Annotated in this window: 51 protein-coding genes (1 of these 51 running past the window's edge); 24 read left to right on the top strand and 27 right to left on the bottom strand. The window is 71.1% G+C overall.

From position 1 onward, the window contains the following. From CRP55_RS27825 to CRP55_RS27855, 7 genes are all read left to right on the top strand, one after another. On the top strand, positions 1 to 367 hold a 367-nt coding region (locus CRP55_RS27825), incomplete at its 5' end, for an RICIN domain-containing protein (protein ID WP_143234914.1). Position 368: 1 nt separating this feature from the next. Beyond that, positions 369 to 2,045, top strand: a complete 1,677-nt coding sequence (locus CRP55_RS27830; RefSeq protein ID WP_097323107.1) for a glycoside hydrolase family 43 protein — start codon at positions 369 to 371, stop codon at positions 2,043 to 2,045. A gap of 12 nt (positions 2,046 to 2,057) precedes the next feature. Further along, positions 2,058 to 3,344, top strand: a complete 1,287-nt coding sequence (locus CRP55_RS27835) for an ABC transporter substrate-binding protein (RefSeq protein WP_097323278.1) — start codon at positions 2,058 to 2,060, stop codon at positions 3,342 to 3,344. Between the two features lie 5 nt (positions 3,345 to 3,349). Next, on the top strand, positions 3,350 to 4,321 hold the full coding sequence (locus CRP55_RS27840) for a carbohydrate ABC transporter permease (RefSeq protein ID WP_097323108.1): 972 nt from the start codon (positions 3,350 to 3,352) through the stop codon (positions 4,319 to 4,321). 2 nt (positions 4,322 to 4,323) lie between these two features. After that, positions 4,324 to 5,139: a carbohydrate ABC transporter permease gene (locus tag CRP55_RS27845; protein WP_097323109.1), complete on the top strand. Its 816-nt coding sequence runs from the start codon at positions 4,324 to 4,326 to the stop codon at positions 5,137 to 5,139. 63 nt (positions 5,140 to 5,202) lie between these two features. Then, a complete protein-coding gene (locus CRP55_RS27850; RefSeq protein ID WP_143234916.1) occupies positions 5,203 to 7,449 on the top strand; it encodes a putative bifunctional diguanylate cyclase/phosphodiesterase in 2,247 nt (748 codons plus the stop codon). A 5-nt stretch (positions 7,450 to 7,454) separates the two neighbouring features. Then, positions 7,455 to 10,040, top strand: coding sequence for a tetratricopeptide repeat protein (locus CRP55_RS27855; RefSeq protein WP_245923409.1), 2,586 nt, complete (start codon positions 7,455 to 7,457; stop codon positions 10,038 to 10,040). 38 nt (positions 10,041 to 10,078) lie between these two features. On the opposite strand, the gene CRP55_RS27860 is transcribed toward CRP55_RS27855, so the two are convergent. From CRP55_RS27860 to CRP55_RS27870, 3 genes are read right to left on the bottom strand one after another with little or no spacing between them, the layout of a single operon-like run. Beyond that, the gene (locus tag CRP55_RS27860; RefSeq protein WP_097323111.1) at positions 10,079 to 11,131 is read right to left on the bottom strand and encodes a sensor histidine kinase; all 1,053 of its coding nucleotides are present in this window, start codon (positions 11,129 to 11,131) and stop codon (positions 10,079 to 10,081) included. After that, positions 11,131 to 11,793 carry a response regulator transcription factor gene (locus tag CRP55_RS27865; protein ID WP_097323280.1) on the bottom strand — a complete coding sequence of 221 codons (663 nt, stop codon included), beginning with the start codon at positions 11,791 to 11,793 and terminating at the stop codon, positions 11,131 to 11,133. Before CRP55_RS27865 ends, CRP55_RS27860 begins: the two co-directional genes overlap by 1 nt. Before the next feature lie 41 nt (positions 11,794 to 11,834). Next, on the bottom strand, positions 11,835 to 13,007 hold the full coding sequence (locus CRP55_RS27870; RefSeq protein WP_097323112.1) for a mannosyltransferase family protein: 1,173 nt from the start codon (positions 13,005 to 13,007) through the stop codon (positions 11,835 to 11,837). 85 nt (positions 13,008 to 13,092) lie between these two features. Here CRP55_RS27870 and CRP55_RS27875 point away from each other — a divergent pair, with 85 nt between their 5' ends. Then, positions 13,093 to 15,291 carry a putative bifunctional diguanylate cyclase/phosphodiesterase gene (locus CRP55_RS27875; protein WP_179855354.1) on the top strand — a complete coding sequence of 733 codons (2,199 nt, stop codon included), beginning with the start codon at positions 13,093 to 13,095 and terminating at the stop codon, positions 15,289 to 15,291. 13 nt (positions 15,292 to 15,304) lie between these two features. Here the strand turns inward: CRP55_RS27875 and CRP55_RS27880 are convergent, their stop codons facing one another. Further along, entirely contained in the window at positions 15,305 to 17,281 is a 1,977-nt protein-coding gene (locus tag CRP55_RS27880) for a restriction endonuclease (protein WP_097323113.1), read from the bottom strand. Positions 17,282 to 17,366: 85 nt separating this feature from the next. After that, complete coding sequence (locus tag CRP55_RS27885) at positions 17,367 to 18,038, bottom strand: TetR/AcrR family transcriptional regulator (protein ID WP_097323282.1); 672 nt, start codon at positions 18,036 to 18,038, stop codon at positions 17,367 to 17,369. Between the two features lie 106 nt (positions 18,039 to 18,144). On the opposite strand from CRP55_RS27885, the gene CRP55_RS27890 reads away from it, so the two are divergent. After that, the gene (locus CRP55_RS27890) at positions 18,145 to 19,086 is read left to right on the top strand and encodes an SDR family NAD(P)-dependent oxidoreductase (protein ID WP_097323114.1); all 942 of its coding nucleotides are present in this window, start codon (positions 18,145 to 18,147) and stop codon (positions 19,084 to 19,086) included. A gap of 998 nt (positions 19,087 to 20,084) precedes the next feature. On the opposite strand, the gene CRP55_RS27895 is transcribed toward CRP55_RS27890, so the two are convergent. From CRP55_RS27895 to CRP55_RS27915, 5 genes are all read right to left on the bottom strand, one after another. Next, positions 20,085 to 21,650 (bottom strand): carboxylesterase/lipase family protein, encoded by a 1,566-nt coding sequence (locus CRP55_RS27895; protein ID WP_097323115.1) that lies wholly within the window; start codon positions 21,648 to 21,650, stop codon positions 20,085 to 20,087. Positions 21,651 to 21,679: 29 nt separating this feature from the next. Beyond that, complete coding sequence (locus CRP55_RS27900; protein WP_245923410.1) at positions 21,680 to 24,703, bottom strand: alpha-L-rhamnosidase; 3,024 nt, start codon at positions 24,701 to 24,703, stop codon at positions 21,680 to 21,682. A 145-nt stretch (positions 24,704 to 24,848) separates the two neighbouring features. Then, complete coding sequence (locus CRP55_RS27905; RefSeq protein ID WP_097323284.1) at positions 24,849 to 26,111, bottom strand: extracellular solute-binding protein; 1,263 nt, start codon at positions 26,109 to 26,111, stop codon at positions 24,849 to 24,851. Between the two features lie 34 nt (positions 26,112 to 26,145). Beyond that, positions 26,146 to 26,967, bottom strand: a complete 822-nt coding sequence (locus CRP55_RS27910; protein WP_097323116.1) for a carbohydrate ABC transporter permease — start codon at positions 26,965 to 26,967, stop codon at positions 26,146 to 26,148. Beyond that, entirely contained in the window at positions 26,964 to 27,878 is a 915-nt protein-coding gene (locus CRP55_RS27915) for a carbohydrate ABC transporter permease (protein WP_245923411.1), read from the bottom strand. The genes CRP55_RS27910 and CRP55_RS27915 overlap by 4 nt, the downstream gene beginning before the upstream one ends. Before the next feature lie 302 nt (positions 27,879 to 28,180). Here CRP55_RS27915 and CRP55_RS27920 point away from each other — a divergent pair, with 302 nt between their 5' ends. Together CRP55_RS27920 and CRP55_RS27925 are read left to right on the top strand one after the other, a co-directional pair. Further along, positions 28,181 to 29,209, top strand: coding sequence for a LacI family DNA-binding transcriptional regulator (locus tag CRP55_RS27920; RefSeq protein ID WP_097323118.1), 1,029 nt, complete (start codon positions 28,181 to 28,183; stop codon positions 29,207 to 29,209). Positions 29,210 to 29,241: 32 nt separating this feature from the next. Beyond that, positions 29,242 to 30,789, top strand: a complete 1,548-nt coding sequence (locus tag CRP55_RS27925; protein WP_097323119.1) for a phospholipase D-like domain-containing protein — start codon at positions 29,242 to 29,244, stop codon at positions 30,787 to 30,789. A 4-nt stretch (positions 30,790 to 30,793) separates the two neighbouring features. Here the strand turns inward: CRP55_RS27925 and CRP55_RS27930 are convergent, their stop codons facing one another. Genes CRP55_RS27930 through CRP55_RS27940 form a run of 3 tightly spaced genes read right to left on the bottom strand, consistent with a single transcriptional unit; the run spans position 30,794 to position 33,064 of the window. Further along, entirely contained in the window at positions 30,794 to 31,807 is a 1,014-nt protein-coding gene (locus tag CRP55_RS27930; protein ID WP_097323120.1) for a 1-aminocyclopropane-1-carboxylate deaminase, read from the bottom strand. Next, a complete protein-coding gene (locus CRP55_RS27935) occupies positions 31,794 to 32,432 on the bottom strand; it encodes a GntR family transcriptional regulator (protein WP_218854717.1) in 639 nt (212 codons plus the stop codon). Before CRP55_RS27935 ends, CRP55_RS27930 begins: the two co-directional genes overlap by 14 nt. 41 nt (positions 32,433 to 32,473) lie before the next feature. Continuing rightward, positions 32,474 to 33,064 (bottom strand): hypothetical protein, encoded by a 591-nt coding sequence (locus tag CRP55_RS27940; protein WP_097323121.1) that lies wholly within the window; start codon positions 33,062 to 33,064, stop codon positions 32,474 to 32,476. 101 nt (positions 33,065 to 33,165) lie between these two features. Here CRP55_RS27940 and CRP55_RS27945 point away from each other — a divergent pair, with 101 nt between their 5' ends. The 4 genes from CRP55_RS27945 (at position 33,166) to CRP55_RS27960 (ending at position 37,941) form a co-directional block, all read left to right on the top strand. Next, positions 33,166 to 34,401, top strand: a complete 1,236-nt coding sequence (locus CRP55_RS27945; RefSeq protein WP_179855356.1) for a sensor histidine kinase — start codon at positions 33,166 to 33,168, stop codon at positions 34,399 to 34,401. Beyond that, positions 34,398 to 35,051, top strand: coding sequence for a response regulator (locus tag CRP55_RS27950; protein WP_097323123.1), 654 nt, complete (start codon positions 34,398 to 34,400; stop codon positions 35,049 to 35,051). Before CRP55_RS27945 ends, CRP55_RS27950 begins: the two co-directional genes overlap by 4 nt. A 96-nt stretch (positions 35,052 to 35,147) precedes the next feature. Then, positions 35,148 to 37,262, top strand: a complete 2,115-nt coding sequence (locus CRP55_RS27955) for a DUF4153 domain-containing protein (RefSeq protein ID WP_097323124.1) — start codon at positions 35,148 to 35,150, stop codon at positions 37,260 to 37,262. 67 nt (positions 37,263 to 37,329) lie between these two features. Further along, on the top strand, positions 37,330 to 37,941 hold the full coding sequence (locus CRP55_RS27960; RefSeq protein WP_097323125.1) for a DUF5701 family protein: 612 nt from the start codon (positions 37,330 to 37,332) through the stop codon (positions 37,939 to 37,941). On the opposite strand, the gene CRP55_RS27965 is transcribed toward CRP55_RS27960, so the two are convergent. Both CRP55_RS27965 and CRP55_RS27970 read right to left on the bottom strand, forming a co-directional pair. Beyond that, entirely contained in the window at positions 37,942 to 39,285 is a 1,344-nt protein-coding gene (locus CRP55_RS27965; RefSeq protein WP_097323286.1) for a permease prefix domain 1-containing protein, read from the bottom strand. Between the two features lie 5 nt (positions 39,286 to 39,290). Next, the gene (locus CRP55_RS27970) at positions 39,291 to 39,641 is read right to left on the bottom strand and encodes a PadR family transcriptional regulator (RefSeq protein ID WP_097323126.1); all 351 of its coding nucleotides are present in this window, start codon (positions 39,639 to 39,641) and stop codon (positions 39,291 to 39,293) included. A 255-nt stretch (positions 39,642 to 39,896) separates the two neighbouring features. On the opposite strand from CRP55_RS27970, the gene CRP55_RS27975 reads away from it, so the two are divergent. The 5 genes from CRP55_RS27975 (at position 39,897) to CRP55_RS27995 (ending at position 44,996) form a co-directional block, all read left to right on the top strand. After that, positions 39,897 to 40,079 (top strand): hypothetical protein, encoded by a 183-nt coding sequence (locus tag CRP55_RS27975; RefSeq protein WP_097323127.1) that lies wholly within the window; start codon positions 39,897 to 39,899, stop codon positions 40,077 to 40,079. A gap of 64 nt (positions 40,080 to 40,143) precedes the next feature. Beyond that, positions 40,144 to 40,725 (top strand): RNA polymerase sigma factor, encoded by a 582-nt coding sequence (locus CRP55_RS27980; protein ID WP_097323128.1) that lies wholly within the window; start codon positions 40,144 to 40,146, stop codon positions 40,723 to 40,725. Beyond that, positions 40,679 to 41,410: an anti-sigma factor gene (locus CRP55_RS27985; RefSeq protein WP_097323129.1), complete on the top strand. Its 732-nt coding sequence runs from the start codon at positions 40,679 to 40,681 to the stop codon at positions 41,408 to 41,410. The genes CRP55_RS27980 and CRP55_RS27985 overlap by 47 nt, the downstream gene beginning before the upstream one ends. A gap of 81 nt (positions 41,411 to 41,491) precedes the next feature. Further along, a complete protein-coding gene (locus tag CRP55_RS27990) occupies positions 41,492 to 42,139 on the top strand; it encodes a fasciclin domain-containing protein (protein ID WP_097323130.1) in 648 nt (215 codons plus the stop codon). A 130-nt stretch (positions 42,140 to 42,269) separates the two neighbouring features. Continuing rightward, entirely contained in the window at positions 42,270 to 44,996 is a 2,727-nt protein-coding gene (locus CRP55_RS27995; RefSeq protein WP_218854718.1) for an AAA family ATPase, read from the top strand. Between the two features lie 6 nt (positions 44,997 to 45,002). Here CRP55_RS27995 and CRP55_RS28000 read toward each other — a convergent pair whose 3' ends face one another. Beyond that, the gene (locus tag CRP55_RS28000; RefSeq protein ID WP_097323132.1) at positions 45,003 to 45,572 is read right to left on the bottom strand and encodes a TetR/AcrR family transcriptional regulator; all 570 of its coding nucleotides are present in this window, start codon (positions 45,570 to 45,572) and stop codon (positions 45,003 to 45,005) included. Positions 45,573 to 45,717: 145 nt separating this feature from the next. Between CRP55_RS28000 and CRP55_RS28005 the strand changes: the two genes are divergently transcribed. Genes CRP55_RS28005 through CRP55_RS28015 form a run of 3 tightly spaced genes read left to right on the top strand, consistent with a single transcriptional unit; the run spans position 45,718 to position 48,580 of the window. After that, positions 45,718 to 46,524, top strand: coding sequence for an alpha/beta fold hydrolase (locus CRP55_RS28005; RefSeq protein WP_097323133.1), 807 nt, complete (start codon positions 45,718 to 45,720; stop codon positions 46,522 to 46,524). 29 nt (positions 46,525 to 46,553) lie between these two features. Beyond that, the gene (locus CRP55_RS28010; protein ID WP_097323134.1) at positions 46,554 to 47,528 is read left to right on the top strand and encodes an alpha/beta hydrolase; all 975 of its coding nucleotides are present in this window, start codon (positions 46,554 to 46,556) and stop codon (positions 47,526 to 47,528) included. Next, positions 47,528 to 48,580: an aldo/keto reductase gene (locus CRP55_RS28015; protein WP_097323135.1), complete on the top strand. Its 1,053-nt coding sequence runs from the start codon at positions 47,528 to 47,530 to the stop codon at positions 48,578 to 48,580. Before CRP55_RS28010 ends, CRP55_RS28015 begins: the two co-directional genes overlap by 1 nt. A 19-nt stretch (positions 48,581 to 48,599) precedes the next feature. On the opposite strand, the gene CRP55_RS28020 is transcribed toward CRP55_RS28015, so the two are convergent. The 10 genes from CRP55_RS28020 to CRP55_RS28065 all read right to left on the bottom strand — a co-directional run bounded on the left by CRP55_RS28020 (position 48,600) and on the right by CRP55_RS28065 (position 55,704). Continuing rightward, on the bottom strand, positions 48,600 to 48,911 hold the full coding sequence (locus CRP55_RS28020) for a hypothetical protein (protein WP_143234920.1): 312 nt from the start codon (positions 48,909 to 48,911) through the stop codon (positions 48,600 to 48,602). Then, the gene (locus CRP55_RS28025; RefSeq protein WP_143234922.1) at positions 48,908 to 49,228 is read right to left on the bottom strand and encodes a hypothetical protein; all 321 of its coding nucleotides are present in this window, start codon (positions 49,226 to 49,228) and stop codon (positions 48,908 to 48,910) included. The genes CRP55_RS28020 and CRP55_RS28025 overlap by 4 nt, the downstream gene beginning before the upstream one ends. Positions 49,229 to 49,314: 86 nt before the next feature. Then, on the bottom strand, positions 49,315 to 49,743 hold the full coding sequence (locus CRP55_RS28030; RefSeq protein WP_245923412.1) for a hypothetical protein: 429 nt from the start codon (positions 49,741 to 49,743) through the stop codon (positions 49,315 to 49,317). Beyond that, positions 49,658 to 50,191, bottom strand: coding sequence for an EndoU domain-containing protein (locus tag CRP55_RS28035; protein ID WP_245923413.1), 534 nt, complete (start codon positions 50,189 to 50,191; stop codon positions 49,658 to 49,660). The genes CRP55_RS28030 and CRP55_RS28035 overlap by 86 nt, the downstream gene beginning before the upstream one ends. Continuing rightward, positions 50,188 to 50,433 (bottom strand): hypothetical protein, encoded by a 246-nt coding sequence (locus CRP55_RS28040; RefSeq protein ID WP_245923414.1) that lies wholly within the window; start codon positions 50,431 to 50,433, stop codon positions 50,188 to 50,190. The genes CRP55_RS28035 and CRP55_RS28040 overlap by 4 nt, the downstream gene beginning before the upstream one ends. Continuing rightward, a complete protein-coding gene (locus CRP55_RS28045) occupies positions 50,430 to 50,699 on the bottom strand; it encodes a hypothetical protein (RefSeq protein WP_097323139.1) in 270 nt (89 codons plus the stop codon). The genes CRP55_RS28040 and CRP55_RS28045 overlap by 4 nt, the downstream gene beginning before the upstream one ends. Positions 50,700 to 50,756: 57 nt before the next feature. After that, complete coding sequence (locus CRP55_RS28050) at positions 50,757 to 53,951, bottom strand: S8 family serine peptidase (protein WP_097323140.1); 3,195 nt, start codon at positions 53,949 to 53,951, stop codon at positions 50,757 to 50,759. A gap of 63 nt (positions 53,952 to 54,014) precedes the next feature. Further along, entirely contained in the window at positions 54,015 to 54,671 is a 657-nt protein-coding gene (locus CRP55_RS28055) for a hypothetical protein (RefSeq protein ID WP_143234924.1), read from the bottom strand. Next, the gene (locus CRP55_RS28060; protein ID WP_097323142.1) at positions 54,668 to 55,168 is read right to left on the bottom strand and encodes a SigE family RNA polymerase sigma factor; all 501 of its coding nucleotides are present in this window, start codon (positions 55,166 to 55,168) and stop codon (positions 54,668 to 54,670) included. The genes CRP55_RS28055 and CRP55_RS28060 overlap by 4 nt, the downstream gene beginning before the upstream one ends. Continuing rightward, positions 55,165 to 55,704 carry a CGNR zinc finger domain-containing protein gene (locus tag CRP55_RS28065; protein ID WP_097323143.1) on the bottom strand — a complete coding sequence of 180 codons (540 nt, stop codon included), beginning with the start codon at positions 55,702 to 55,704 and terminating at the stop codon, positions 55,165 to 55,167. The genes CRP55_RS28060 and CRP55_RS28065 overlap by 4 nt, the downstream gene beginning before the upstream one ends. Before the next feature lie 95 nt (positions 55,705 to 55,799). Between CRP55_RS28065 and CRP55_RS28070 the strand changes: the two genes are divergently transcribed. Then, a complete protein-coding gene (locus CRP55_RS28070) occupies positions 55,800 to 56,645 on the top strand; it encodes an MBL fold metallo-hydrolase (protein ID WP_097323144.1) in 846 nt (281 codons plus the stop codon). On the opposite strand, the gene CRP55_RS28075 is transcribed toward CRP55_RS28070, so the two are convergent. Continuing rightward, positions 56,635 to 57,671, bottom strand: the 3' portion of a protein-coding gene (locus CRP55_RS28075; RefSeq protein WP_097323145.1) for a cellulase family glycosylhydrolase. Its footprint extends 436 nt past the window's final position; 1,037 of the gene's 1,473 nt are visible here — the last part of the coding sequence; its start codon lies off the right edge, out of view; the stop codon is at positions 56,635 to 56,637. The genes CRP55_RS28070 and CRP55_RS28075 overlap by 11 nt on opposite strands.

Here is a 57,671-nt window from a genome sequence, read left to right on the forward strand (position 1 = left end):
CCGCATCCTCGGCGCCCAGTCCGGCCGGTGCATCGACGTGCCCGGCGCCTCGCAGAACAACGGCACCCGGGTCCAGCTCTACGACTGCAACGGCCAGGCCAACCAGACCTGGACACTCACCTCGAGCAAACAACTGACCGTCTACGGCTCACGATGCCTGGACGCCGCCGGCTCCGGCAACGGCTCGGCCGTGCAGATCTACAGCTGCAACGGCCAGGCCAACCAGCAATGGAACGTCAACACCAACGGCACCATCACCGGCGCCCAGTCCGGACGGTGCCTCGACGTCTGGGGCACCGGCAACGGCCAGCAGGTCCAGATCTACGACTGCAACGGCCAGGCCAACCAGCGGTTCGCGCTGAGCTGACATGACGATTGCCAAGAGCGCTGCCGCCACCTCCGGTGGCGGCAGCGCGGACCACCACCTGATCCGCAACCCGGTCCTGCCCGGGTTCCATCCCGACCCCTCGATCCTGCGGGTCGGCACCGACTACTACATCGCCACGTCGACCTTCGAGTGGTATCCGGGCGTGCGGCTGCACCACTCGACCGACCTCGTCGACTGGCAGCCGCTCGGCGGCGCCCTGACCGAGCGACGGCTCCTCGACCTCGACGGCGCCGCCGACTCGTGCGGCATCTGGGCGCCCAACCTGACGTACGCCAACGGCTTGTTCCATCTGCTCTACACCGACGTGTCGACGTTCGCGGGCGGCTACTGGGACCCGCAGAACTACCTGGTGACCGCGCCGAGCATCACCGGCCCGTGGTCGGACCGGGTCGTTCTGCACGGCCGCGGGTTCGACGCGTCGCTGTTCCACGACGAGGACGGCACCACCTGGATGCTCTCGATGCGGGCCGACTGGCGTCCCGGCCGCAACCGCTTCGCCGGCATCGAGATCCAGCAGTACGACCCCGAGCGGCGCCGCCTGACCGGCCCGGCCCGGCTGATCTTCTCCGGGACCAGCGCCGGCCTCACCGAGGCGCCGATCGTCTACCGCCGGGACGGCTGGTACTACCTGGTCACCGCGGAGGGCGGCACCAGCTGGACCCATCAGGTCACGGTCGCCCGCTCCCGGCAGCTGTTCGGCGAGTACGAGGTGGACCCGTGCGGTCCGCTGCTCACCTCGGCCGGGCGCCCGGAGCTGGCCCTGCAGAAGGCCGGCCACGGCAGCCTGGTGGAGACACCGGCCGGCGAGTGGTACCTGGCCCACCTGGTCGCGCGGCCCTACTCGCCGTACGGGCGCTGCGTCCTCGGCCGCGAGACGGCCCTGACGAAGGTGGAGTGGCCGGCCGGCGCCTGGCCGCGCGTCCTCGACGGCGTGCCGGCCGAGCTGACGCCGGCGCCCACCGGCACCGTCTCGACGGTGCGGCCGCCCTCCTCCGAGCAGTTCGAGGACGACCACTTCGACGCGCCGGCGCTCGGCCCCAACTGGTCGACACTGCGCCGCCCGGCCACGGCCGACTGGATCGATCTGTCGGCCCGCCCCTCACATCTGCGGATCCGGGGCGGCCGGTCACCGATGGCCCGCCACCGGCCGAGCCTGGTCGCCCGCCGGGTGACGGCACAGCGGTGCACCTTCGAGGCGACCTGCGAGTTCGAGCCCTCCGACATCCGGCATCTGGCCGGCATCACGGCGTACTACAACTCGCGCAACTGGTACTACCTGCATCTGACCGCCGACGACGACGGCACTGTCGTGCTCGGCGTCCTGCGCTGCGACAGCGGGCGTGTCACCACGGTGCCGGGCGTGTCGGCCCGGCTGGGCGGCGTGCGCCGGGTGGGGCTGCGCCTGCGCCTGGACGGCACGGCCCTGACCTTCGCCTGGACGGCCACCCCGGAGTCCGAGTCCGGCTGGCAGGACCTGGGCCTCTGCTTCGACGCCACGACGCTGTCCGACGAGTACGCCGCCACGATCGTCCCGGGCGAGCCCGAGGCCTGGGGCTTCACCGGCGCCATGGTCGGGCTCTGGGTCCAGGACCTGGGCGCCGAGGGCGTTCACGCCGACTTCGATCGCGCCATCTACCGCACCGACCCCGACACATGAAAGGTGATCGCCTTGGCAGCTAAAAGGATTCTCGCTGTGGCGGCCGCGCTGGCGCTGAGCGCCTGCGGCCTGGCCGCTTGTAGTGGTGACGACGACGGCTCGGAGTCCGGCGGCGACGTCACGATGCAGTTCTGGCACAACGCCACGACCGGCCCCGGCAAGGCCTTCTGGGACAAGACGGTGGCCGACTTCCAGAACGCCCACCCGAACGTCAAGATCAAGATCCAGTCGATCCAGAACGAGGACCTGGACGGCAAGCTGCAGACCTCGCTCAACTCCGGCTCCGCGCCCGACATCTTCCTGCAGCGCGGCGGCGGCAAGATGGCCGCCATGGTCGAGGCGGGCCAGCTCAAGGACATCACCGGCGACATCACGGCCGAGACGAAGCAGGCGGTGGGCGACGCCGCGCTGCAGACCGGGCAGGTCGACGGCAAGGCGTACTCGGTGCCGGTGTCGATCCTTCCCGGCGGCTTCTGGTACAGCAAGGATCTGTTCTCCAAGTCGGGCATCACGGCTACGCCGACCACGATGGAGGAGCTCAACGCCGCGGCGAGCAAGCTCAAGGCCAACGGCACGCCGATCGCCCTCGGCGCCAAGGACGCCTGGCCGGCCGCACACTGGTACTACTTCTTCGCGCTGCGCGCCTGCTCGCAGGCTTCGCTCGACGCCGCGGCCAAGGACAAGAACTTCGGCGACCCGTGCTGGACGAAGGCCGGCGAGGACCTCAAGGCCTTCGCCGACACCAAGCCGTTCAACGACGGCTTCCTGACCACCTCGGCCCAGCAGGGCGCGGGCAGCTCGGCCGGCCTGGTGGCCAACCACAAGGCCGGCATGGAGCTGATGGGCAGCTGGGACCCGGGCGTGATCGCCTCGCTCACCAAGGACACCAAGCCCCTGCCCGACCTCGGGTTCTTCCCGTTCCCGGCGGTCTCCGGCGGCCAGGGCGACCCGGGCGCGATCATGGGTGGCGCCGACGGGTACTCCTGCTCGGCGCAGGCGCCGAAGGAGTGCGCCGACTTCCTCAACTACATCCTCACCAAGGACGTGCAAGAGGCCTACTACAAGGCCTTCAACTCGCTGCCGGTCAGCAAGGAAGCTCAGGGCGCGGTCACCGAGGACTACCTGAAGGCGGTTCTCGAGGCCTACAACAAGGCGCCGTACGTGTCGCAGTGGCTCGACACCGTGTACGGGCAGAACGTCGGCAACGCCCTGAACGTCGGCGTGGTGAACCTGCTCGCCGGCAAGGGTGACGTCGCCGGGATCATCCAGGCCGTCAACGACGCGGCCAAGAAGGGCTGAGCAGCGTGACGGTCACCGAGGCGCGGATCGGCGGGGGCGTGCAGGCGCCGCCGCCGGTCCGGCCCCGCCGGCGGGGCATCGGCTGGGCCCAGCGGCTGGAGATCGCGGCCCTGTCCGGCCCGGCGATCCTGATGTTCGCCGGCTTCGTGATCTTCCCGGTCGTGATGGCCGCGTACTACGGCTTCTACCGCTGGAAGGGCTTCGGGCCGCCGACCGATTTCGTCGGGCTCGACAACTACGTCACCATCCTTCAGGACAAGGCGTTCCACGAGGCGCTGCTGCACAACGGGCAGATCATCGTGCTGTCGCTGGTCCTGCAGGGGCCGATCGCCATCGGTCTCGCCCTGCTGCTCAACCAGCGGGTGCGCGGCCAGTCGGCGATCCGGGTGCTGATCTTCGTGCCGTACGTCATCGCCGAGGTCATCGCGGGCACCGCCTGGGCCCTGATCCTGCAGACCAACGGCGCGTTCAACGACGTCCTGCGATCGATCGGCCTCGACGCCCTGGCCGCGGACTGGCTGGCCGACCCGGGCCTGGCCATCTGGACACTGATGCTCATCCTGACCTGGAAGTACGTCGGGTTCGCGGTGATCCTGTTCCTGGCCGGCATGCAGAACATCCCCGAGGAGCTGGCCGAGGCGGCCGCGGTCGACGGCGCGAGCTACTGGCAGATCCAGCGGCACATCACCCTGCCGCTGCTGGGCCCGACCATCAGGATCTGGGCCTTCCTGTCGATCATCGGCGCCCTGCAGCTGTTCGACCTGGTCTACATCATCTGGGGCCAGTACGTGGCCTCGACCGCCGGCACCTCGACCATGGCGACCTACATGGTCGTCGAGGGCCGGAACGCGGCCAACTACGGGTACGGCAACGCCGTGGCCGTCGTCATCTTCATCATCTCCATGATCATCGCGCTCGTCTACCAGCGTTTCGTCCTGCGCCGGGACACCGAGGGCGCGCTCACCGAAGGGCGGTAGCCATGGGCACCCGCACCCCGGCCGTCTACGCGGCGGCGCTCGCGCTGATCGGCCTCATGCTCGGCCCGGTCGTCTACATCATCATCGGCGGCTTCCGCACCAACTCGCAGATCACGACCGACCCGGCCGGCCTGCCCGACCCGTGGGAGCTCGGCAACTACACCGGCGTGCTGACCAGCGACACCTTCTGGCGCCAGGTCGGCAACTCGGCCGTCGTCGCCGCGGCCACGACCATCGGGGTGGTCACGCTGGGCGTGATGGCCAGCTACGTCCTCGCCCGCTACCGGTTCCGCGGCCGCGGCGCGATGTACGCCCTGTTCGCGGCCGGCCTGATGTTCCCGGCCACCGTCGCCATCACGCCGCTCTACATCCTGATCAAGAACCTGGGTCTGGTGAACACGCTGCCCGGCGTGATCCTGCCGCAGATCGCCTTCGGCCTGCCCACCACGATCATCATTCTGGTCCCGTTCCTGCGGGCCATCCCCAAGGAGATCGAGGAGGCCGCGGCCATCGACCGCTGCGGCCGCCTCGGCTTCTTCTGGCGGATGGTGCTCCCGCTGTCGGTGCCCGGCCTGATCACCACCGGGATCCTGGCCTTCATCGGCAGCTGGAACAGCTACCTGCTTCCGTTGTTCATCCTCAACGACCAGGACAGCTTCACCCTGCCGCTGGGCGTTCAGGCGTTCTCCTCGGTGTACTCGGTCGACACCGCGAAGGTTCTCGCCTTCACCTCCCTGTCGATGATCCCGGCCCTGCTCTTCTTCAGCCTCTTCGAGCGCCGCATCGTCGGCGGCCTCACGGGGGCCGTCAAAGGCTGAAAGATCGACCGCTACGTCTTGAACGCGACTAGTGGTGCGTGTGAGACTGCGGCGCGTGAATTCGTGCGCGCGACCTGTCGGCCCGCGGTGACAGGTCAGCAGCGCCATGTGGCCTGGCTGGTCGCTCTGTGCCTCGCGGCCGGGGCGCCGATCTTCCTGCTCTCGGGAACGGCCGTCGCGCCGTACACCCAATTGGGCAGTAGCCTTTTGGCCTGTCTGGGCGCCGTTCCGTGTCTGGCCGCGGCCCGCCGGGTGGCCGGAAGCGCGCGTCTCGGCTGGCGCCTGCTCGCCGCGGGCAGCCTGAGCTGGGGTCTCGGCAACTTCTACTGGTCGTGGAACGAGCTCGTCGCCCACGCCGAGGTGCTCTTCCCCTCGCTGGCCGACATCGGCTATCTGCTGTTCCCGCTGCTCGCCACGGCCGGGCTGTGGCTGATCGCGGGCTGGACGTCGATCGGGTCGCGCCTGACCGTGCTGCTCGACGGCCTGATCGTCGGCTGCGCCCTGTTCGTGATCGGCTGGTCGCTGACCGTGCGCGAGGTCTGGGAGACCGGCGCCGATTCGGTGCTCGCGTTCGCCGTGTCGGTGGCCTACCCGGTCTGCGACATCGTGCTGGCGACCGTCGCCGTGCTGCTGGCCGCCCGCACCCGGCCCGGCAGCCGCGGCATCGGCCTGCTGCTGCTCCTGGGCCTGGCCGGGATGACCGTCAGCGACGTGCTGTTCGCCCTGGACACGTCGGCCGGCACGTACGCCACCGGGCAGAACTCGGACGCGGGCTGGTTCGTCGCGTTCGCCGCGTGCGCGGCGGCGGGATGGCTGGCGACCAGGTGGCCGATCACCTTCGACCACACCGGGGTGACCGCGCACTGGCAGACCGCCCTGCCCTACGTGCCGTTCGGGCTGGCCGCGCTCGTGGTCGCCGGCCAGACGCTGGCCGGTGTGCGGGTCGACGCGCCCGAGGCCGTCCCGCTGATGATCGGGCTGCTGCTGATCCTGCTCCGCCAGCTGTCCACTCTGCTGCACAACTCGACGCTGACCCGGCGGCTGCGGCACCAGGCCTATCACGACCCGCTGACCGGGCTGGCCAACCGCGCGCTGTTCCTGGAGAAGCTCGAGGGCAGGCTGAACGCCGGGACGCCGGTCGCGATCGTGTACCTCGACCTCGACGACTTCAAGATGATCAACGACTCGCTCGGGCACGACGCCGGCGACGTCGTGCTGCGGGCGGCCGGCGAGCGCCTGCGCGCCTGCTTCGCCGCGCCGGACACCATCGCCCGATTCGGCGGCGACGAGTTCGCCGTGCTCACCACCCGCGTCCACGACCTGCCCGCGCAGGCGCAGTGGCTGCTCGAACTGCTGCACGAGCCGGTCGAGGTGGGCGCCCGCACGGTCCGGCTCAGCGCGAGCGTCGGCCTCGCGGTCTCCGACGGCACGACCGGCTCGGAGGACCTGCGCAAGAACGTCGACCTGGCCATGTACGCGGCCAAGGCGCAGGGCAAGAACGCGTACGCGGTCTTCGAGCCGTCGATGCGGCAGGGCTTCGACCAGGAGGTGATGCTGCGGGCCGAGCTGCGGCAGGCCCTGGCCGACGGTGCCCTGCACCTCGCCTTCCAGCCGATCGTGGCGCTCGGCGACCACCGGGTGGCCGGCGTCGAGGCGCTGGCCCGCTGGCAGCACCCCGAGCACGGCACGGTGACGCCGGACGTGTTCATCCCGGTCGCCGAGCGGGCCGGCCTGATCGGCGAGCTCGGCCTGCTGGTGCTGCGCCGGGCCTGCGCGGAGTTCGCGCTGTGGCCGGGGTCGCAGTCGGCCTATCTGTCGGTGAACGTCTCACCCTCGCAGATGATCGACGCCTCGTTCCCGTCGAAGGTCGCGGCCACGCTGTACGAGGCCGGCCTGCGACCGGGACAGCTGGTGCTCGAGGTGACCGAGAACGCGCTGGCCGACGAGTCCGAGGTGATCGGCACGCTGCGCCGGCTGCGCGAGTTCGGCATCCGGATCGCGATCGACGACTTCGGCACCGGCTACGCCTCGCTGCGATATCTGCACCGGTTCCCGGCCGACATCGTCAAGATCGACCGGACGTACGTCCAGGACATCGCCCGCGATCCGGCCGCCGTGCACATCCTCGGCACGCTGTGGCAGCTGTTCGGCGCGATCGGCCTCACCGCCGTCGCCGAGGGCATCGAGGACCCGGCCCAGGCGGCGATGCTGGCCGAGCTGGGGTGCCAGGTCGGGCAGGGTTTCCTGTACGGGCGCCCGGGCCCCCTCGGCGCCATCGCCACCGGTCCCGTCACCGACCGCGTGAGCTGAGCGCCGTGCCCGATCGTGCCGGGTTCTCCGTCGACGCCGCGCTGCTCGACCGGCTGCCCGACCCCGGCGTGGCGATGACGGTGGACGAACTGGCCGAACGGCTCCGCTCGCTCAAGGTCTGGGCCGGCGATCCGTCGTACGCCCGCATCACCACCATGGTCAACGCCTCGTGGCGCCGGGCCGGGCGCCCGGACAGCGAACTGGCCGGCCGGACCACCGTGGTCGACTGCTTCCGGTCGGGGCGGCGCCGGCTCAGCGCCGAACTGGTGACGGCGATCGTCCAGGCGCTGCACCCCGATCCCCACTACGTGGCGCAGTGGCAGGAGGCCCTGCAGGCCGTCGCCGGCGAACGACGGGCGGCGGCCCAGGTGCGCGTACACGGAGCCCTGCCGCCGGAACTGCCGCTGTTCACCGGCCGTACGGCCGAATTGCGCCGTCTGCGGGACGCGCTCGCCGCGGACGGCCCCGTCGCGATAGCGACGATCGAGGGGATGGCCGGGGTCGGCAAGACCCAATTGGCCGTACGGGCGGCCCGCCTCCTCCCCCACTCCAGGACCCTGTTCGTCAGCCTGCGCGGCTTCGACCCCGATCCCGGCCACCCGCCCGCCGACCCGGTCGCCGTGCTGGACGGCTTCTTGCGGCTGCTCGGCGTGCCCGGCTCGGCCGTCCCGCACGACCTGGCGGCCCGCCGGCGGCTCTACAACGAACGGCTCGCCGGCACCCGGACGCTGATCGTGCTGGACAACGCGGCGAACGCCGACCAGGTCCGGCCCCTGCTGCCGGCCGCGCCGGGCTGTGCCGTCCTGGTCACCAGCCGCCGCGGTCTCGACGCGCTGAGCCCGGCCGTCGCGCTGACCCTGGGCGTGTTCGGCCGGCCCGAGGCGCTGCGGTTGCTGACCGGTGAGGTCGGAGCGGGTGCCGTCCGCGCCGAACCGGCCGCCGCCGCCCGCATCACCGACCTGTGCGGACGGCTGCCCCTCGCGCTCGGCCTGATCGCGGCCCAGGTGCGGGCGAAGCCGGGCTGGTCGCTGGCCGACCACGCGGAGTGGCTCGAGGAGCGCCGCCGGGCCGGGCGCCTGGAGGACGGCGTGGCCCTCGCCCTCGACCGCTCCTACCGCGACCTGGACGGCGACCGGCAACGGCTGCTCCGGCTGGTGGCGCTGCACCCGGCCGAGGACTTCGACGCCTACGCGGCCGCCGCGCTGACCGGCGGCGACCTGGACACGGTCCGCGCCGGGCTCCGCCGGCTGTGCGAGGACCACCTGGCCCACCGCGCCGGCGACGACCGTTACACCCTGCACGACCTGATCCGCCTGCACGCGGTCGAGCACGCCCACGAGCAGGAACGGCCGGTCGCCCGCCGGGCCGCCCTGACCCGCCTGCTCGACCACTACCTGGCCACCGCCGTGACCGCGATGGCGATCCTGCACCCCACGGGCGCCGACCGCCGGCCCCGGGCGCCGGAGACGACCACGGCGGCGCCGGTCCTGTCCGGCCCGGAGGCCGCCGCGGCGTGGCTCAGCACCGAGCACTCCACCCTGATGGCCGTCGCCGCCTACGCCGCGGACGGATGGCCGGCCCACACCAGCCGCCTGGCCGAGGTGCTGTTCCGCCACCTGCTGAACACCAGCTACCGCGACCTGCTGGACATGAACAGCCCCGCGGCCGCGGCCGCCCGGTCGATCGGCGACCTGCGCGCCGAGGCGACCGCCCTGTCCGCGCAGGGCGTCGCCTACACCTCCCTCGGCCGGATCGGGCCGGCGGCCGACCGTCTCGGGCGCTCGGCCGAGCTGTTCCGGCGGATCAACGACGTCCGCGGCCAGGCCCACGCGGTGAACAACCTGGCGAACCTCGAGTTCTACCACCGCGGTCCCTCGGCGTCGAAGGTCCACTACGAGAAGGCGCACGCCCTCTACCGCGAGGCCGACGACCGGGTCGGCGAGGCCCGTGCCCTGCACAACCTCGGATACAACGAGGGGACGCTGGGCAACTTCGACGAGGCGATCGACTTCCTGAGCCGCGGGCTCGCGGTCCACCGGGAGGTCGGTGACCTCGACGGCGCGGCCAAGGCGCTGAGCAACATGGCGACCATCGAGGCCCGGTGCGGCCGGCTCGACGACGCCCGGGAACACTGCCGTCAGGCGCTGGCCCTGTGCCGCCGGCTCGGCAATCGCAGCATCGAGGCCGACGCGCTGGACGCCCTCGGCCTGGTGCACACCCGCCTCGGCGAGCCCGACCGCGCCATCGGGTGTCACGAGCGGGCGCTGGCGATCAAACGCGAGGCCGGGGACCGCGTCTCCGAGGCCGACATCCTCAACGGGCTCGGCGAGGCGAACCGCGCGGCCGGCCGGCTCGAATCGTCGGCCACCCACTTCGAGGCGGCGCTGGCCATCGCCGGTGACAGCGGGATGGCCGAGCAGCGGGCCCGGGCGTACGCCGGCCTGGGTCAGGTCCTCGACCAGCGGGGCGATCGGGAATCCGCCCGGACGTTCTTCGAGCGGGCGCTGCTTCTCTACAGCGAACACGGCATGTACCAGGCCGATGCCCTCCGCGCCTTGCTGGCCGGCCGATCGGGCGGAACGGGCGGCTGAACGACGACGCCGCAACCTCGAACGGATCCGGCCGTTTCTCAGCCGGTGGTCCTCTCGAGGACGACGGCGACGCGCAGGCCGCCGTCGTCCAGCGCGGTCGCGGTGATCGTGCCGCCGTGTGCCCGCACGATCGACCGGGCGATGGCCAGGCCGAGCCCGCTGCCGCCGCTGTGGTCGATGCGCCCGGTGGCCAGGCGGGTGAACGGCTCGAACAGCCGGGCCACATCCTCGGCCGGTACCGTCGGGCCGGTGTTCGTCACGGTCAGGGCGGCGCCGTCCCCGCCGACGGTGACGCCGACCGTGCCGCCGGGCCGGTTGTACTTGATCGCGTTGTGGACGAGGTTGCGGAGGAGTCGTTCCAGAAGCACGGCGTCGCCCTCGACCTCGTACGGGGAAACCTCGATCGTGATTTTCACATCGGCGTCCGCGGCGGCCCTGGCGTGAGCGTCGACGACACCGGCGGCGAGACGGTCGAGGCTCTGCGGGGCCCGCGTCTTGAGGCCCTGGTCGGCCTGGCTGAGCACCAGCAGGCCCTCGATGAGCCGCTCGTTGCGGGCGTTGGTCTCCAGCAGCTGGGTCGCGAGCAGGGCCGACTGCTCGGAGGTCAGCGGCTCGGCCAGGCCGACCTCGATCAGCGCCCGCTGCAGGGCGAGCGGGGTGCGCAGCTCGTGGGAGGCGTTGGCCGCGAAACTGCGCTGGCCCTCGTAGCCGGCGGCGATGCCGTCCATCATCGCGTCGAGCGACCGGCCCAGCCGCTTGATCTCGTCGCGGCCGCGGCCGGGACGGATGCGGTGGCCGAGGTTCTGCGGGCCGACCTGGGCGATGACCGGCAGCATCCGGCGCACGGGGATCAGCACCCACCACACCAGCGGCGGCACGATCAGAAGGCTCGCGGCCAGGACGATGCCGTACTGCGGAAGATCGCCGATCGGGATCTTGCGGGTGATCCGGCACGCCATGCCGTCGACGTCGTCGTAGCAGGGCTCGTAGTCCGGCGGGGTCCAGGGCAGCTGCCAATAGACGAACAGGGCGACGAAGACGAAGGTCACCGTGGCGGCCACCGCGACGACCAGCCGCGCGCGCAGACCCATCAGCGCAGCCCGACCCGGTATCCGGCCCGCGGCACCGTCTGCACCACCTGTGGCTCGCCGAGCTTGCGGCGCAGCGTCGAGACGGTCACCCGCACGACGTTGCTGAACGGGTCGGCGTGCTCGTCCCAGACCTGCTCCAGCAGGTCCTCGGTGGTGACGGCCTGCCCCTGCGCCCGCATCAGCGCGTGCAGCACGCCGAACTCCTTGTGCGTCAGCGCCAGCGGCCGGCCGTCGCGGCTCGCGGTGCGGGTGGCCACGTCGAGCTCGACGCCGTCGCGCTCGAGGACCGGCGGCAGGGCCGGAGCGGTGCGCCGGGCCAGCGCCTGCACCCGGGCCACCAGCTCGGCGAAGGCGAACGGCTTGGTCAGGTAGTCGTCGGCGCCCAGCCCGAGCCCCTCGACCCGGTCGTAGATGCCGCAGGCCGCGGTGAGCAGCAGCACCCGCGTGCCGAGCCGCTGCCCGGCGATCCAGCGGCAGACGTCGTCGCCGGTCGCCTCCGGCATGTCCCGGTCGAGCACCGCGACGTCGTACCGGTTGATCCCGATCTTCTCGACCGCCTCCGCGCCGTCGTAGGCGACGTCGACCGCCATGGCCGCACGCCGCAGACCCACAGCGATCGTCTCCGCCAGCAACCGCTCGTCATCCGCCACCAGAACTCGCACGGCGGCCATGCTGCCATGATCCGTATAAGGTCCCGATAAATTCACGCCACCAGAAACGTGCCGGCCATGAAGATCACCAGAAGGACCGCCTGCAGGGACGCGCCGACCACCAGCACCACGCGGTCGACCGTCTGGTGGGCGCCCATCCGGGCCAGCACCAGGAAGATCGCCACCGCCTCCATCGCGTACCGCCCGGCCGACTGCATCGAGCGGCCGCCGACCTCGGTCGACATCAGCATGACGAGCGTGATCCCGCCCTGCACCACCAGGTAGAGCTGGTCGCGCCGGAACTTGAACGGCCCTTTCAGGCACAGGATCAGCAGCACGACCGCGATCAGGATCGTGCCGGCGTCCAGCACGGCGCCGAGAGTGGCTTTGTCCAGCGGGCCGCCCATCTGCCGGACCGCGATGAGCCACGCCTGCCCCGGGAACGTGTACCGCCGTCCCCACTCGTCCTGGGCGATGCTGAACTGCACCGGGCTGCCCAGCTCGATCAGGCAATAGACGCTGTAGCCGACCACCCCCAACGGCACCAGGGCGAGCGACAGCACGTCGGCCCTCATCCGCCCCCTCTGACGGAGATACTCGACGGCCAACGGGAGGATCAGCAGAAGGCCGAACAGCCGGGTGGCCGACGAGAAAGCGCCCAGCGTGCCCGCCAGCCACCAGTGCCCGCGCCGCGCGGCGTACAGCGCCCCCACGACCAGCAGCAGGAACAGCGACTCGTTGTACCCGATGAACAGGAAGAACCCCATCGGGAAGACCGCGAGATACCAGGCGGCACGCTGCGCCACCCGGGGACCGAACTCGTAGTCGGCCAGCCGGTAGAGCAGGACCAGGGCGCCGTACGCGGAGGCGTGCGCCACGAAGAGGGCGGCGCCCGGACCGCCGCCGAACAGGTGGATCAGCATCGGGTACAGCGGGAAGAAGGCCGGGAAGCCCGGGCCCAGGTGGTAGCCGCTCTCGGCGATCCGCACGTAATGCCCGGCGTCCCACCCGTTCCAGGCCAGGGCGACCGACCACAAGTCGGGAGCGGGCCCGTTCCCCCGGTAGGTCAGCCAGGCGAACGCACCGACCGCGAGGTGGACGACGACCGAGGCCGACCACACCGCCAGCGCCCCCAGGAACGCCGCCCGCCACGGCCGCCGCAACCGCTCGGCCGGGGCCGGTTCGACGAGGATGTCGAGTTCACGTTCAGCAACGACTGCGTTCATGGGACCCCACCTTGATCGCGGGGTGATAAGGCCGGGTTAAAAGCCCGTGCCTCAACCCGCGGCCGGGCCCGCCGATGGGATTCTCATGCCGCAGCACCTCGACGATCACGGGGCCGACTACTGGGCGCGCCAGATCCGGGTGGGCTCGGTCATCGCCATGCTCGCCACGCTGCTCGGCGCGGCCCAGGTGATGTACGTCTGGGAGGGCGACCGGCGCTGGTGGGCGCTGCCGCTGCTGGTGGCCGGCCTGGGCCAGGGTGCGATGGCGGCCCTGCCGTGGCGCCGGTGGGTGCGGCGCCCGCGCGTACGCTCGGCCCTCGTCCTGTGGTGGGTGGTCGAGCTGCCCGTCCTCGCGACGCTGGCCTATTTCGACCCGTACGGCGTCGTCTTCTACCTGCCGTACGCCATGTTGATCGTCATTCTCGCCACCGCGCTGTTCTCCGCGCCGGTCGTGGCCGGCCTGGGCGCCGTCGCCATGGCGGGTTTCGCCGCGCTGCTGGGCGGCCATCCCGGCACGAGCACCGTGCTTGTCATCGGCCTCGTGGCGGTGATGGCCTGCGTGGTGCTGATCAGCACGATCATCGCGCACAACCGCCGGCGCCTGGACGAGCGGCGGCGGGCGGCCGAGCGGCGCACCGGCGCCCTGCTGCAGAACTCGCCCGAGGTGGTCGTCGCCATCGGGCGCGACGGCGACGTCCGCTATGCCACGCCCTCCATCCGGACCGTACTGGGCTACGCGCCGTCCGACGTGACCAGCACGCTGCTCGCCTCCTGGGCCCACCCCGGCGACCTCCCCCGGCTGCGCAGGTGGATGGCGGCGCTGCGCGCGTCCGCGCCCGGCGCGACCGCCGAGATCGAGACGCGGCTGCGCCGGGCCGACGGCTCCTGGGCCGTGCTGGACGCCATCGGCACCAACTGCCTGCACGACCCCGACCTGGAGGCCGTCGTGCTCAGCGTGCGCGACGTCGGCGGCCGCAAGGCCCTCGAGGAGCAGCTCAGCCGGCAGGCGTTCACCGACTCGCTGACCGGCCTGTCCAACCGGGCGCTGTTCCGCAACCGCCTCCAGCACGCCACCTCACGCCGGGAGGCCGAGGTGACGGTCCTGCTCATCGACTTGGACGACTTCAAGGACGTCAACGACAACCTCGGGCACAGCGCCGGCGACGAGCTGCTCACGACGCTGGCGGCCCGGCTGCGCGAGAACGTCCGCCCCGGCGACACCCTGGCCCGCCTCGGCGGTGACGAGTTCGCCGTGCTCATCGAGGACCTGGACGGCCGCGACGCCGGCGCGCTGGCCGAGCGGCTGCTGCACGAGCTGCGCCAGCCGGTGCCGGTGGCCGGCCGCGACCTGCGCTGCACCGCCAGCATCGGGGTCGCCGACGGCCACGGGCTCACCGGCGACGAGCTGCTGCGCAACGCGGACCTGGCCATGTACGCCGCGAAACGGCACAGCCGCAACGCGTACGCCCTGTTCGACGAGGCCATGTACGCGAGCGTGGTGAACGAGGCCCAGCTGCGCCTCGAGATGGAACAGGCACTGGCCGGGGATCAGTTCCTCGTGCTCTACCAGCCCGTCGTCGACATGCCGACGCAGCGCCTGACCGGTGTCGAGGCGCTGGTCCGCTGGCAGCATCCGGTGCACGGCCTGCTCGGCCCGCAGCACTTCATCGACAACGCCGAGGAGAGTGGCCTGATCGTCCCGCTGGGCCGGTGGGTGCTACGCCAGGCCTGCCACCAGCTGGCCGCGTGGGCGCACCCCGGCCTGCGGATGAACGTCAACCTGTCGGCCCGTCAGTTCCAGTACGCGGGCCTGGTCGACGACGTCCGCGAGGCCATCGCCGACTCCGGCATCGACCCCGCCTGCCTCACCCTGGAACTGACCGAGTCGATGCTGTTGCAGGACATCGACACGGCGGCGGAGACCTTGCAGGCTCTGCGCCGGCTCGGCGTCCGCCTGGCCATCGACGATTTCGGTACGGGATATTCGTCGCTCAACTACCTCAAACGCCTCCCGGTCGACATCCTCAAGATCGACCGAGCCTTCATCACCCAGGTCGCCACCGACGCCGAGGACAAGGCCCTGGTCGACGCCGTGGTCAACCTGGGCCAGGCGCTCCAGCTGACCACTGTCGCCGAGGGCATCGAGACCGACGACCAGTGGGCCACCCTGCAGAGCCTCGGCTGCGACTACGGCCAGGGCTTCCTGTTCGGCCGCCCGTCCGACCCGGCCACCATCGAACGTCTCCTCACCACCGGGCCGGCCCGCCGGGCCGACGCGGCCTGACGTCGCGCCGCGATCAGTCGTAGTACGAGTCCAGGGAGTCCTCGACCGCCGCCCCGTCGCCCTCCGGGTAGGGGATGCCCAGCTCCTGGAAGAAGACATGGACCAGCAGTTCGGTGTGGTGGTAGTAGACGAGCGCCGACCGCAGTGACTCGAAGGTGCCCGGGCGGTTCTGCAGGTTGTCCAGCGCCTGCTTCGCGTAGCGCGCCAGCCGGAGGTACTGGCCGGGATAACGCTCGGCCAGTTCAGCCCGATCGTGGTCGACGGTTTTCAGGGCGGCGAGCACACGGGCGGCCAGTTCCTCCGCGTACAGCTCGACGAGGCGTTTCGGGCTCACCGCGGGCGCCGTACCGCCGGAGACCTCGAGACCATCCGCGGCGGCGTTCGCGCCGGCGACCGTACCGTCCCGCTCGATCTTGAAAAGAGCCACGCCGATCTCGTCGGCCGCGGCCAGGGCGGCGCTGGTATAGCCCGACGTCGAATAGAAGAGATGGTACGCAAGGAGCGGGCGTGTCCCGCGCAATTGCTGTACGGGCGGGGCACCGACCGGCAGCGCCAACATCTTGACCTGGGCGATCGCTTGCTCGGCGACGACGTCGAGGCCACCGTCGCGGCCGCCGGCGGTCGTCTCCGCGTCAGCGAAACCGAGCATCCGCATGTGGGCGCAGGCGATGTCCTCGGCCGCGCGCCAGTCGGTGGGCAACTGAGCCGCCGGTAGGGGCGGGGCGGCGGCGAGAAGGGCCGCGCCGTCGGGAATGGCCGGCACGTCAGCCGACTCGGGAATCCGGCGGATGTGTTCGCCGGCCCCCTCCTCGAAAATGGTGGCGTCGACGCCGTGGTGCTCATCCAGGAAGAACTTGACGGTGAGCGAGGCGCCGTCCGTCGCCGTCAGTTGCGCCGCCCGGCCGGCGTGCGGCCAGGAGAGGCGCGGAGCGCTGGTGGCGGACATGCCGCCGGCCACCCGGCCCGGCGCGACGGTGACACCGGCGCCCTCGCGGTGGAGCAGAATCCAGGCCCGCAGGGTGCGCACGGCCACGATCGGAGCGAGGCCCGGGCGCTCCCAATCCACGGCGCGCAGGACGCTGTCGCCGCGTCCCGCCACCGCGTCGAGGATCAGTTCGACATGGTCGCCCGGCTCGAGGGCGGAGAGCAGCCGCTCACCCATCGCGGTGTCGATGCCGCCGGGCCGCCGCTGCCCGAGATAGCGGCGGTAGGCCCAGGCGGTACGGGCATCGGTCCGCAGAAGGTCCGCGGGAGGCAGAGCAACCGGCTCGGCCTTCACCGGCGCGGCCGCCGGCCGCGCCGGCATCTGCGGCGCGGCCATCTCCTGCGCAGCCATCGGCGGCGCGGGTGAGCCGGACGCGACCGCCGGCGGTGGTCCCGCGTGCGCCGGGACGGAAGGTGGCGGTGCCGGTACTGCGAGCGCCGGGGCCGAAGGCGACGGTCCCGCGGGTGACGGATAGGCCGGTGACGGCGGAGAGGCCGGAGTCATGGGAACGGGCGTCAACGGGGCGGCGGGGGCGGAACGCGCCGCCGCGCGCTTCGGCTGCTTCGGCGGCGGGATCTTGCCGCGAGCGAAGTCCCGGGCCAGCCCGGCGCTGATGGCCAGCAGCACCGCGCCGATGAGGCCGGTCCAGATGATCAACCCCCAGTGGCCGGCGAAGCTGCCCTCCCACAGGCTGTCGAGCACCGTGTCGACCGCCGCGAAGGCGAAGAACGTCCCGATGAACGCCGGAAGCAGCGCCACACCGGGCGGCCCCGCCAGTTTGGCGCCGGAGCCGGAGCGCATCACGACGCGCCGGAGGTGCCACCAGCGGATCAGCATGAGGCCGCCACCCCCGAACACCGCGACGTCCAGAACGTACGAGACAGGGTTGCCGATCTTCCCGATGGTCAGGTGCGACACCATGAGGATGATCAGGAAGATGCCCGCGACAAGGCGCAGTCCGTTGGCGTCAGTGGTGTTCGTCGATGGCGAGGGTGACGTGGTCAAGGCGGCCTTCCCGGTCGAGCGCTCCGATGATCTTGAACAGGCCAGGAGCCGCCCGAGTGGCGGGGTTCACCGCTGTGACCTGCGTCTACCCCCGATCGCGGGGTAGCACGCCCAACAGGGTCGCGGTCAGCGTCAGCTTCAAGGAATCCCGCAGGTCCATGTGGAAGCGGGCCAGGTCGGGCTCGGCCTCGTAGGCGGCCTGAAGGCTGGGCGGGGGCGTGCTGTAGGCCGACAGCGCACCGGCCAGGACCATGGTCTGCAGGCTGAACAGGGCGGCGGTGTCGCCCAGCTCCGGCAGGCACTTCTCGAGCAGGGCGGTCATGGTCGTCAGGCGTTCCAGGGACGCCCGCTTGTAACGGGCCACCACCTCGACCGAGACGTTGTGTTCCAGGACGCTGCCCTGCGCGCCGAAGAGGTCGCACAGCACCACCCGGCCCGCGAGTGAACGGCTGAGGATCTCGGCCACCGCCGCCGCCCGCTCGGGCATGGGCCGGCTCTCGTCGACGCCGGCGGCCAACTCGCCCTCCAGCTCGGTCAGCCACTCGCGCAGGAAGCGGTCCAGCACCTCCAGCAGCACCGCCTCGCGCGACTCGAAGTAGCGCAGCACGTTCGGCTTGGCCAGGCCCACCCGGCGGCTGAGCTCGTTCAGGGTGACCGCGGCCACCGGCATCTCGCCGAGCATGGCCGCCGCCACGTCGAGGATCGCCCGGCGGCGGATCTCCCGCTGCTCCTCGGTTCGCGCCCGCTGAAAAGTCACGATCACCAGCCTAACTTACGTACCGACGGTACGTTGACAACGTACCGGAAGTACTTTAACGTCTCTCTCGCAAGATACCTCCGGTACTTAATCAGTGGGAGCTGACATGAGCGAGCAGTGGACGACGACCGAGATCCCCGACCAGCGCGGACGGGTCGCCGTGGTGACCGGGGCCAACACCGGACTGGGGTACGAGACCGCCAAGGCGCTCGCCGATCGCGGCGCGTCAGTGGTCCTCGCCGTGCGCGACGTCGAGAAGGGCCGGCGGGCCGCGGCCCGCATGAGCGGCGACGTGACCGTACAGGCGCTGGACCTGACGTCCCTCGACTCCGTCCGCACCGCCGCCACCGAGCTGCGGTCCCGGCTCGACCACATCGATCTGCTGATCAACAACGCCGGCGTGATGTACACCCCGAAGCTGACCACCCGGGACGGCTTCGAGATGCAGTTCGGCACCAACCACCTCGGCCACTTCGCGCTCACCGGCCAGCTGCTGGACCTGATGCTGCCGGTGCCCGGCTCCCGCGTGGTGACGGTCAGCAGCACCGGCCACCGCATCCGGGCCGCGATCCACTTCGACGACCTGCAATTCGAGCGGTCGTACAGCCGAATCGCCGCCTACGGCCAGTCCAAACTGGCCAACCTGATGTTCACGTACGAGCTGCAACGCCGCCTGGCCACCCACGGCACCACCATCGCGGTGGCCGCGCACCCCGGCATGTCCAGCACCGAGCTCGCCCGCAACGCGCCCGCCGCCCTTCGGCTCCCTCTCACCTGGCTCGCCCCGGTGATCACCCAGACCCCCGAGATGGGCGCCCTGCCGACGCTGCGCGCCGCCACCGACCCGGCTGCCCTGGGCGGCCAGTATTACGGCCCGGGCGGGCGCTTCGAGGTCAAGGGCCACCCCCGGCTGGTCACGTCGAGCCCGCAGTCGTACGAGGTGTCCACCCAGCAGCGACTCTGGTCCGTCTCCGAAGACCTCACCGGGGTGACGTTCCCCGTCGCCCGATCCAGCTCGACCGAAAGCCCGTCGGCTGGTCTACGTTGAGGACCGGCCGAAGCGCGGCCGATGAGCCGCGCTGACCGGCGAGGTCGCCGAACTCGTCGGGCATGAGGCAGATCGACACGGGCGCGGGTCTCGCGGGAGGCTGCGAAGACGGTCAGCGCCGACCGTCCTACGCCGGAGTGAGCCGGCGGGGTGGACGCGCGGAACCGACGTCCCTGGGCAACCACGACGCCCACCCGGCCATGCTGCGGCGTGCCGTCGCGTACATAGACGCGCACGCCGCCGAACCGCTCAGCCTGGCCGACATCGCCACCGCACCCGGCCTCAACGGCCATGAGGTCGAGTTCGCCTTCCGGCTCCATCCGGCGACGCCGACGCGCTACCGGCGCCGCCTCCGGCTCGACCATGTCCACCCCGACCTGCGCAACGCCGACCCGGGCGACCTCCGCCACATCGCCGCCCGATGGGCTACCCAAGCCTCAGCCGCTTCACCCACGCCTACAGCCATCCACCGGAGACCGCCGGCTCGGCCCGCGGCCCCTCCAGCGAAAGCCCCACGGACCGGCAGTCCCCGTCCAGCGAAAGCCCCACGGACCGGCAGTCTCCCCTCCAGCGAAAGCCCCACGGACCGACAGGAGAGGGCCAGCGAGGCAGCCCGGCGGGGAGAGGGCCGGCGAGGCGGCCCGGCGCGCCCGGACCTTGCGCGAGGACGCCCCTGGCCCGCGTCGTCGACCGCGAGTCGACCCGGGCCGACGTGCGACGCCGCACAGGCCCACGCCGCCTGGCCCGAAGCGACCCAGGCCAACGTGCGACGCCAGACGGGCCCACGCCGCCTGGCCCGAAGCGACCCAAGCCAACATGCGACGCCACACGGTCCCACACTGCCGGCCCTGGAACGACCCAGGCCGACGTACGACGCCGCACAGGCCCGCGCCGCCGACCCTGAACCGACCCAGGCCGACGCGCAACGCCGCACCGAGCCGCGCCGCCGGGCCCGAAGCGAACCAGGCCGACGTGCGGCGCCGCGCGGGGCTGGGCCGCTAGACCAGCCTCTCGGCGCGGTCTGGGTCGTGCACGATTCGGCAGCGGGCGTCGATCCGCATCGTGGCGCGGTCACTGGTCGTGTAGGCCGGCCAGCGGGGCACGCCGGGCGCCGTCGGGTGGCTGTGATGGGCGAAGCCGGCCCACAAGGCGCTCATGTGCCGGGCGGTGGCCCGCTTGCCCGGCAGCTCGCCGGCGGGGACGTTGGCGAACTTGAGAGGGATGTCGGACGCGTGGGGTGAGCCGAGCGGGAAGTCGGTGCCCGGCACAGACGTCGGGTCCGGGTAGGCGAGCTGGTACATGAATACTGGCTTCGCTTTGGTCTCGGCGATTGTGATGGCGCCGCGCCAGATGGGCGCGGTGGTGATGGCGAAGTAGAGCTGGGCCGGGGTGGCTCCAGGCCGCGACCGGCGGAAGGTGGCGATGACGCGGTCGAGGTCGGCGCCCTGGTATGTGCCGCTCAGCCGGGACCGGAGGCCGGCCTCGTCGATGCGGAAGATGTCGGGTGGCCCGAAGAGGCTGAAGAAGACCGTCTCGTCGCGGCAGGTGCCGACCATCAGCGGCTTGCCGGCCGACCAGGGTGGGGCGCCGTCGGCGAACGGGTGCCGGGGGATGATCCGGCCGTCGACGAAGGCGCCGAAGCCCGGCAGCGGGTCCGGGTCGCCCCAGGGTGCGACGCCGTTGGCCGCCTCCGACACTTGAACCTCGAGCAGGCGGGCGGCCGGGATGTCGTACAGCCGGGGAATGTCCTTTCTGGTGAGGCCGAGCAGATGCAGCGTGCGCTCGGCGCGGGCGGTGGCGCCGTCGCGGGTGGGGAAACGCAGCGGCGCGGCGCTCTCGATCGAGGCCTTGTGGAAAAGCCGTGACGCGGCGGGCATGGTGTGGACGGCGGCGGTCTTGGCGCCGCCGCCGCTCTCGCCCCAGACCATGATGTTGTCCGGGTCGCCACCGAAGTGCTCGATGTTGTCGGCGGTCCAGCGCAGGGCGGCGAGGATGTCGAGCATGCCCTGGTTGGCCGCGTAGCCGTCGTGGGTGAGGTCGCCGAGGAACAGGTAGCCGAGCAGGCCGAGACGGTGGTTGGACTCGACCACCACGACGTCGTGGAGCTTGGCCAGGTTGCTGCCGTCCTGGCCGGTGGCCGAGCCGGAGCCGATCATGTAACCGCCGCCGTGGTTGTAGAACATCACCGGGCGGCGCTTACGGTCGGCGGCGGGGGTCCAGATGTTGAGGTAGAGGCAGTCCTCCGACGGGGCCGGCATCCGGCGGCCGGGCCCCATCTCACCGCCGGTCACCTGGTACGCCGGGTTCGGGAAGTCCACCGCGTCACGCACGCCCCGCCACGCTTGCGGCGGGCGAGGGGCCTTGAACCGGAGCCGGCCCAGCGGCGGCGTGGCGTAGGGAACGCCGAGGAACTTGAGGATGCCGTCTTCGCGGCGCCCGCGCACACGGCCGTAGCGGGTAGACGCTTCGGTGCCGTGCGCCTGGGCCGGCCGGGGGAACGCCCCCACTGCCGCCACGGACAGGGAACCACCGATCAACGTCCTGCGGGTCAGTCCTGAGCTCATGGTCAACCTCGATGAGTAGGGGGCACTCACTACTTCGCGGAGGCGGTGAAGTGGTGGGTGCCGGACGGGACAGTGAAGACGGCGTACTTGCCGTCGACGCGCTGGAAGGAGGCGCGCCCGGAGGCCTTGCTGCCGACGGGCGCCCACACCTCGGCCGTCGTGTTGGCCGGGACGGTCACCGTCAGGGCGAAACGACCGTCCTTCCTGGTCCAGCTACTACGAGCCGTGCCGTAGGTGGCGGACGCCGAGCTCAGGTCGCCGACCGGCTTGGGCTTGAAGACGAGCCGGTCACCGGCGACCTGAAGGCCGGCGATCCCGGCGTGGAACCACTCCTCGATCTGGGCCAGGATCATGTGGTTCTTGGAGTCGCCGCGGTTCCAGCGCTCCCCCATCGTCGTCATGCCGCCCGGGTTGGCCGGCGTCGACGCCAGGAAGTAGCCGTACGAAGGCTGGTCGTTCTGCTGCAACGTCTCCCACAGCACGTCGTCCCGGTCGGCGTTCATCAGGGCGCGGACGATCGGCCCCATGCCGATGGTGCCGCCACTGAGGTGCGGGCCGGTGCCGTTCGGGTGGTACGCGTACACGAGCTCGACCAGCGCATCGAGCACCTCGCCGCGCTTGTCGTCCGGCACCAGGCCGGCATCGAGCGCGAGAGCCTGCGCCGTCTGAGTGGCCCCAGCCGTACCGTCGGCGGTGTACCGGCCGAGCTCTTCGTTGTAGAAGGTGTCGTTGAACGCGGTTTTGATGTTCGCGGCCAGCGTGGCATAGGTGGCAGCGTCAGCCGTGTGCCCGGTCAGCGACGCGGCGCGCGCCATGGCCCGCGCGGTCAGGTAGTAGCCCCACGTGCCGGTGATCCGCCCCGAGGTCGGCTCGTCGCCGACCCAGTCACCGAGCGCCGCGTCCACGATGAAACCTTGGGCCTTCTGCCGCTGGATGTAGTCGACGAAGCGCACCATCCGGTCGTAGTTCGCGCTCATCAGCGCCGGATCGCCGGACAACCGCTCGAGGATCGCCGGGACCAGCACGATCGCGTTGCCCCAGTTGATCTCGTCGCCGAAGCGCCCCGAATAGCCCCAGTCGTAGACCGGTGTCTTCAGCGCGACGTTACCGTACATCGAGGTGTCCGCCAGTGACTGGCCTTCGACCAGATGGCGCATGGTCGTCCGCAGGAACGCGTCGAGCTGGAAGTTCCGCTCGATGGCGCCCATCGGCATCGTGTAGTCGGCCGGGTACGACAGCTTCTCGCGGCCCGGGCAGTCGGTGAAGACGCTCATGATGTTGCTGGCGAACGAGTACCGCGCCATCGTGTGGATCCGGTTCACCCGGGCGTTCGACGAGGTGAAGGTGCCCGCGATCGGCGTGTCCGCCTGGAGGCGTACGCCAGTGATCAGGTCTTTGCCCGGCACGAAGCCGGCGGGCAGACCGGTGACCTGGACCCACTGCATGCCGAAGTAGTTGAAGTTCGGGTGCCAGGTCTCGGACCGCCCGCCGGCCGTCGTGTACGTGTTGAACAGGTCGAGGCCACGGGATCCGCCGCCGCCCATCAGCGACGCCTGGTTGACCGTGCCGTCGAGGTTGAGCGACTCGGCCGGCTGCATCTTCACGGTCGTTCCGGCCGGGAGTTCGCTGGCCTTCAGCAGCGGCCATCCGACGATGTTCTGACCGAAATCGAAGACCCATGTTCCGGGTACGGGGTTGGTGACGCTGACCGGCTTGAACACTTCCTGCACGGTGACCGGCTCGGCCGCCCGCGCGACCAGTTCGGTGGCCAGGTTGGGCGGCGGCGCGATGCCGGCGCTGATCCAACCGGTCGGTGTGCCGTCCCGGCGGGTGGCCTTCTCCGACAGATCGGCGCCGGGAACGTTCCAGCCCGGCTGCTCGCGGCGGGCGTCGTAGTCCGATCCGGAATACCAGGCGTCGGTGACCAGCGGCCCGAGCGCGGCCCGCCACGACCGGTCGGTGACGATCGTGTCGCGGCTGCCGTCGGAGTAGGTGATCTCCAGGCGGCCGATGAACCGCGGGGTGACGGCCGCGCCCGCGCTGGCGTCGCTGGCCGCGATGTTGTTGCCCGAGCCGGTCACCTTCGCGCCCGCCTCGTGGGCTTTACCCAGGGCGCCGGCGAAGGTGATGGTTCCGGCGCCGATAGCGGTGATGACCCGCGACTCCAGCCGGTCCCCTCCCCCACCGGTGTCGACGTTCACCGTGCCGCCGACGTGATAGCCGTTGATGTCACTAACGGAAATCGTCAGTGCCCCGACCGGTGCGGCGGCGGTGAGGGTGCCGGTGCCCTTGAGCTGGCTCTGCCACCAGGAGTACGGCGAGGTACGGCCTACCGCCGGGTTGGTGACACTGCGCCGTACGTAGGCCGGCCCGTTGCCCAGCTCGACCCCGAGCGTGTTGGACCCGCCGCGCAGGGCCGTCGTCAGGTCGTACGTCCGGTATTCGCTGGAGAGCTGGTAGTTGGAGTTACCCGGCGCGAGCACCTCTTGCGTGATGTCGCGCCCGTTGAGGGTCGCGTGGTGCAACCCGACGCCGGAGAGGTAGAGCCGCGCGCCGGCGACCTTCTTCTTCACCCCGAACGGGCGGGCGAAGATCGGCATCGGCTGGTTCTCGGCCCGGTCCGGATAGTCGATCCAGCGCGCCGATCCCCAGTCGCTCGGCTTCAGCAGCCCCATCGACCAGGTCGACGGCGAGGACCAGGCCGACGGATTGCGGTTGGCGTCCCACACCCGCACCCGCCAGGCCACGGTGTCCCGGCTCTTCAGCTCACGGCCGAAGCGGACTTGCTGCTCGCTGCCGCTGACGCGGCCGCTTCGCCAGATGAGGCGGCCCGCTTTCAGGTCCGAGGTGCTTGCGGCGGCTTGGATCTCGTACGCCGTCTGACGGTCACCCGGGCACACACGAGCCTCGGGCCGGCAGCGGATCTGCTCCATCTGCCAGGCGAGGGTCGGCCGCTGACTGTCGAGCCCGAGTGGGCTGTCGTAGCGGCCGTCGACGCTGAGCCGCTGAACGCGCACGTCACCGGCCGATCCGGAGTGGGCGGAGGCAGGCACAGCGGCGCCAAGGATGAGCAGTATCGCTGTTGTCATCAGTGAGGTGGATTTTCTGATCGGGGACATCAGATTTCCTTCTTCAGGGAGTCGAGCCGCCCGGTGCGGGCGACGCGGGCAGAAGTCGCCGGGGAAGTCGGTCACCGGGTCAGGCGCCCTTCTTGTACTCGGTGTCCATGTCCTTGAGCACCTGGTCGGGGGTGGTCTGCTTGCTGAAGACCTCCTGCAGGCCGCTGAGCATGGTCTGCTGCACCTTGGCGTTGGGCCACAGCTGGTCCATGAAGGGAACGGTGCGGTTGTCCTTGACGAAAGTGGTCAGCTCGGCCAGGCCCGGGTCGACCGTGGTGCCGGCGCCCTGGAGGGTGGGCAGGCTTCCCTGCTTCTCGTTGAAGAGCTTCATGCCCTCGGGGGACATGACGTAGTTGACGAACTTCAGGGCCAGGTCCTTGTTCTTGGCCTTGGCGTTCACGCCGTAGCCGGCACCGGCGGCGGCCGGCATGAGGAAGCCGGCCGGGTCGTCGGTGGCCGGCAGGGCCTTCATCGTGAACTTGCCGGCCGGGTTCTTCTGCTTGAGCAGGCCGATGATCCAATTGCCCTGGACGATGCCGAGCGTCTTACCCGTGGCGGCGAGGGCCTGGCTGGCCTCGTAGCTCGTGCCGAGCGGGTTCTTCCGGAAGCAGCCGGCCGAAAACATCTCCTGGTACTTGGCCATGGCCGTCGTCCACTGCGAGTTGGCGAAGGTGGCCTGGCCGCTCTGCAGCTTGGCGTCGAAATCCTTGTCGGCGCCGAAGACCGTGGTGGCCGCGAGGGCGTACAACACCAATTGGGTCACCCAGTTGTCCTGGATGCCCAAAGCAAAGGCGGGGGTGCCCTTGCCGGCCGCGTCGCCGCAGAACTTCAGCAGCTGCGTCCAGGTCGCCGGTGCCTTCAATCCGGACTTGGCCAGGGCTTCGTCGTTGTAGACGGCGCCGATGCCGTTGAGGCCGAAGACCGCGTTGTACGTCTTGCCCTCGTACTGCGCGACCTGCTTGAAGGCATCCGGGAGTTGCCCGGCCCACGGCTGATCCGAGAGGTCGAGCAGATAGCCGGGCTTGGCCAGCACGTAGGTGGCGCCGGGGTTGCCGTTGCCGGGCCACACGGTCATCACGTCGGGCGCGGTGCCGGACGACAGCTGCGTACGGATCTGAGCCTGATACTGGTCGGCCCCGCTCGTGGTGAAGGTGACCTTCACGCCGGGGTTGGCCGCCTCGAACGCCTTGATGACGTCCTCGATGGAGCCCTGGTCGACCGAGGCGAGCGTGAGGGTCTTGTTGTCGTTCGAAGAGCTGGAACCCGTGCCGCTGCTACAGGCCGCGGCGAGAGTGACAGCGGTGAGAGCGGAGACGACTGCGGTCAACTTACGTGATTTCATGAGCTCTCCCACGTTGGAGATCAATAGAGGGGTGTCATCCTTTGAGGCCGCCGGCGAAGCCGTTGATGATGGAGCGCTGCAGCGCCAGGTAGACCGCCAGCACCGGGATGATGCTGATCAGCAGGGCGGCGAAGATGAGGTTCCAGTCGGAGACGAACTGGCCGACGAAGCCGGCCACCGCGACCGGGACGGTCTGCTGGTCGCTGCCGCTCAGATAGAGCAGCGGGGTGAAGAAGTCGTTCCAGACGGCCACCGCGTTGAGCACCAGCGCGGTCACGGTGATCGGTTTGAGCATGGGCAGCACGACGTAGCGGAACATAGTGAACGGTGAGGCGCCGTCGATCGACGCCGCTTCCTCGAAGTCGCGAGGAAGGGCGCGCAGGAAACCCACGTACAGGAAGGTCGTGAATGGAACTTGAAGTCCTGAATAGAACAGGACGAGGGACCAGACCGAGCCGAGCAGCCCCAGGTCCCGGACGGTCTGGTAGAGCGGCAGGGACGCCAGCTGGAAAGGCAGGATCAGGCCCAGCATGATGACCAGGAACGTGGTGCGTGACCAGCGGGCCGTGGAGCGGGCCAAGGGATAGGCGGCCAGCGCCGAGACGGCCAGCACGATGGCGACGCTGACCACGGTCACCAGCACGCTGTTGATCAGGGCGCCGCCCAGGCCGGCCTCGCGCCAGGCGCCGGTGAAGTTGGCGAAGGTCGGCGAGGTGGTCGGGCTGATCGGCGAGGACGTGTCCGAGGGCGGCCGGACGGCCAGGTTGACCAGCACGTAGACCGGGAAGGCGAAGACGATCCCGACCGCGATCATGAGCATTTCGAGGGCGAAGGTGCGCTTGGTGTAGCGGTTCACGATGCCGCCTTCTCGTTGCGGTTGAGCACGGTGTACTGGGCGCCGGAGGCGATGGCGACGATGATCGTGAGGACGACGGCCAGGGCGATGCTGTAGCCGAACTCGCCGAGCGTGAAGGCGTCCTTGTAGATCAGGGTCGAGATGGTGTCGGTCGCGTGGCCCGGGCCGCCGCCCGTCAGGGCGTACACCTGGTCGAAGAGCTTGATCCCGCCGATGATCGACAGCATCAGGTTGATGGTGATGGCCGGCGCCAGCAGCGGCCGGACGATGGACCAGAAGCGGCGGACCGGCCCGGTGCCGTCGATCGCGGCCGCCTCGTAGATCTCGCGCGGGATGGATTGCAGACCGGCCAGGAAGATGACCATCGAGTAGCCGGCGAACTGCCAGACCACGACCACGACGATCATCCAGAGGGCCAGGTCGGGGTCGCCGAGCCAGTCCCTGCCCCACGGCCCGAGCACGGCGTTGACCGCGCCGTCGGGGCCGAGCAGGTTGCGCCACAGATAGGCGGTGACGATCGGCGTGACCACCGCGGGGGCGAACAGCAGCACCCGCAGGACGTTCCGGGTCTTGATCAGGCTGTTGACGCCGAGGGCGAGCAGCAGGCCGATTCCGTTCTGGATGATCGTGATGGCGACCGCGATGAGGACCGTGTGCCAGATCGCCTGGAGCGCGTCCTCGTCGCCGAGCATGTCGGTGAAGTTGCGCAGGCCGACGAAGGCGAAGTCGGGGTCGAGCCCGTCCCAGTCGGTGAAGGCGTAGTAGACGCCCCGGCCGCTCGGCACCAGCACGACGAAGGTGAACAGCGCCAGCGCCGGAAGCATGAACCACCAGGGCGGTGTGGTGCGCGAGCGACGAACGGCGACCGCGGTGGTGGCTACCGCCGGCCGGCTCTTGAGGTCAGATGTCACGGGGACCCACTTCGGTTGAAGCGTTTCAGAAGCTACGGTCGGACGTGGGTAACGTTTTCCAAATGTTTCGCCGACCTTACGAGCGCGTGCCAAATATCGTCAAGAGCCGAAATTCTTGAAGTGGGCAACGATTTACGCAAAGGAGAGGTGCACAGAACGGGCACCGCATCGGCGCCACCGCGGCGCGCCTCCTCCTCGAGCACATCGCCGGTCCGGCACGCCCGACGGCCCAGGTGAAGCCCTCCGGCTCGCCGCGCGGCGCTCCACAGCGCCCCTCACCAGCTGATCAGTAGGCTCTCGTCATGGACAAGCGGGTCACCATCATCGACGTCGCGCGGCACGCCCAGGTCTCCACCACGGCCGTGTCCAAGGTGCTGCGCAACGCGTACGGGGCCAGTCCCGCCATGCGCGCCAAGGTGCAACAGGCCATCGCCGAGCTCGGCTACCGCCCGAACGCCGCCGCCCGCGGGCTGCGCGGGCAGACGTACACCATCGGCGTGATGATCCCGGAGCTGCGCAACCTGTTCTTCGCCGACATCATCGACGGCATCACCGCGCAGCTCGGCGGCACCGACTACCAGGTGCTGATCGCCCCCGGCTGCAACGGCGAGAAGGAGGAGGCCCGCGTCATCGACGCGATGACCGACCGCAGCATGGACGGGCTGATCCTGATCGCGCCGGTGTCGTCGAAGAAGCGCCTGACCGAGGTGGCTCGGGCCACGCCGACCGTGGTCGTCGGCCGGCACGGCTCCTCCCCCACGTACGACAGCGTCACCGACGACGACGTGGTCGGCGCCGCCCTGGTCGTCGACCACCTGGCCGACCTGGGCCACCGCCGCATCGCGCACATCGAGCACCACGAGACCGACCGGGTACGCCTGGCCGAGATGCCCAACGCCCAGCGGGCCAACGGATATCGGGAGGCGATGACCCGGCGCGGCCTGTCCGAGTTCATCGACATCGCCTCGACCAGCTACACCCACGAGGGCGGCTATGTGGGCGCCAAACAGCTGCTGACCCGCGCCGAGCGCCCCACCGCCGTCTTCGCCGGTGCCGACGTCGTCGCGCTGGGCGCCCTGGAGGCGATCGCCGAGGCCGGCCTGTCGGTGCCCGGCGACATCTCGGTGGCCGGCTACGACAACAGCGCCCTGGCCTCGTTCGGCCCGATCTCGCTGACCAGCGTCGACCAGGACGGCCGCCAGATGGGCGCCGACGCCGCCCGCTTGGTCATCGGCCGCATCACCGACCGGGAACGCCGCACGGTCCAGGTGAAGCTGTCGCCCACCCTGGCCGTCCGGCGCACCACGGCGCGGGCCGCACCCCACACGTGACGGCGTGGCCGGCTTCCGGTGTAATCACGGACATGCCGCACGCATCGTCGCTGACTGATCTGATCGGCCGGTACCTGCCGCCGGCCACCGAGGCGTGCCCGGTCTTCGCCGAGAACTCCCACTTCGAGCCGATCATCGACGGCGTCGCCTACTTCACCGAGCTGGCCGGGCACATGCGCGACCTCGGCCCCGGCGACGCCGTCTACATCGCCAGCTACCAGGCCGACCCTCATCTCGACCTCACCGGGCGCATCGCCGGCGAGACCGGATATCGGCCGTTCACCGATGTGCTCGCGGAAAAGGCGGCAGGCGGCACAGATGTACGCATCGTGCTCAGCGCGGCCGAGTTCTCCGGTGGCGTGCCGTGGCTGCCGGTCGGGCCGTTCCGGGCCAACGCCATCGCCGCCCAGGTGATCCGGTCCTGGAAGTCGCCGGTCCACGACGCCGTGCTGCCGCTGGCCGACCGGGTGCTGCTCGACTGGTCGGGCCCGGTGCTCGGCTCCAACCACCAGAAACTCGTGGTCTTCCGGCACGACGGGGTGCTCACGGCGTACGTCGGCGGTCTTGACCTCTCCCCCAGCCGCTTCGACCACAACCCGCACCACCGGCTGAAGCTCGGCGCCCACCGATGGGGATGGCACGACGCGGCGGCCCGTCTGAGAGGCCCGGCGGCCGTACGGGTGTGGGAGACGTTCCGCTTCCGCTGGCAGAACACCGCCGCCCTGCCGTACACGTCGGTCAACCCGCTGGACCCGCCGCGCGAACTGCCACCGGTGCCCGCGCAGCCGGAGCACCCGGCGGACGGGACGGCGGTGCAGGTCGTGCGCTCCTACCGGCCGTGGTCGCTCTACCGCCATCGGGGACTGCGCCGGATGCGCCGGGCGAACGTCGTCCGGGCCGGCATCCAGGAGATCTACCACTCGATGACCACCGCGATCGGCGCCGCCGAACGCTACATCTATCTCGAGGACCAGTACTTTCACGAGTCGCCCGGCGGCGACCCGCGGTTCCAGCTCTACGGCCAGTTGCGCGCGGCGGCCGAGCGCGGCGTCAAAATCATCCTGATCGGCTCCGGGCGCCGCGACCCGGCCGACGGCCGCGACAGCACGGTCCGCCCGGTGATCACCCGCGACCTGCGGTGGCGGATCCTGGCCCGGCTGCCGGCCGACTGCCGCCGCAACGTGGTCATGTACCGCGTCGACAACCTGACCGTGCACACCAAGCTGATGCTCGTCGACGACGTGTTCGCCAGCATCGGCTCGGCGAACTTCTTCAGCCGCTCGATGGCCGGCACCGACAGCGAGATCACGTCCACCTTCGTCACCAACGGCCCGCTGGTCCGCGACCTGCGCACCCGGTTGTGGGCCGAGCATCTGCGCACGCCGCTCGACGACGAACTGATGCCGGCCCTGACCGACCTCGACACCGCCCTGGGCATCTGGCGCCGCGAGTGGCTGCCGGCCGGCCACCCACCGGACACCTGGCGCCGCCCGGGCCTGCCGGCCGGCTTCGCCCCGGCCGAGCGGGCCCTGACCCCGGCCCGCTGGTCCTCCGCGGTCTGGCGCCGGGAGATTCGCTGAACCCTCAGGAGAACAACGCGGAGTACGCGTTCAGCGCCGGCTGGCCGCCCAGGTGCGCGTACAGCACGGTCGCGTCGGCCGGGATCTCCTTGCGGGAGATGAGGTCGATGGCCGCGGCCAGGCTCTTACCCTCGTAGACCGGGTCGGTGACCATGCCCTCGGTGCGGGCGCCGAGCTTCATCGCCTCGATCGTCGCCTCGTCGGCGATGCCGTAGGTTCCGGCGTGGTAGCGGTCGTCGAGCAGGATCTCCTCCTCGGCGAGCTCGCGGTCCACGCCGATCAGGGCGGCGGTGGCGCGGGCGATGCGGGCCACCTGATCGCGGGTCTCGGCCGGCTTGGCCGAGCCGTCGATGCCCAGGACCCGGCGGGGCCGGTCGTCGCCGAGCGCCGCGAAGCCGGCGATCATGCCGGCCTGGGTGCTGCCGGTCACCGAGCAGACCAGGATGGTGTCGAAGAAGACCCCCAGCTCGGTCTCCTGCCGGGCGACCTCGGCGGCCCAACCGGCGAAACCCAGCCCGCCCAGCCGATGATCGGAGGCGCCGGCCGGAATCGCGTACGGCTTGCCACCGGCCGCCTCGACCTCGGCCAGCGCGAGGTCCCAGCTCTGTTTGAAGCCGATGCCGAAGCCGGCCTTGACCAGCCGCACGTCGGCGCCGGCGAGCCGGCTGATCAGGATGTTTCCGACCTTGTCGTAGACACTGTCCGGCCAGTCGACCCAGCTCTCCTGAACCAGCACGCACTTCAGTCCGGCGTACGCCGCCACGGCCGCCACCTGACGAGTGTGGTTGGACTGCACACCGCCGATCGAGACGAGCGTGTCGCAGCCCTGGGCGAGCGCGTCGGCGACCAGGTATTCGAGTTTGCGGGTCTTGTTCCCGCCGTACGCGATACCGGAGTTGCAGTCCTCACGCTTGGCCCAGAGCGCGGCCCCGCCGAGGTGGCGGGTGAGCCGGTCGAGCCGGTGCACGGGCGAGGGGCCGAACAGCAACGGATAGCGGTCGAAGTCAGTCAGCGGCACGGTCGTCTCCCTGGTGGATGTGGCCCCAGATGGTGCGGTTGACGGCCAGCGCCCGCGTGGTGTCCGGCTCGGACAGGGCGGCGATCAGCTCGTCGTGCTGGCGTATGGAGCGCTCCCCGTGCGGCGAGGCCCAGAGCAGGCGTTCCGCGCGGCGGATCAGCGGGGTGAAACGTTCGATGGTCATCGCCGCGGCGGCGTTGCCGCAGGCGAGCACGGGCACGGCGTGCAGGGCGTCGTCCGCCTCCAGGGCCGCGTCGAGGTCACCGGCACGGACGGCCGCGGCGAAGCGCTCACCGGCCGCCCGCATCCGGTCGAGCTGCTCGGCGGAGAGCGCGACGGACCGCAGGGCCAGGTCGTGCATCGCCCCCACGACCGCGGCGGCGTCGCGGACATCCTTCTCCACCAGCGGTGTCACCCGGGTGAAGCTCTGCGGCTTGCTCTCCACCAGCCCCTCGGTCGTGAGCCGGCTGAGGGCGTCCCGAATCGGCGCCCGGGACAGGCCCAACCGCTCGGCGATGTCGTCGCCGCGCAGAATGAGGCCCGGCTCGAGCGTGCCGTCCACGATCGCGGCGCGCAGCCGCTCGTAGGCGGCATCGCGCAGCAGGTTCCGTCCCACCTTCTCCACACTGAAATGTTAGATATCAGCTCCGATTTAAACAAGCCTGCTCAGCCGTAGATCACGGTCAGGGTCAGTGGTGCCAGCGCGCCTTCCGTGTTACCGATGACCATCAGCATCAACAGCACACAGGCCGCGGCCGACACGACACCGCCGCCCACCAGCAGCCGGCGGCCGGCGGGCCGGCCGAGGGCCTTCCGCCAGAGGTACACGGTCAGCGCCACCGCGGCCACGAGCAGGACGGCGCAGATGACGGCCTTGGGCCGCTGCCAGGCGAGCCGCTCGTCGATCGCCTGCTGCAGCGCGGGTGAGAGCTCGGCGCGGCCGGACTCGAGCCAGCTCCGCCCGACCGGCGAGAAGGCCGTCCCGGCCAGCGTCTTCCGCGGGTCGGCGACGCTGGTCAGGTTCGCCCACCAGGCCACGACCGTGAACAGGCCGAGGACCAGGCTCGCCACCCCGAAACCCAGGTAGGTGCGCCGCTCGAAGGTGCGGCGTCCGGCCCGCCTCCACCTCGCCCACGAGAACACGCAGAGCAGCAGCAGGAGGACGGTGAAGAGGCCGCCGACGACGAGGAACACGAGGTGATAGTTCCGGTCGTCGGCCAGCACGCGGTCGTAAGCCGGGCTGGTCTCGAAGGGCATGGATCCGACCGTAGGAAAGACCCGGCGTGAAGTCCTCGGGCCTGGTGATGGTCTTCTTTGCGGCGGTCTACGACTAAAGGATGAGGCCTACGCTGGCCCGCATGAGGCTTCGGCAGGTGGCGATCGACGCGGCGCCGGCGGTGGTCGTGGCGGCCGTGACGGTGCCCCAGCTCCGCTATCACGCCGCGCACGACGACCCGCAGTTCGGCGCGTACGTGCTGTTCAGCGTCCTGCTCGTGGTCCCACTCGTGTGGCGGCGGCGGTTCCCGCTGTGGACATTCGCCTTCGCGGCGGTCGTGGCGCTGACCCAATGGGCGGCCGACGTGCGGCTGGCGGCCGACCTGGCCCTGCTGGTCTACCTCTACACGGTGGCGAGCCGCCATCCGATGCGCGTGGCGATCGTGGCGGCCGGTGTCGTCGAGGTGGGCGCCGTGCTGGCCGCCGTCCGCTGGCCGGAGAGCGGCTCGTGGGCCGGCACCGGATCGTGGGCCGAGACGTTCCTGCTGCTGTCCGGCCCGGTGGTGGCCGCCCTGCTGCTGGGGGTCACCGCGCGGCAGCGGCGCGAGGCCCTGAGCGCCGCCGTCCAGCGGGCGGCCGTCGCCGAGCGCACGCGGATCGCCGCGGAGATGCACGACATCATCGCCCACAGCCTGGCCGTCATGGTGACCCTGTCCGAGGGCGCCGTCCGCAAACAGGCGCGCGAACCACAACGGGCCGGCGAGGCCATGCGCCAGGTCGCCGCCACCGGCCGCCAGGCCCTCACCGAGACACGCCGGTTGCTCGGCCTCCTGCACGAAGCCCCAGCCCTCGACGACCGTCTTCCCCAGCCCTATCCCGTCCAGCCTCGCCATCCGCAGCCCGGTCTCGCCCAGCTCGGCGACCTGCTCGACCAGGTCCGGTCGACCGGTCTGACCGTCGAGTCGGCCGTCACCGACACGGCCGACGGCATGCCGCCCGGCGCCGAGCTGGCGGTCTACCGCATCGTGCAGGAGGCTTTGACCAACACGCTCAAGCACGCGATCGCTCCCTGCCGGATCAGCGTCACCGTCACCCGCGGTCCCACCTCGGTAACCGTCGACGTGCACGACGACGGAGCTTCCCCCTCGGCCCGCGCCTCGGAACGCATTTCGGAGCACGCTGCGGAACGCACCACGAGCCGCCCCTCGGAGCGGGCTTCAGACGGCGTCGAGGGCCGTACAAAAGGCGGCCACGGGATCGTCGGCATGCGGGAGCGGGCCGCGGTCTACGCGGGCACGGTCACCGCGGGGCCCGACCCCCGCGGCGGCTGGCGTGTGCACGCCGATCTGGTTCTGCCGGCCGAGGCCGCGGCGCGATGACGATCCGGCTGTTGCTGGTCGACGACCAGGCGCTCATCCGGGCCGGGTTCCGGATGATCCTCGAGGAGGCCGGCGACATCGACGTGGTCGGCGAGGCGCCGGACGGGGCCGAGGCGGTGCGGCTGACCTCGGAGGTACGGCCGGACGTGATCCTCATGGACGTGCGCATGCCCGGCGTCGACGGGATCGAGGCCACCCACCGGATCATGGCCCGCGACCCGGCGGCCCGCGTGCTCATTCTGACCACCTTCGACCTCGACGAGTACGCCTTCGCGGCCCTGCGCGCGGGCGCGAGCGGCTTCGTCCTCAAGGACGTGCCGGTCGACGAGCTGACCCGGGCCGTTCGGGCGGTGGCCGACGGCGACGCGGTCGTCTCGCCGCGGGTCACCCGGAGCCTGATCACCGCCTACACCGCCCGCCTGCCCGCGCCGGCCGGGCGGGTCCAGGCGGTCCTCGACCGGCTGACGCCGCGTGAGCGCGAAGTGCTCCGGGCGGTGGCCGCCGGCCTGTCCAACACCGAGATCGCCGACCAGCTCGTGGTCTCCGAGGCGACGGTCAAGACCCACGTCGGCAGCGTTCTGGCCAAACTGGACCTGCGCAACCGCGTCCAGGCGGTGATCCTGGCCTACGAAATCGGCCTCGTCGGGTAGAGACCCTTGCTCTCCTGGTCTACTCTCTGGGCGTCGCGGCGATACGGACCCGTCCTCACGTAGAAGTCGCCGCTCCGACCAACCCAGGAGGGTGCAGTGGCGGACCTGCCACCGAAGCAGCCCGGTCCCCCCGACCAGGCCGAGAACGTTCCCCAGCTGCTGGTCATGCCGCCGACCGACGCTCTTCCGTCGATCGTCTGGCCGGGCGCCGAGGGCGAGACGACCTGGGCGATCCCCGTCCAGATCCCGTCGGGAACACGAGGATTCGCGGTGTTCCTCCCGATGGTCCAGGTCGAGGGGGCGGCCCCCAAACAGGCTGCCCCGCCGCAGGCCGTCGCCGAGCAGGCGACCGCCGAGCAGGCCGCCCCGCCACAGGCCACCCCGCAACAGACCGCCCCGCCACAGGCCGCCCCCAAGCAGGCGACCGCCGAGCAGGCCGCCCCGCCACAGGCCGCCCCTAAGCAGGCGACCCCCGAGCAGGCCGCCTCTCAGCCCGCCGCCCCCAAGCCGGTTGAACCATCGGCACCGGCCGCCGCCTCCAGGCCGGCTGATCAAGCGGGGCGACCCGCGGCAACGCCGGTCGCCGCCGTCGCGGAGCCCCGGGTTACACCGCCGCCGAGCCCGCAAGCCGTGCTCGCGCAGCAACCGCATCCTCAGCCGTACCACAACCAGGCGCGCCCCTTCCCGATCTACGAGCGGCCGCCGAGCGCCTGGCAGGAGTTCCGCAAGAAGCACTGGCCCGGCCCGAAGCAGGCCAAGGGCTGGGCCGTGCCGGCCGGCGTGCTCACCGGCGCCCTCGGCTTCCTGGCTTTCCTGCCGCTGGACCGGGTCGGCATCGGCTGGTTCCTCGCCTGGCTGGCGCTGACCTTGGGCGTCGGGTTCGCGGTCCGGCCGTCCAAGGACCTGTCGCGCCGGGAACGGCTGATCCGTTCCGGCTGGGCCGCCGCCGCCCTGGCCCTCATGCTCATCCCGGCCTTCCGCAACGCGTGGTGGCTGGTGACGTTCAGCGTGCTGGGCGCGATCGGCTGCACCGCGCTGGCCATCGTCGGCGGCCGGCAGGTCCGGTCGATCCTGTTCAGCCTGGTCGCCGCCCCGTACGCCGCGTTCGCCGGCATCCCCTGGGTGCGCCGGCACGTCAAGGGCGGCCGCAATCCGGGCATCACCCGGCGGATCTTCTTCTCGGCCGCTCTCACCGCCGTCGTGCTGCTCGTCTTCGGTGCGCTGCTGTCGTCCGCCGATGTCGCCTTCTCGCAGCTGCTGGACGACGCCGTGCCCGACTTCAACATCGGCGCGATCTTCCAGTGGATCTTCCTGGCGGCGGCCGGTGGCCTGCTCGCCGTGTCCGGCGTCTACACGCTCTCCGCGCCGCCGAAGACCTCCAGCATGGACACCGGCGGCAAGGGCCGGTTCGGCCTGATCGAGTGGGCGCCGGCCGGCGCCGCGCTCGTGCTGCTGTTCGCCGGTTTCGTGGCGGTGCAGTTCACCGTGCTGTTCGGCGGGAGCCGGCACGTGCTCAAGACGGCCGGGCTCAGCTATTCGCAGTACGCCCGCAGCGGCTTCTGGCAACTGGTCGCGGTCACGCTGCTGTCGCTGGCCCTGATCGCCGCCCTGGCCCGCTGGTCGAAGCGGGACACGCGGGCGGAACGGCTCTTGTTGCGCGTACTCCTGGGCCTGCTCTGTGCCTTGAGTGTCGTCATCGTGGCTTCCGCGCTGTCGCGGATGTGGGAGTACCAGCGCGTTTACAGCTTCACCGGCGAGCGCATCTTCGTCATGGCGTCGGAGATGCTGCTCGGCGTCATCTTCGTGATGATCGCGGCCGCCGGCATCAAGTGGCAGGGCCGCTGGATTCCCGCCTCGACCGTCGGTCTCGCCGTCGTGATGCTGCTCGGCCTGGCCGTCCTCGATCCCGAGGGCTATGTGGCCAGCCGCAACGCCGCCCGTTACGAAGGCTCGGGCAAGATCGACGCCTGGTATCTGCGGGCTCTCTCAGCCGACGCGACTCCGGCTTTGACCGAATTGCCAGATCCCGTACGCCGGTGCACGCTCAGCTGGATCGCCGAGGACCTCAAGGAGCCCGACCCCTGGTACGCGTGGAACCTCGGCCGCCAACGAGCCCGCGAGGCGCTCGACGAGCTGGGCCCGGCCGCCATCGGCACCCAGAAGGACTGCAAGGCGGCCGACCAGTTCGACCTGCCCAAGACACGACGATGAGCGACGGTGCTCCGGTTTCGGCCGGAGCACCGGAATAATCCGTAAGCCATACGGAGTTAGGCGTCGTATGAGCCTGACCCCGCAACTGGACCGCCTGCTCGACGCCGGTCTCGCCGACGTCACCGGTAGGAGCTCGGCCGAACTCGTCGCCCACGTCGCCACGCTGCCCGACGAACCGGGCAGCGTGCTGGCCGTACACCCCACGCTGGCCACCGCCCGTCAACTGGCGCCGCTGCTGCGCCACCGCGACAAGCCCGGCTTCGTCGTCGAGGACATGACCGACCTGGAGGAGTTCGTTCCCCTCGACGGCCTCGACGTGCCCGCCGGGCCGCTCTATCTCATCCGCGAACCCGACCGCGGCGACGACATGCGCAACTGGAGCCCGAACGAGGCGCTGCCCGCGATCCTCGAGCGCGGGCGCACGCCGCTCACCGTCAACGAGGGCATCAGCTGGCTGCTCCAGGAGCCGCAGATGCTGGAGCCCAACCACTGCTTCATGACCATCGGCTCCCGCAAGCCCAAGGGCGGCACCCTCGACGCCCGGACCCCCGCCATCTGGATCAGCAACGGGACCGGCCGTGACGGCGCCACCCACCGCCGGGCCCCGAAGATCGGCTGGTGCTGGGCCGGCAACCGGCACACGTGGCTCGGCTTCGCCTCCGCCCGATCCCGAGCGTGATCAGCGGAAGCCGAACACCAGGGGCAGGATGAGGACGACCGTCCAGAACCACACGGCGTACACCGGCAAATAAAGGGTTTGCCATCGCTCGATGGCCGCGAAGCCGGACCGCCGGCGGACGAACCCCCACAGCAACCACGCCGACCAGGCCAGATTGACCAGCAGCACGATGTTCTGGCCGATCGCCGTCACGTTGTTGGGGGTGGTGCCGTACTCGGCGATCCGGCCGGCCATCGTGTAGAGCACCAGAGCGTCGATGAGCAGGGCGCTGATCACCAGGGCGAGCTGCATGACGTCGAACGGACCGCGCGGCGCCCGCGGGTCGCGGGCCGACAGCGAGTACAGCAGCAGGCCGAGGACCACCGCGAGCAGCAGGTCGAACATGACCAGCGTGCTGCGGTCGACCTCGATGCCGCGGCCGTTCCAGCCGATGACGACGAGGTAGGCCAGCAGCGTGACGGTGAACAGCGGGGTGAAGAGCCGGGTGAGGACCGGCGCGATGTTCTCGATGACGCCCTGTTTGACCTCGACCAGCCAGCCGCCGACGACGGCCGCGGCCACGATGCCGCACGGCACCACCCAGTCCTCGATGAGAGCGTCGGCGTGGAGGCCGATCGCGTCGAAGATGCCGTAGAGGAAGGCGATGAGAACCCCGCCACCGAGCATCATCAGGACGAGGTAGACGAACCACTCGCCGGTGAAGCGGATGAAGTCCATGCGCCGCCGGGACGAGCGCAGGTCGTCGGACACGTAGGCCAGGCCCAGCACCAGCCACAGCGCCGCCGGCAGATGCGTGATGATCAGGCCGATCGACTGGGAGTCGTCACCGGCCGGGTAGGCGTTCGCCACGACAGCGCCGAGCGCGAACAGGGCCACCAGAACCCCGTACACCCAAGGCGCCGGACGGCGACGCCACAGCAGGAAGCCGGCCAGCCACGGCAACGCGAACAGGCTGAGACTGGTGGCGATGTCATCCAGGGACAGCCCGAACAGGGCCGGCACCTTGATCGAGACAGCGGCGCCGGTCGCGCAGGCCAGCATCGCGTAAAGGTCGCGGTTCTTCTTCACCGGATCGCCGGGCTCGCCGGTGAACATCAGCTGCTTCCACAGCCGTTCGGAGTGCTCGCGGGCGAACTCGCGGGACAGGTCGTCCAGCCCGCCCATCCGCTTGACCGCGACGAGGAACGCCTCGTCGCGGCTCAGCCCGAGCGTCACCAGCTCGTCGACCGAGTCGCGCAGGTGATCCTCGAGTTCGTCGGCGTCGGACTCGGCGAGCTCGGGCCGGCGGCGCACGTACTCCCGCCACTGCACGAACTGGTCCTCCAGCTCGTCCTTGCCGTCCATGACCGTCACGCGGTGCCCTCCAGCGGGATGAACTGTGGCCAGACCTGCTTGAGCGCGCCGACCACGGTCTGCCATTGACGTTGTTGCTCGGCCAGCTCGGCCCGGCCCTGCTTGGTGATGCGGTAGTACTTGCGGCGGCGCTCCCCCGCGACCGCCTGCCAGCTCGCCTCGACGTGGCCGAGCCGCTCCAGCCGGTGCAGCAGGGGGTAGAGGAAGCCCTCGGTCCAGTCCAGCTCGCCGCCGGACAGCTCACCGATGCGCCGCAGGAGGGCGTAGCCGTAACTCTCGCCCTCGGCGAGGATGCCGAGCACGATGGGCGTCGCCGAGGCGGCCACCAGGTCTTTGGTCACGCGCACGAGGCGCCTCCTTCATACCTAGAAGTACGAGGCATAGTAGTTCTAGGCATCGCGCAGGGAAAGGCCTGTTTCGACCCGCGGTTCCCCCGCCCGGCCGGCGTCACGCCCGACTTCTCCGGGCCGGGCCGTTCCGAGGGCGAGTACGCCGGCCTGCCGCAGGGCGGCGCCACCGCCTCCAACGACCGGACGGCGCTGGTCTACGCCAACGGCGCGTCCCTGGCGTTCGACCACGTCACGAGCGGCCGCACCCTCGGCTTGCGCTACGCGACGACAACCGGCAACCTACGCCTCACCGTCCTGGTCGACGGGGCCGAGAAGCACAGCGTCAACCTGCCGAACCGGGGCGCGGCCACCAACGGGGCCGACGTGACACTGCCGGTCACCGGCGACGTGGTGTGGATCGACTACATCACTCCCGGGCAGAAAAGCCGGGCCTGACTGCAACCGCGGCGGGGCCGCCGAGCGAACTGACAGGTGAACCCTTATCGGAGGAAGGAGGTCGATGAGCTCCGACGACGAGCTCGCCGAGCGGTTACGCGACGGCGACGAGACGGCACTGCGTACGGCGTACGACCGGCATGGTTCCGCCGTGCTTTATCTGGCCCAACGGCTTCTGGGCAACCGGGCCGACGCCGAGGACGTCACCCAGCTGACGTTCGTGGCGGCTTGGACCGGCCGGGACAGCTTCGATCCCCAGCGCGGGAGCCTGCTGGGCTGGCTGCTCGGCATCGCCCGGCGCAAGGCCGTCGACCGGCTGCGGTGGGCGGCCCGCGAGCAGCGGACGGCCCAGGTCGTCCAGGCTCAGCAACCGCCGCCACCGGACCCCGAGCAGACACCCGAGCGGACGGTGGACCGGCTCGTGGTCGCCGACGAGCTCTCCCGGCTGCCGGCGGAACAACGGCGCACACTGGAACTGGCGTTCTTCGACGATCTCACTCATCCACAGATCGCGGCGGTCACCGGACTGCCGCTCGGTACGGTCAAGAGCCATATCCGCCGGGGAATGGCCAACCTGCGACGTCGTTGGGAGGTGGACGGTGCAACATTTGGATCCCGATCGGCTGGTCCTACTCGCGCTCTCTGAAGAACTCGAGGAACTGAACGAGGCCGATCACCTGACGCAGTGCGACGTCTGCCGGCACGAGATGCAGGCCCTGCGCCACGTGGCCGAGCTCGGCTCGGCCGGGCAGGAGCTGCGTGATCTGCCCCCTCCGCCGGAGCACGTCTGGCAGGCCATCGAGGCCGGCATCGCCCGGTCAGCCGAGCCGGCCCTGCCGGCGGCGGCCCCGGTCGTCGATCTCGAGGCGGCACGGGCCCGGTCCCGCCGGTCCCGGCCCCGATGGCTGACGCCGGTGCTCGCCGCGGCCGCGGCGGCGGTCCTCGCGGTGGCCGGTGTGATCGCGGTGGACCGGCTGACCGGCCGTGCGCCGGCCGAGCAGGTGACGGCGCGGGCCACGCTCGAGCCGTTGAAGACCGTGCCGCCGAACGCCGGCGGTGACGTGCAGGTGCTCTCCGACGGGCAACTGCGCATCGATGTCCGCAACCTGCCGCTGACCACCGGCTTCCACGAGGTGTGGCTGCTCGACCCGGACAACCCGGGCAAGATGGTGGCCATCGGCAACCTCTCCGACAAGACCGAGGCGCTGCTGCCCGTGCCACCGGGCACCGACCTGAACCGGTTCCGCCTGGTCGACGTCAGCGACGAACCGCACGACGGCGACGCGACCCATTCGGGTCTCAGCCTGCTGCGCGGAACTCTGACGAGTTAGGTGCATCCAGCCGGCGCACGCCGGGCGAAGTACGGGGTGGTGGCACCGCAGCCACCCCGTACCCGGAAAGGACGCCCGACAATGAGGATCACCCGAGCCGCCGCCGTCGCGACCGCCGCCATCGTCGCCTCCGCCCTTACCGCCGCTCCGGCCAGCGCACACGGCAGCAAGACCAAGCCGCTGGGCACCAGGTCTCTGGCCGCGGTGCTGACCGCGGACAAGAGCGGCTTCGACCGTAACGGTTACGACTACGACATCCTGACCGCCGCCGTCCAGGCCGTCCTGAAGGCCAAGCCGGCCAGCCCGGTCAAGGTGCTGGCCGACGGCAAGACCCCGGTCACCGCGTTCATCCCCAACGACCTGGCCTTCCGCCGGCTCGTGGCCGACATCCAGCACTCCAAGCGCCTGCCCGCCGAGAAGGCGGCCTTTACCGCCGTCGCCGGTCTCGGCATCAACACCGTCGAGTCGGTCCTGCTCTACCACGTGATCCCGGGCAGCACGATCGACCGCAAAGCCGCCCTCAAGGCCGACGGCGCCAAGCTGAAGACCGCGGCCGGCTCAACGATCAAGGTTGACGTCTACGGCCCGCGCTGGCACAAGCGCATCGCGCTGATCGACGCCGACCGCAACGACCGCAACCCGCGGATCAACCGGTTCGACGTGAACAAGGGCAACAAGCAGATCGCCCACGGCATCGACCGGGTCCTGCGCCCGATCAACCTGCCCTGACCTTCATCACCGCGACTTCTTCACCACGACGGCGGGTAGTTCTTGCTCATGCCGTCAGCATCATCCGGCGGGCGCCCCCATCGCATCGATGGCGGGCGCCCCCTCATGATCAGGTGCGTTACGGTGGGGCGTGGTCGCATCAGTGGAGTCCGGTGCCGGCGGCGGCTTCGCATCCGTGCCCGAGCTGCTCGGCCGGGAACGGGAACGCGCCGTCCTCCAGGGTCTGATCGACGGCGCCCGCGGCGGTGTCAGCGCGGCGCTGGTCGTGTGCGGCGAGGCCGGCATCGGCAAGACCGCTCTGGCCGGCAGCCTCGACACGACCGGCGTGCGGGTCCTACGGGCGGTCGGGGTGCAATCGGAGAGCGATTTTCCGTACGCCGGTCTCCACCAGCTCCTCGGTGATCTGAGGGCGGACCAGCTGCCCGAGCCGCAGCGGATCGCGCTGGAGACGGCGCTGGGACTGCGGTCGGCCCCGCCGCCCAGCCCCTTCCTCGTCGGCCTGGCCGTGCTCGGGGTGCTGGCCGACGAAGGCCCCCTGTTCTGCCTGGTCGACGACGCCCAGTGGCTGGACGAGGCCTCCCGCCGGGTGCTGACCTTCGCCGCCCGCCGGCTCGCCTCGGAAGGCATCGCCTTCGTCTTCGTGACCCGGTCGGCCGGTGCCGACTTCGAGGGCCTGCCCCGGCTCGAGCTGGGCGGGCTGGCCGAACCGGAGGCCCGGGCGCTGCTGGGCCGGGCGCCGAGCGAGACCGACCCCCGCGTCCTGGACCGTTTCCTCGTCGAGGCCGCGGGCAACCCCCTGGCTCTGCGGGAGCTGCCCCGGGCGCTGCGCTACACCGATCCGGCCGGGGGCGCGACGCCGCTCACCGCCCGCATCGAGCAGAGTCTCCTGTCCCAGCTCCAGCCGCTCCCCGAGCCGGCTCACCAACTGCTTCTGCTGGCCGCGGCCGATCCCACGGGAGACCCGGACCTGTTGCGGCGGGCCATGCGGAGCGCCGGACTGGGCCCCGAGGTCGCCGACGCGGTCGAGCAGGCCGGGGCTCTGACCATCGGGTCCGGGGTGTGGTTCCGTCACCCGCTCGTCCGGTCCGCGGTCTACGGCGCCGCGAGCGCCGCCGACCGCCGCCGCGCCCACGCCGTTCTCGCCGGCGCCCTCGACGACGACCCGGATCAGCGCGCCTGGCATCGCGGTCAAGCCGCGACCGAACCGGATGAGGAGATCGCCGCCGAGCTCACCGCCTCGGCCGGGCGGGCGCGGGGCCGGGGCGGCGCCGCCGCCGCGGCGGCCCTGCTCGAGCGAGCCGCGGCCCTGAGCCCCGAGCCGGCCGGCCGGGTGCGACGGCGGCTCGCGGCCGCCCAGTCGCGGCTCGACTCGGGCGCCCCGCAACGGGCGAGCCTGTTGCTGACCGGCGATTTCCCCACTGAGCGGGACGCGGCCGTCGCGGATCGGCTGCGTGCGCAGGTGGCCTACCAGACCAGCCGGGACTCCTCGGTCGCGTACGACCTGCTCGCCGCGGCCCGGCGGCTGACCGGCCCGGAGCCGGAACTGGCCCGCACCACCTATCACGAGGCGATGTTCACCGCCGTCTTCGCCAGCGGCCTGCCCAGCAGCGACGCCCGGCAGCGCAGAGCCGAGGTGGGCCGGGCCGTGCTCGACGCGATCAGCGAGGACTCCGCGCATCCCGTCGACATGCTCGTCCGCGGGCAGGCCCTGGTCGGCGCCGGCGACCGCGCCGCGGCCCTGCCGGTGCTGAGGCGGGCGGTGGCCGGGCTGCTCGACGGGCCGCACGACCTCATCGCGCCGCAGTGGCTGGGCTGCGACTGCACCGCGGCCATCGACCTGTGGGACCTCCAATCGTTCCGCACCCTGGCCGACCGGCAGGTCACCGCGGCCCGCGCCGGTGGCCTGCTGCTGAGCCTGCCGGTGGCGCTCTCGTTCGCGGGATCGGCCGCACTGGCCGAGGGGCGCCTGGCCGACGCGACGGCGCTCGCCGACGAGATCGACCTGATCAACGACCTGACGGGTCACCCCTTCCCGCGCCACATCCGGTTGCTGACGGCGGCCTGGCGGGGAGACGCCGAGGCGACCCGGCGTCACGCGGAGGAGATCCGCACCGGCGCGGTCGCCCGGGGCGACGGCAGCGTCCTGAGCATCGCCCACTTCGCCGAGGCGATCGTGGCCAACGGCCTCGGCCGGTACGGCGAGGCGGTGTCCGCGGGCAGTGCCGAGCTGCCGCACATCCGCGAGGTGAGTTACTCGTCCCGCATCCTCGGCGAGCTGGTCGAGGCGGCGGTGCGGGTGGGCGACCGCGATCTGGCCACCCGAGCCCTGGCCGAGCTGACCGACCTGACCGAGGCCGTCGGAGGGGACTGGGCGCTCGGATCGCTGGCGGCGGCCCGCGCCCTGACCAGCGCCGATGGGGAGGGACACCATCGGGAGGCGATCGAACGGTTCGGGCGGGCGGGCATGACGGTCTACGAGGGACGGGCGAGACTGTCGTACGGCGAATGGCTGCGCCGCAACCGGCGCCGCGTCGACGCCCGCGAACAGCTCCGCGCCGCCCACCAGCGCTTGACGGAGCAGGGGGCGACCGCCTTCGCGGCCCGGGCCGGCCTCGAACTGGCGGCCACGGGCGAGACGGCACGCTCTCGCAAGGCGGCGGTCGACGACGAGCTGACCGTGCAGGAGCTGAACGTGGCCCGCCTGGCCCGCGACGGACTGTCCAACCGCGAGGTGGCCACCCGCCTGTTCATCAGCGTCCGAACTGTCGAGCACCACTTGCGCGGCGTCTTCCAGAAGACCGGCATCCGCTCCCGCACCGAGCTGGCGGAGGCCCTGGAAGACCGCTTCCCCGGATAGCGGAAATCAGCTCAGGCCGGCGATCAGGCGGGCGGTGCGCACGAAGGTCCGGCGGGCGCTGTCCTTGTCGTCGAGGAAACTTCCGATCAGCAGGGAGTCGCGCAGCATCGCGAGGGCCTCGGCCTTGAGCTCCACGTCCTCGCGGCCGGCCTCGGTCAGCATGGCGCGCAGGTCGTCGTGGAACCAGGCGCGGTGCCGGGTGACAACCTGACGGACCGCGCTCTGCGGGTCGGGGAACTCACCGGCCGCCTTGATGAACGGGCAGCCGAGGGTGTGGCGGTCGGCGGCGTCGGAGGCGATCCCCTCGATGGCCAGTTCCAGCTTGTGCTGGGGTGAGACCGCCCGGGCCAGGCCGACGTCCCACAGCTCCTTCATGCGAGAGTCCTCGTCCTCCAGGTACGCGACGACGAGCGCTTCCTTACCGTCGAAGTGGCGGTACATCGTGGTGCGGGTGACGCCCGACTCCTGGAGGATGCGCTCGACGCCGACGCCGTTGATGCCCTCGGTGTAGAACAGGCGGCTCGCCGTCCGCAGGAGCTGATCGCGCGGCGCGATCGCGCGCTTTGTACTCGCCATGACGCCATCCTACAACTCGGAATGATCGTTCCTTCCGTCATAGGTAACCGGCGTCACTGCCCCCTTGTTCCCGTGGATTCACCGGTGATTAGCTTCAGCAAACAAACGGAATGATCGGTCATTCCGCAACGACAGGAGGCACCCCATGAACCGCACCCGAAGGATCGCCGCCGCCGCGACGGCGATCGCCGCGATCGCCACCGTGTCCGCCGCGCCGGCCCTCGCTCACGGCAGCGCCAAGCCGACCGTCGTGCTGGTGCACGGCGCCTGGGCCGACGCGTCGAGCTTCGCCCCGGTCACCGCGCTGCTCCAGCGCCGCGGCTACACCGTGCTCAACGCCCCGAATCCGCTGCGCGGCCTGGCCGCCGACGCCGCCTCGGTGGCCGCCTTCGTCAACCAGGCCACCACCGGCCCGGTCGTGCTGGCCGGGCACTCGTACGGCGGAGCCGTCATCACCAACGCCGCCGGGCAGGCCCCGCGGGTCACCGCGCTGGCCTACATCGACGCCTACGCCCCGGACGCCGGCGAGACCATCGTCCAGCTGACCGGCGCCAAGCCCGGCTCGGCGCTGGCCGCCCCGGCCGAAACCGTCTTCGACGCCGTGCAGGACCCGTCGCTTCCGGCCGGCGACGTCGACCTGTACGTCAAGCGCGACCAGTTCCCGCGGATCTTCGCCGCGCACCTGCCCACGGCCACCGGCCGGGCGCTCGCCGCCGCCCAGACGCCGATCGCCGCCGGCGCGCTGCAGGAGCCCTCCGGCGCACCCGCCTGGAAGAAGCTGCCGAGCTGGTTCGTCGTCGGCACCCGCGACCAGGTCATCCCGGCCGCCGAGCAGCGGGCCATGGCCGGCCGCGCCCACGGCCACGTCACCACCGTCACCGCCGACCACCTGTCCCCGCTCGAGCAGCCCGCCACCATCGCCGCCGTCATCGAGCAGGCGGCCGGGCGATGACCGTCCCGCACCCCTCTCAAGGAGCAGCCATGATGACCCCGCCGCCGTTCGACCCCGAGCTCAAGACCGTGCTCGACGTCGTCAACCAGTCCATCACCCCGACCCTGCTGCCATCGCATCTGCCCGCTCTGCGGGGCCCCGGCTTCACACCGACGCTGGAACAGCTGCTCGAAGGACGCCCGATCACCCACGAGGTACGCGACGCGGACGGCGTCACCGTCTCGATCTTCCGGCCCGCGCATCCGTCGGAGCAGGCACCCGGCTTCTTCTTCACCCATGTCGGCGGCATGATCTTCGGCGACCGGTTCGTCGGCGTCGCGCCCGTCGTCGACTACGTCGAACGGTTCGGGGCGGTCGTGGTCACCGTCGAATACCGGCTCGCGCCGGAGCATCCGGCCCCGGCGGCACTCGAGGACTCGTACACCGCCCTGGTCTGGACCTCGAAGCACGCGGCCGAGCTCGGCATCGACCCGGACAAGCTGATCACCATCGGTGGCAGCGCCGGAGGCGGACTGGCCGCCGGCATCACGCTGATGGCCCGCGACCGCGGCTTCCCCGCCCTGGCCGGGCAGGTGCTGATGTACGCCATGCTCGACGAGCACAACGACAGCGTCTCCGCCCGCCAGATCGACGGCATCGGCATCTGGGACCGGACCAGCAACAACACCGGCTGGGACTTCTACCTCGGCGACCGGCGGGGCACCGGCCGGATCACCGCGTACGAGTCGGCGGCGCGAGCCGGCGACCTCACCAACCTGCCACCCACATACGTCGAGGCGGGCTCGGCCGAGGTCTTCCGCGACGAGGACGTGGCGTACGCGTCCGCGCTGTGGGCCGCCGGCGGCGAAGCCGAACTGCACATCTGGCCCGGCGGCTACCACCTGTTCGAGCTGCTCGCCCCCGACGCGGCCCTGTCGACAGCCGCCCGCGAGACCCGAGCGGCCTGGATCGCCCGCCTGCTCGCCCGCCTCTCCACCGTGCCGCACCCCGTACAGGAGAACTGATGCGATACACCACTTTCGGCACCCGGACCGGCCTGCGGGTCTCCGAGTACGCCCTCGGCACCGCTTCCTTCGGCACCAACTGGGGCGGCGCCACCCGGGACGACGCCCGGGCGATCCTCGGCCGCTTCGCCGAGGCCGGCGGCACCCTGCTCGACACCGCCGACGTCTACGGCTTCGGCGAGGCCGAGCAGATCCTGGGCGACCTGCTCGGCGCCGACCGGGACAAGTTCGTCCTGGCCGGCAAGTTCACCCTCGGCGCCCACCCCGACCTCGGCGTCACCCGCACCGGCAACAGCCGCAAGGCCATGCGGGCCGCCCTGCACGCCTCGCTCGCCCGGCTCGGCACCGACCACCTCGACCTCTATCTGGTCCACCACCCCGACTCGGTCACCCCCGGCGAGGAGATCGTGGGCGCCCTGGACGACCTGGTACGCGCCGGCGACATCCTGCACGGTGGCCTGTCGAACTTCCCGGCCTGGCGCGCCACCCACGCCGCCGGCGTCGCCGACCGGGCCGGCCGGTCGGCGACACTGGCCGGCCTGCAGATCGAGTACAACCTGGCCGACCGCGGCGCCGACCGCGAGCTGCTGCCCGCCGCCGAGGCGCTCGGCCTCGGCGTCATGCTCTACTCCCCACTCGGCGGCGGCCTGCTCACCGGCAAGTACCGCGCCCGGGAACAGGGCCGCCTGTCCGGCCCGATCGCCATCGGCCAGCGGGAAGACACACCCCAGAAGATCGCGACCGTCGACGCCCTGCTCGACATCGCCGCCCTGACCGGCGAGAAACCGGCCCGGATCGCGATGGCCTGGCTGCGCCACACCAGCCGCCGCTGGGCCACCGCGATTGTCCCGGTCATCGGCCCCCGCACCCTCGGCCAGCTCGACGACTACCTGGCCGCTCTCGACCTGGAGCCGGCCGCGGAACATCTGGCCACTCTGGACGCGGTGAGCGAACCGCCGCTGGACTATCCGCAGAGCGCCCTGCACACGTACGCGGATCCGGTCCTTGGTGGCGCGGCCGACCGCTTCGACCGAATCCGCCCGGTCGCCTGACCGGCGACCGGTTCGGCGGTCAGGGCCGCGCGCGCCGCATCACAGCCACGACGAGGAACGTCACCCCGGCCGCGTTCCCCGCCATCAGCAGCAGTTCGCTCACGACCAGGCCGGGGGGAAGGTCGGTGAGGCCCGGCAGGTGCCCGTCCGCGGCCGGGCGGCCGAAACCGCTCCCCCACGTCTCCCAGACCACCGGGGCGAGGTCGCCCACGACCAGCAAGGCGAAACCGGCCGCCGCCGGGCCCGCGGCCGATCCCAGCATTCGGCGCCACAGCAGCGAAGCGACCAGCCCAGCGACGAGGACGACCGAGTAGGCCGCGCTGAACATCATGCCGTTCTCCTGAGGAACACGGATCCGGCCAGGGCCAGCATGCCACCCACGGTGGCCATCCCCGTGGCCGTCCCGATCGTCGAGTTCCAGCGCACGTACGTCAAAGTCCAGGCACTCGACACCCTGCCCTCGACCAGCCCCAGCGTGAACAACAGCCATGCGACGTCGCCGAGCGCGGCCACGGCCAGCAGCGCCAGCCCACCCGCCGCCGGCCACGCCACACGCCCCAGCCACCGCCGTCGCCGCATCACCCACCCGAAGCCCACGGCCAGGACACCAACGTGGACCAGCGTCTCCAGCACAAGAAGCACCCTCACCGAGGCCTCACCAGTCATCGCACCCGAACATCATGAGCGCGTGATCATCTCATCCCAGCGGCCCACAGTGCTCGCCCATCAAGACGTCAGAAGAGCCGTCCCCGGTACGGGTGGGTGCGGCCCCACTTCTCCTCCCATCGGAGCAGGTCGGCCTGCCATTTCAGGAGGTCGGGGCGGTACTGCCGGACGGCCGGCCGTTCCGGCTGGGAAACCAGGAAACGCCAGTACTCCTCGATCGCCGCGCGGGCGACATCGGCCGGGAACTCTCCCTCGGCACCGGGCACCCTCAGATTGGTGATCACCAGCGCCGACGGCGTAAACGACACGGCGTAGTTCTCGCTGCTCCATTCCTCGAACGGCGGCTCGCCGCGAGCCACGTCATCGGCCATCGCCAGCGCGTCCAGGGTGACCAGAAAGAACCTGTCGAGGTCAGCGGTCAGCCACTGACCCAACAGGTCGTACCGCTGGTCCTCGACCTGATACACAGGCAGGCCGTACGTGGGATCGATTCCCAAGCTGACAACACCCACCGCGAGCCCCTCGATGCGCTAGGGAACAGGCCAGCCGTGCGTGAAGCCACCGGCCTCGTTGTAGAAGCCTCTTATTGTCACGCCATTTGTAGGTACCGGCCCACATGTTGCCGGGGAGCGGCGTGGAGTTCTTGAAAGCACCTGCCACCGCGTTGTCCACCTGCGCAGGCGTCCAGTCATTGGGGAAGAATGTGCTGACGCCGCCGTTGCCGGCTTTCGGCTTCCAGGCGCCGGCCGGCGGGTTCATTGTCGGGTCGAAGAACTCGGGCTCCGCCTCGTACACGCCGTTCGGGTAGGTAACCTCCGAGCCGGGCACGAGCCGGCGGTCGGGGAAGTCCTCGCCGCCCGGGCGATAGTGATAGCCGGAGCCCTTGGATTGGCCCGGCCGCACGTGGCCGCCGCCGATGGTATGGGTCGTGAAGTGCGGATTCATTCGATCCGGGCGGGAACGCCTGCGCGTCTTAGAGCGTCCTGGTAGCACTCGAAGGCCCACGACGACACCTCGTCGTGAGCGGCGCCGATCAGCGAACCGATGTCGTCGCTCCCCCAGGGCGCGCCGAATCCGGCCAGCTCGGACTTGAACGACGACAACTCCGACGAAAGCCGGGAGGCGACGCTCTGCAGCGCCGACCCGGACGCCGAGAGACGCTCGGGATCGACCGCGAAGCCGGTCATCGGTCACCGGCTCGGCGGGTGAGCTGCTCCTGCGCCTCGACCAGCGACGCGGTCAGCTTTGCGAACTGGCGCTCGGCGTTGAATTGGATGTCCTTGAGTTCGTTGGTGAGCGCGCCGAGGTCGGCTGAACCGGCGACGGCCACCGCCCTGCTCTGCAAATCGGCGAGCGCGGCGTTGACGGCCGACTCGATCTCCCGCGCCAATTCCTCGCCGCTCAGCCGTAGCGCCGAAGGCTCCAGCTCGAGATCCTCGATCCGCGTCGCCATGGAAGCAGCGTGCGGCCGGCCCGCCCGGAGTTGCGGACGGGCCGGGCATCAGGTTGCTCAGCTGATTCGGTAGGCGCGGATGATGGTCTGCTCGACGGTGTTGCCGGTTGTGGTGTGGGCGCTTACTCGCAAGGAGGCGAAGCCGGCCTTCAGCGGGTGGCGGACCCACGCGGTGCGCGAGGCGCCCTGGCCCTGCACCGTGGCGTTCTTCCACGTTTTGCCGTCGTCGTAGGAGATCTGGGCCGTGACGGCGGTGATGAGGCCCGGCTTGGCGCCGGGCTGGGACTCGAACGTCAGGGGTACGGCGAACTGGCGGGCCCGCGGTGCGCTGTTGCCGAGGTTGAGTGCGGGTGACATTCGTACGGTCAGCAAGGGCAGCGGCGTGGCGGTGGTGGTCGATCCCGAGCGGAAGGTCCACGTGCTGGTCACCGCGGTCGACAACTCGTACGGTGCTGTGCGTTTGGCTGTAGCGGTCATGCGGTAGGCAGCGGCGGCCGCGGGGACGGTGAACTGGCGGGGCTGCTCGGCGTTCTCGTCGATCGTGCCGATCGCCTTGCCGGCCCGGTAGAGCGTGATCGTGCGGGGTCGGGCGGTGACGCCGTTGACGCGCACGCCGGACGCGTCGACGTACGAAGGCAGATCGACGGTGATTTCGTTGCCCTCGCGGGTGACCGAGCCGTGGGCGGCCGACGGCGCGAAGACGGCCTTGTTCCAGGCGAGGTGGTACGTCTGGCCCGGGCGGTACGGGAACGGGGAACGCTGGGCGAAGCCCAGGTAGGCGTCGGAGTCCACATCGTACTCACCGAAGCCCGCCGTCCAGAGGATGCCGTTGTCGGTGTTGACGAAGTCGGTGCGGGTCGCCGGCATGGCGATCTGCGTGTCGGGGCTGTAGCCGGTCTCGATGAGTTGGCCGTCGCGCCGGGAGACGGCGGTGAAGCCGACCATCCCTGGTGCGCCGCCGGCCGACCGGGCGTAGGTGCCGGCGATCGCGGCCAGGTCCTTGCGCTGGTAGGCCTTCGCGACGCCGGTCGGGAAGCGGCCGTCGCGCGGCCAGTGGAGGCGGAACGACGAGGTGGGCGTCGTCAGCGTCGTCGTGATCGCCGAGTGGAACTGCGGTTCGGCGCGGTGGTCGCCGATCTCGGCGAAGGTCAGGCCCGCGCCGGGGCCGTAGATGGCGGCGTCGGTGAAGACGCCCTCGGGGGAGATCCAGGTGCCGCGGATCGAGGTGAAGGTCGTCGCGGCCTTCCGGTCGGGCACGGAGACGGCGACCGGCTTCGCCTGGCGGGCGTCGAGGTCGACCGTCAAGTCGCGGTCGAGGACCAGGCGCGGCTGTACGAGCAAGGACGTGGAACCGTCTCCACTGTTCACAAGGCCGCTTATGCCGTACGTCCCGGCGGGGAGCCGAATCGTGGAACCGGCGGCCTCGGCGTACGCGAAGGTGGTCAGGTCGGTGAAACCGGTGAACTGCGTGACCGGGGCGGCGCCGTCATGACCGGTGTGGCGCAGGGTGACCGTGTAGGCGGGACCCTCGCGGTGCACACCGAAGGGCACCTCGACCCGTACGCCATCAGCAGCTGTGGCGACGATCCGGCCGCCGATCCACTGCTGGTCGGTCTCCACAGTGGTGTCGGCGGTGAGCTTCGCCGTGGCCGTCGCTCCGGCCGCCACGGTCAGCGAAGGCTGGTCGGCGGTGAACATGCCGGCCGGCGCGGTGGTCTCGACGGCGAGCCGCAGTGTCACCGGCGTGGTGCCGTCGTTGCGGAAGGTCACCGTACGACCAAGTGGTTTGTCGTTGGTGTGCGGGAACGGCACGGTGCCGAAGTCGACGCTGCCGGTTTCGGTGGCCACGGTCTGCGTGATGGCCCGCGCGACGTCGACCCGGCCGGCGCCCTGTGCGTACGTCTCGAGGTCCGGGGTCGGCTCGGCCGAGGCCATCAGGGCGGTCTTGAGCTGCTGCCCGGTCCAGCCGGGGTGCTGCTGGGCCAGGATCGCGGCCGCCCCGGTCACGTGCGGCGTCGCCATCGACGTGCCCGACAGGCTGGAGTAGGCCGGGTTCTCGGCCGGGTCACCGATGGTGGCGTGCGCCGCCTTCGCCGCGACGATGTCCACGCCGGGTGCGGTGATCTCGGGCTTGATCAGGTCGCCCTCCCGGGCGGGGCCCCAGTTGGAGAAGTCGGCGATGGCGTTGTCCCGGTCGACCGCACCCACCGACAGCGCGCCGGGCGCGGAGCCGGGCGAGCTCACCGGCGCGTGGCCGTCGTTGCCGGCGGCGACGACGAAGAGCGTGTGGTATCGGGCGCTCAGTTCGTCGACGGCCTCCTCCAGCGGATCGATGCCGGGCTCGTCGTCGGCGCCCAGGCTCATGTTGACCACCGGGGCGCCGGCCGCGGCCCAGGCCATGCCGGCGAGGATCGCCGAGTCCTGGCACTCCTCGCTGGGGCAGACCTTGCCGATCAGCAGCTGGGCGCCGGGAGCGACACCGCGGTAACGGCCGCCCGAGGCGGCGCCCGTCCCGGCGATGGTGGACGCGACGTGGGTGCCGTGGCCGACGGTGTCGTCGGCGTCGGGCGCGTCGGTGAAGTTGCGCACCTCCTTCAGCCGGCCGGCCAGGTCGGGGTGGGTGGCGTCGACCCCGCTGTCCAGCACGGCGATGCTCACGCCGGAACCGTCGAGGCCCTTCTGCCAGGCGGCGGGAGCGCCGATCTGCGGCACGCTGTGGTCGAGGTCGAGCTTGCGCTTGCCGTCCAGCCAGATCTGGTCGACGCCTCGCAGGGTGCGCCGGGCCTCGGCGCCCGCGGTGAGCCCCGCCCACAGACCGGCCCGCTGCTCGCGGTCGGCACGCACCGCGACCATGTCGAGGGCCGGCAGGCTGGCCACGACCTCGGTGGCCTTCAGGGTGGCCGCGCCTTTGATCAGGAGCGGCAGGTCATGCGAGCCGGTGTAACCGAATGCGGCGAGGGTGGTGAGGTCGAACAGCCGGCGGTCGAGGCGGCCGGCCTGGACCAGCGGGAGGGCGTCGGACGGGAACACATACCGGTGCTTGCCGTCGCCGCGCTCCACAAAGGTCACCTGCTCGCGGCCGGGCGCCCGGTCGACGGCGAGGTGATCGCCGCTGCGAACCACCCGGTCCCCGGTGATGAGCGTGAAGTCCTGCCGGCCGGCCGTGGGCGTCGCGGCGCTTGCTTTGTCCACCGCGACCGTGCCCGCGGCCAGCAGGGCGGCCAGGGCGGCGGCCCAGATCCGTCGTCTCAAGATGATCCTCCGAAGTGTTCAGTCCGGAGAAGACGCCCGAGGACGGCTCCCGGTTGCACTTCGTCATGCGCGGGCCACGGTGAGCCGGACCACAGCGCCGGTGCCGCCGGCGGCGAGCGCCCCGCCGGCGCCGATCCGGACCGGCGACCCACCCCAGAGCAGGGCGTACGTCTCGTCGTCGGCCGTGGTCAGGGTGAACCGCTGGGCGGCCGCCCCGGTCAGGCACAGGCGCAGGTGGAGGGTGCCGTCGTCCGCCCGGCTCGCGCAGACCCATCCGGCGGGCCGCTCGACCGCCAGCCGCAGGGCGAAAGCGCCGCCGTCGGGCACGATCAGCCAGCGGTTGCGCAGCTCGGGATCCTTGCCCTCGGCGCCGGAGACCAGAACCCGGTCGTCATCGTCGTAGCCGGCCATCACCTTCGCCGCGGACGAGGAAACGGCGAGGGTGACCGGGGTGGTGCCGGCGAACAGGCCGGTCGGCTGCGGCGCCCGGCTCACCGGGGCCGGAGCGGCCGGAAGCTGCCGCTCGGCCGGCTCCGCAGGTCGCGACAGCAGGCCGGCCGTGCCGCCGGCGAGCGCAAGCACGGTCAGAGCGCCCGCCACTGCCACGCGGCGGCGAAGGCGGCGCTGACGGCCACGCCGGATCACCGCTTCGACCGGGCGAGGGCTGAGCGACGCGGAACTGCCGGCGAGGAGGCGGGACAATCGCTCATCGAGATTCACCGGTTCACTCCCTTCGGCTCGTGCTCATCCAGCAGCGTGGCCAGCGCCTTGCGGCCCCGGGACAGGCGGGCTTTGACCGTGCCGGCCGGCGCCCCGGTCTCCTGCGCTATCTCGGCCACCGACAGGCCGACCAGATGATGCAGCACGATGTCCCGGCGCTGAACCGGCGACAGCGCCCGCAACGCCTGCATCAGCGCGACGTGGTCGGCGCTCAGCCCGTCGAGCACCTGATCGCCCACCTCCCGGCGGTGGGCCCGCAGCCGGTTGACGGCCTTGCGCCAGCCGCTGATCGCTATACGCGCCGCGACCGTGCGCACCCAGGCCTCCGGGCTGTCCGCCCGCGAGACCACGGCCCACCGCTGCCAGGCCCGGGCGTAGGCCTCGGCCACGGCGTCCTCCGCCTCGGCCCGGTTGCCGGTCATCAGGAACAGGTGCCCCAGCACCCTCGACGACGAGGCGGCGTAGAACTCCTCGAAGCCGGAACCGCCTGCTGTCATGATCCGTCGACGATGACCGACGCGGAGCGGCGGGCTCGTGACTTGCGCAGGTTGGCGACGTTGCCGCAGGTGCGGACGTCGTGCCAGACGCCGCTGGTGTTGCGGGAGCTGTCCCAGAAGGCGACCTGGCAGTCCGGGTTGCGGCACAGCTTGAGCCGGCGCCACGTGCCGGCCAGCTGGGCGTCGCGGATGGCCAGGAGTATGCGACCGGCCAGGGCGCCGATGTCGTTCGGCTCTCCCGCCACGCCGACGGTTCCGTCCGGGTGAAGGACCAACGGCGCCGCCGCCGTGACCTCACCCGGCTCCGGACCGGCGCCGAGCAGGAACCGGCGCACCACGTCACGCAGCCGGCGCAGATCGCTGATGCCGGGGCTGTCGCCGGTGATCCCATAGGCGCTCAGCCACTCGGCGGCCGGAAGCGCCGCGTCGAGCAGGTCGGGGGTGCGGCCACCGTTCTTGGCCGAGGTGTTCAGCAGCTCCTGGACCAGCCGCAGGTCGCCGGGCGCGGCCGCCACCCGATAGCGCTGTTCTGGCATGACAGAAGCGTATCCCATATCGGTGACGTTCATCTCGGCGCATCAGCGCCGTCCGCCCTGGACGTGACATAACCGTAGAGACTTATGCTTCGGTCATGACACTGCGGCATGAAGTCTTCGTCTCCGCCATGATCCCCGCTGCCGGACCGCCCCCGCCGGACCGCGGGCCGTCGCAATGGTCTTCGCTGTCCCACACGCTGATCTTCGGGCCGACCGAGGCTCTGCTGACCGACCCGCCGATCAGCCGGGGACAGGCCGACACCCTCGCCGACTGGGTCGACGGCCACGGCGTGGCCCTGCGCTACATCTACCTGACCCATGCTCACGCCGATCACTTCCTGACCACCAACTACCTGCTGCGGCGGTGGCCGGAGGCGACGGTGGTGGCCGGCGCGGCGGTGCTGTCCCGCATCGCCCGCGAGACACCCGGCGGAGAGATCTCGGAGAGGTATGTCAGCTTCTTCGGCGACGTCCTGCCCGAGCCGCCGGTGACAGTGCACGGCACCGATTTCCCAGCGAGCGGCCTGACGCTGGACGGCCACGAGATCTTCGCCCACGCGGTCGGCCACTCCGACACCGGTGACACCACCGTGCTGCACGTGCCCGAGCCGGGCCTGGTCGTCGCCGGTGACGTCGTCTACAACAACGTGCACCAATTCGTCGGGGAAGGCCGCGACGGCGGGCTGGACGCGTGGCACCGAGCCCTCGACAGGGTCGCCTCGCTCGAGCCCCGCTTCGTCGTCGCCTCCCACAAGGACACCCGGCGTCCCGACCTGCCCTCCGACATCGACGAAACCCGCCGCTACCTCGACGCCGCCGCCGAGGTCATCGACAGCTCGGCCGACGCGACGGAGTTCTACCACGCGCTCAAGCGGCGCTACCCGGACCGGATCAACCCCTGGGCGATCTGGCTCAGCGCCCGCCGCCTGTTCACGAACTGAGCGACGCGGACAACTTCACGTCGTCGAACCAAACCGAGCCCTTGTTGGCGCCGGACTTCAGGTGCAGTTGCAGGCCGGCGGCTCCGGCCGGGGCCTTCGCGGCGACGGTCAGCCTGGTCCAGCCGGTGGTTCCGGTCGGCAGGGTGGCCGAGCCGGCGCCGCCGAGCCAGCGATTGTTGACGTCGAACCAGCTCAGCGCCACCTGCGTCGTGCCGGTGGCGGCCGTGCCACGAGCCCACGCCTCGGCACACCAGGTCTGACCCGGGCGTACGGGTTGCAGGGGCGCGACCCGGTACGACGGCGAGCCCGCCGCGTTCTTGCCGGTACGGGTGAGCCGCACGGACCACTTGCCCGAGTGGGCGACGTTGCGCACCTTGGTCGCGGCGCCGAGCTCGGGCATGAACGTGGTCCACGGCGTCTGGCCGGCCGGGTTCTCGAAGCCGAGATCCAGCGCGCCCACCGGGTAGGCCTTGCCCGTCCAGGCGGCCTTGACCACGGCCGCCGCCGGCTTCGCCGTACCGTTGGCGCGGTAGAGCCCGTAGGCGTACTGGGGCGCCGACCGGGCGACCGCCGAGGGCGGGATAGCGCCGGTGCGGAAGTCGTTCAGCGTCCACGGCGCCACCGAGCGCACGCCGGCCGCGGCGGCGCCCTGGAACACCCGCGCCAGATAGGCGGCCTGCTCGCCCTCACTGGCCGACCGGCTGCTGACGCCGGTCTCGCCGATCACCAGCGGGGCCGGCGCGACGGCGGCCTGCGCCTGCCGGATCAGGGCCAGGGCGTTCTGCGAATTGCCGTAGAAGTGGTAGTCGTAGTAGTCCAGGGGTGTGGCCGCGAGCAGGGTCTTCAGCTTCTTCAGACCGGCAACTCCGGCCTCCCCGCTCACCGAGATCGTCACCGGTGTGGCCGGCACGACCGCCCGTACCACCGGAAGAAGTTTCTTGGCCCAGGCCACCGCGGCCGCGTTGGACGGATCGAGCTCGTTCTTCAGCCCGATCGAGATGACACGCTTGTCGTTCCGGTACGGCT

The sequence above is a fragment of the Paractinoplanes atraurantiacus genome, assembly GCF_900215205.1.
In the GTDB taxonomy this organism is placed as follows: Bacteria; Actinomycetota; Actinomycetes; order Mycobacteriales; family Micromonosporaceae; genus Actinoplanes; species Actinoplanes atraurantiacus.

Bases quoted from the DNA above. Each gene is read 5' to 3' on its own strand.
- CRP55_RS28010 (WP_097323134.1), top strand. From the start codon at position 46,554: ATGATGACCCCGCCGCCGTTCGACCCCGAGCTCAAGACCGTGCTCGAC.
- CRP55_RS27890 (WP_097323114.1), top strand. From the start codon at position 18,145: ATGAGCGAGCAGTGGACGACGACCGAGATCCCCGACCAGCGCGGACGG.
- CRP55_RS27965 (WP_097323286.1), bottom strand. From the start codon at position 39,285: ATGGACGGCAAGGACGAGCTGGAGGACCAGTTCGTGCAGTGGCGGGAG.
- CRP55_RS27980 (WP_097323128.1), top strand. From the start codon at position 40,144: ATGAGCTCCGACGACGAGCTCGCCGAGCGGTTACGCGACGGCGACGAG.
- CRP55_RS27860 (WP_097323111.1), bottom strand. From the start codon at position 11,131: ATGGGTCTGCGCGCGCGGCTGGTCGTCGCGGTGGCCGCCACGGTGACC.
- CRP55_RS28060 (WP_097323142.1), bottom strand. From the start codon at position 55,168: ATGACAGCAGGCGGTTCCGGCTTCGAGGAGTTCTACGCCGCCTCGTCG.
- CRP55_RS27940 (WP_097323121.1), bottom strand. From the start codon at position 33,064: ATGCCCTTCGAGACCAGCCCGGCTTACGACCGCGTGCTGGCCGACGAC.
- CRP55_RS27920 (WP_097323118.1), top strand. From the start codon at position 28,181: ATGGACAAGCGGGTCACCATCATCGACGTCGCGCGGCACGCCCAGGTC.
- CRP55_RS27870 (WP_097323112.1), bottom strand. From the start codon at position 13,007: ATGAACGCAGTCGTTGCTGAACGTGAACTCGACATCCTCGTCGAACCG.
- CRP55_RS27845 (WP_097323109.1), top strand. From the start codon at position 4,324: ATGGGCACCCGCACCCCGGCCGTCTACGCGGCGGCGCTCGCGCTGATC.
- CRP55_RS28020 (WP_143234920.1), bottom strand. From the start codon at position 48,911: ATGATGTTCAGCGCGGCCTACTCGGTCGTCCTCGTCGCTGGGCTGGTC.
- CRP55_RS27945 (WP_179855356.1), top strand. From the start codon at position 33,166: ATGAGGCTTCGGCAGGTGGCGATCGACGCGGCGCCGGCGGTGGTCGTG.
- CRP55_RS27875 (WP_179855354.1), top strand. From the start codon at position 13,093: ATGCCGCAGCACCTCGACGATCACGGGGCCGACTACTGGGCGCGCCAG.
- CRP55_RS28005 (WP_097323133.1), top strand. From the start codon at position 45,718: ATGAACCGCACCCGAAGGATCGCCGCCGCCGCGACGGCGATCGCCGCG.
- CRP55_RS27990 (WP_097323130.1), top strand. From the start codon at position 41,492: ATGAGGATCACCCGAGCCGCCGCCGTCGCGACCGCCGCCATCGTCGCC.
- CRP55_RS27905 (WP_097323284.1), bottom strand. From the start codon at position 26,111: ATGAAATCACGTAAGTTGACCGCAGTCGTCTCCGCTCTCACCGCTGTC.
- CRP55_RS28015 (WP_097323135.1), top strand. From the start codon at position 47,528: ATGCGATACACCACTTTCGGCACCCGGACCGGCCTGCGGGTCTCCGAG.
- CRP55_RS28000 (WP_097323132.1), bottom strand. From the start codon at position 45,572: ATGGCGAGTACAAAGCGCGCGATCGCGCCGCGCGATCAGCTCCTGCGG.
- CRP55_RS28070 (WP_097323144.1), top strand. From the start codon at position 55,800: ATGACACTGCGGCATGAAGTCTTCGTCTCCGCCATGATCCCCGCTGCC.
- CRP55_RS27830 (WP_097323107.1), top strand. From the start codon at position 369: ATGACGATTGCCAAGAGCGCTGCCGCCACCTCCGGTGGCGGCAGCGCG.
- CRP55_RS28045 (WP_097323139.1), bottom strand. From the start codon at position 50,699: ATGGCGACGCGGATCGAGGATCTCGAGCTGGAGCCTTCGGCGCTACGG.
- CRP55_RS27895 (WP_097323115.1), bottom strand. From the start codon at position 21,650: ATGAGCTCAGGACTGACCCGCAGGACGTTGATCGGTGGTTCCCTGTCC.
- CRP55_RS27950 (WP_097323123.1), top strand. From the start codon at position 34,398: ATGACGATCCGGCTGTTGCTGGTCGACGACCAGGCGCTCATCCGGGCC.
- CRP55_RS28040 (WP_245923414.1), bottom strand. From the start codon at position 50,433: ATGACCGGCTTCGCGGTCGATCCCGAGCGTCTCTCGGCGTCCGGGTCG.
- CRP55_RS27925 (WP_097323119.1), top strand. From the start codon at position 29,242: ATGCCGCACGCATCGTCGCTGACTGATCTGATCGGCCGGTACCTGCCG.
- CRP55_RS28035 (WP_245923413.1), bottom strand. From the start codon at position 50,191: ATGAATCCGCACTTCACGACCCATACCATCGGCGGCGGCCACGTGCGG.
- CRP55_RS28065 (WP_097323143.1), bottom strand. From the start codon at position 55,704: ATGCCAGAACAGCGCTATCGGGTGGCGGCCGCGCCCGGCGACCTGCGG.
- CRP55_RS27960 (WP_097323125.1), top strand. From the start codon at position 37,330: ATGAGCCTGACCCCGCAACTGGACCGCCTGCTCGACGCCGGTCTCGCC.